This is a genomic window from Gilliamella sp. wkB195 (assembly GCF_001690445.1).
Taxonomy (GTDB): domain Bacteria; phylum Pseudomonadota; class Gammaproteobacteria; order Enterobacterales; family Orbaceae; genus Gilliamella; species Gilliamella apicola_E.
This window is the reverse complement of sequence record NZ_LZGP01000037.1, coordinates 115,344-173,014: the sequence shown is the minus strand read 5'-3', so window position 1 is coordinate 173,014 and position 57,671 is coordinate 115,344. Positions and strand designations below refer to the sequence as shown.

The window sequence follows — 57,671 nt, the reverse complement described above, 5'->3', positions numbered from 1 at the left end:
ACTATATAAAATGAGCAGCAATAATCATGATTGGTAAGCGATTAAAAATAGCTAGAATTAATGCAGATCTGACACAAACTGAACTTGGAGTGAAAGCAGGGTTAGACGAAGAATCAGCAAGTTCCCGCATTAGTTCTTATGAAAATGAAGTTCATTCACCTGATTTTACTCTTGTAAAACGTCTCGCAAAAGTTCTTGATGTACCTAGCGCTTATTTTTATGCTGAAGATGATGAATTAGCCGATTTTATTATTCAATATAACAAGCTAAAAAAACAAAAGCCTAATGCGTTTGTGAGTTTAACGGCTTCATAATTGTGATGACATCCATTTATTTAGAACAATATAGGCTTGTTATTCATACACTGAAAGAAGTAAGAATTAAGCAAAACATAACCCAAGAAAAACTAGCACAAGCATTAAATCGGCCACAATCTTTTATTGCCAAGGTTGAAAGTGGAGAACGCCAATTAGATGTGGTGTAGTTTGTGCATATTGCTTGATTACTATCAATTAACCCTGAAACTGTCGTTAAAAAGATTAAATAAAAGACTTATATGTTAATTAAAATAGAAAGTTTTTATGGAGATTCATTACTCTCTGGCAAAGTGTCATCTGTTGCACAATTAAAACACCGAGTGATGGCGGTATTAGCCGATTGTGACTTAGGCGATTTTATATCTATTTTCTGTGCTCGTTATGGTTATTATATTTATCCATATGATGAACGCATTCAAGTAGATTATGTGGTTGATCTCGATATTTATAAGGTATATAAACCAATTTATTAAAATATGAGAGGTTTATATTATGTTTCTATTGCTAGACCAAATTGAGCTGATGAGCTAATGGGTGAAGCTTTCGATGAACGATGAAATTAAATGATTTTAAAGTATAAAAAATGAAACACTGTCTTAATACTTTTTATGAACGTTTTTGGAAAAATAGTTGGTGGAGCTGGCGGGAGTTGAACCCGCGTCCGAAATCTCTACATCCTTGGTACTACATGCGTAGTTTGTCTTTAAATTTCGCCTACCTGCTGCGGACAAACACGCTACCGATAGACTAGCTTGATTAAGTTTAATGCTTCCGCCCCAAGCAAGGCTTCCACACGATCTCGTTTGGGTTTGACTCCTCTTTATCCCCGTCCTACGAGCGGAGGCTAGGGAGAGAAGGCTCTATGCAGGTTATTAAGCTGCTAGTGCGTAGTTTTCGTCGTTTGCGACTATTTTTTTGCGGTTTATTTACGAGGCCTACCGCACCTCGGCATGCACCTTGGGTTTCGCAAATCCCGTCGAATCCAGAATCAGCCCCAATTATGGTATAAGTAATATTAGGGCATTATAGGTGAATTCAAGTAGTAATACAAGTTAACCTATTTCTGGATTTATCTATCTTTCCATTGGTCTTGCAGGTTTTAAAATAGCGATATTAATAGTATGCTTTTTTTGTTTTCTCTGAATTGAATAGTTAATATCAAATAGTGAAAACTGTATATTATTTTGATTTAGGATTGTTTTTACATATTTAGCCAATCGATGAAGTAGAGGGAATAATAACAGATTTATCAATCCCTCCGTTTAGATGGTTAATAGACATTATGTGTTCTTTGAGCTAGTTCTTTGATGATATCAGGATAAATTTTTTCTAAGGTATAAAACCGTAATAATATAATGGTGATTGCGCTTAATACTAAGGGTGCATAAATAAATAATACTTGTAAAGTAGTTAATACACTTTCAGGTTGATTAGCAATATCTGTCGCAATATATCCTGCCATTCCTAATATCCAACCAATTCCTCCGGAAGCAATACCACTGCCTAATATCGCGCTAAAGCTTCCTCCACTATAGACTAGGCCATCATTTCTAATGCCAAATTTCCATTCGCCATAATCGATGGTATTGGCTAGCATAGAATATGCATTTCCCATAATAGGTGCAAAACCTGCTCCTCGTAAGATAGTTCCAATTATTGCAATATAGGTATCATGAGGTGCAATTGCCATGATAATACTACCTAATATAATGGTTGCCATACCAACAATTATAAATGTTAAACGGCTCATTATTTTTAAAATATAAGCTGAGCACATTAATACTACAACTAACGGTAGTGCAAAAGCCATATTGATTAAACCGATAAGTTGGCTATCGGCCAAAAGATATTTTGCGTAGTAAACACCCACACCATTGATTAGTCCTAAAATACTAAAACTTACTAACATGGTGAAGAACATTGTGACCCAATACTTATTTGCTAAAAGAGTTTTTAATGAAACACCAAGTGATGGCGCATTGTACTTAAATTGGTTAATTGGTTTAATTCGCTCTTTAGTATTAAAAAAAGTATAGAAAAAGGTAAAAATTAAAATTGCGGCATAAATTATCATGGTAAACTGCCAACCGCGTTCACCTCCACCAAAAAATTCGACTAAAGGTAGTGTAATATACGGAATGATTAACATGCTTGCAAAATAGCAAAGCATACGATAAGTATTTAATCGACTGCGTTGGTAAGAGTTTTGGGTCATTAATGCTGCTAGCGTGCCATAAGGGATATTGCTTGAAGTGTAAATAATCCAATGTATATTGAGCGTAATGGCAGCAAAAATTAATAATGCAAATTCACTCCAATTTTCTGGTGCACTAAATACCATTATCAAAGATAAACCAAATGGAATTGTCGACCATAAAATCCATGCTCTAGCTTTGCCATGTTTGCTTTTTGTTCTATCAACAATAAAACCCATAACGACATTAATCACAGCATCAAAAACACGTGAAAATAGTAGTACAGCTCCTAGTAAAGTAGCTGAAACTCCCACAATATCGGTATAATAGTAAAGCGCAAAGGTTCCAACGGTAACACCCGAAAAGCCTGTTGCAAAATCACCTAGTCCATAAGCGAGTTTTTCTTTAAATGAGATGTCATGGTCAGCCATATGACCATTGTTATCAATTACTCTTGTATTCATTATGAAATCTCCGATGAATTTTCCATATTTAAATTACTGAAGATGATCGCCTATCTAAATTAAGGCTTTGATCATAAATAGTTGATGAAAGCCTTGATCATGATGATCATCTAACCTGATAGTTAAATGACCTAATAGGCACGATTACCATTTTTCTGGAAAACATCCTTCATTTGAAAAAGTATTATTTTTACAGCTTAAAGTTCCATCACTGACGGCGATTGCCAAGCTATTTCCTAATTGATCATAACCACGAACATTTAGCGCAGTACCATCTATGTATAAAGTAAATAGCGTATCATCAGCGATAATCTGTAACTCATATTCACGATCTGCTTCAAGATGAATAGGGCGCTCTAAACCTTTATTCATCACGCGATACCAAGGATAACAAGGGGTTTTATCGAAAGTTAATCGGTTATCAACAAGCGAAAAAATAAAATCATATGATTCGCCAGTATGTTTATCTTTCATCAAACGGATGGAAAAATCTCGAGTACCTTTACTGAATTTAACTGTCGTTGAAAAACGGAATGTTTTGCCTGTATTTTCAATTAATAATTGTTCTTGACGTGCGTAAGGAGAATTAATTGAAAAATCATCAATTTTTTGGGGATGAATAAAAGCATTCCATAAACTATCCACTACTTTTACACCAAGTGTATGATCAGCTTTTTGATAAACTTCATGAGGTACAAAAGTTCCTGCCCATTGGAAATTTTTTAAATCATCATTATCTTCTTTAGTTGGTACCCAACCAAAAAGAATACGACGTTTACCGTCAAAGGCGGTTCTTGCTGCATAGTAAGCTCGCCCATCAAAAGCATCGTCGTCAGGGGTGATCCATGGACCTTCTAAAGATTGGCTCATGACGTAGCGAGTTTTACTTTGATCGCTATATTCGGTATAAATCAAATACCACCAATTTCCAATTTTGAATAAGTCAGGCATTTCAATCATGGTATATTTACCCGCTACCCAAAAATCACCTTGGAATTGCCAATTTTTTAAATCTTTTGATGTAAAAGCAACAACTCGACCAGATTGTTCTGTTTTCGGTCCTTTTAATCTTGCGCCTAGAATCAATAAATATTCTTGCTTTTCATCATTCCAAATTACCCAGGGATCTCGCCAATCACTAATGTCATAACCAGGTTGTGGTGTTAGTGTTATAAGTTGCGAGGATTTATGCCATGTTTTAAAATCGTCGCTCCAAGCATGTAATAATACTTGTGATGTTTTTCCCTCTTTCTCCCAATTGCGGTTGTAACCTGTATAAAAAGCATGTCCTTTACCTTCTGCTTCGAAGACACATCCAGCATAGATAAACTGATCGACATCTTGTTCACCACCTTTTTTAATAGAATCTCCCAAATTTTGGTAATTAACAAAATCAGTCGTAGTGGCAAGTGACCATCCAAACGGTTCACCAAAAGGGCAAGGGTTGCGATTGTCGCGTTGATCATAAAGATAAAAAACCCCGTCTTTTCCAAATGGCATAATATCGCCAACCCAGTAGCCTTTTGGTTGATAATGTAATTTTTGCATTTTTTACTCCTTTTATTTATATGTGAATAAATGACATTTCTTTGTCATTCACTTTTGAAATAATTTATTTCATTTCATGTCAACCGCGTTCATATGTCAACCGCGTCCATAATTAGAATGCAAAATTTGTGAGGGATATCACTTATTCCGAAGTGATTTTGTGATGAATGTCACTAAAAAATTTGATCTTAAAATTACAAATCAACTGAATGATTTACGTCATTATAAAAAGCATTATAATTATCTCGTTATAATATTAATGATAGTTAAAGGATGATTATGAAATTAAGCAGAGATGATGTTGCTAAACTAGCGGGTGTTTCCGCTACTACTGTTTCACGGGTATTAAATAATCGTGGATATATTAGTGCAACAACTCGTCAACGTGTGCAAGAAGCAATGGAAACGTTGGGATACTATCCTAATGAATTAGCACGTTCATTATCAAATAATAAAAGTAATTTAATAGGCTTGATTTTTCCAAGTTTAACTAATCCATTCCAAATGGAATTAATCAGTTATTTAGAAAGAATATTATCTCGCCAAGGTTATAAAATATTAATTTGCAACAGTCATCATAATCAAGAAGAGGAAAAAAATTTTTTATCGATGCTAAGGCGTCATCAGGTTGAAGGAGTCATAGTTAACTCTATGAATGAAAATTTAGCTGATTACCTAATACCCGATCTGAATATCGTCTCGATAGATCGAAAAATAAATGAAAAAATACCTGTTATTTCATGTGACAACTATGCAGGAGGACTTCTAGCTAGCCAACATTTAATAAAAAATGGTTGTAAGAAAATTCTTTATATTGGTTCGATTACAAATGATAAACACGTTGATATGGATGCTAATAAACGGTATCAAGCTTACAAAGATAGCATTCAAGTTGCAGGTCTTAAGTCAATTACACTTGATATGGATTTCTCAATTAGCTATGAAGAAAAATATCAGTTAATTAAAAAACGGTTACAGTCCCAAACTATTGATGGAGTATTAGCTGATGATTCATCAGCGATTGCAACAATTAATGCTGCGCGAGATTGTGGATTATCTTTACCTTCGCAATTACAAGTAGTTGGATTTGATGGTGCTGAATTAACTCTACAACATATGCCGTTTTTAACTACAATCCGTCAACCAATTCTACAAATTGCCCAAAATGCAGTATCGATACTGTTAGCAATGATTAATGGTGAACCCTATCAAAGCATAACTAATTTACCAATTAGCTTGTATCAAGGTTATGATAATCCATTTTAAGTGATTTTATATATAAAAAAATTCAAGAAACAAATGCTTATAAATCAATTGCATACAATGATTTATATAAAAACTTTAAATTTTTTTGAAATTATTTGGAACTTTTTATGATTTAGTCTGTCTATATATTCAGATTACGTTAATTCATTTTTTGCCTTCCACTCAATTTTTGAGTGGATTTTTTTTATCTACTGCTTTTACTAATTCAATTGCACGCTTTTCTAATATTCAAATAATCTGCATAAATAATTGATGTATGGAAACATATTGAAAAAAGATTAGCAGCAAGTTAATCTAGCCGATCTTAAATTTCTATTAAAATAGTGATATTTTTATCATTACCAAGCCTTTTTCCTATATTTTTATTTTTTGTATGTCCAATTTGACAACCAAATGATAGGGAAATGATTAACATATAAATAGTCGATGGAGAGAAAAAACTTTTATGTTATTTTCATTGAAGACAAGAGGGCATCTGATTGCTTTGATGACAGTGTTTCTATGGGGAACCACTTTCATTGCCACTAAAGTATTGTTAATCGATTTTAAACCTATTGAAATCTTATTTTACCGGTTTGGTTTGGGTTATTTAACGCTTTGGATTTTAGCGCCACGGATCTTTGCTTGGCAAGGCTTAAAACAAGAGTTGATGTTTTTGTGTGCCGGGTTTTGTGGTGTAACCTGCTATTTTTTATGTGAGAATATTGCCTTAACTTATACCACCGCCTCAAACGTAGGGGTGATTACCACATTAGCACCCGTGTTTACCGCACTTTTATCGATCTTCTTTTTAAAAACTGAACGGCCAGCTAAGCGATTTTATATCGGGTGTTTATTTGCAATCTTCGGCGTTGGATTAATAAGTTTAAATGGTAAATTTGTACTGTCACTTAATCCGTTGGGTGATCTGCTTGCGGTAGGTGCCTGCTTGTTTTGGGCATGTTATTCAATTTTGACTAAAAAATGCAGTCATTATGGATACAATACGATTTTATTAACACGACGCTTCTTTTTTTATGGTTTAGTGATGATGTTACCAGCGTTGTATCTGTTTGATTTCAAATGGGGACTGGATCGCTTCACGCACACGGCTAATCTTTTTAATATTCTATTCTTAGGCGTTGGGGCTTCGGCTATCTGTTTTGCTTCCTGGAATTATGCGGTGAAATTAGTTGGTGCAGTAAAAATTAGTATCTATCTGTATTTAGTTCCAATTTTAACCATTATTGCTGCAGTCGTTATTTTAAATGAGCCTTTTACTTGGATCGCTGCTATCGGTACGTTATCAACCCTCATTGGGGTATTGTTATCAGAAGGAAAAATCAGAATCAGCAAGCATTGATCTTATAAATCAAGTGAATCACTAAAAGGGGCTATTGCCCCTTTTTTGCTTATTTTAAGGTGTTATACGTTTATCGATCGCTTCCATAATGATTTGACCGAGATGCGTATAGTTTTCATCAAAATGGTGACCACCAGGTAATTTATAAGCCTCTCCTTTCATCTCTGGTTGTAGACAACCGGTATCTTCTTTTTCTTCTTCACCATAGATGCAAAATAATTTATTTGCTGGAATCTGATTTACTTCCGGCGCGGTTTTCATTTCATCGCCAGATTGACCAAGCCAGCCACTTACTTCTATTTCGAAATTAGCGTCTTTTGAAAAGGCAATCATAATTAAAGCTTGTACACTTTCTTGATCGTCTTTGGATAATCGATTGTATAGTGCAGGTAAGATATCACCACCAAATGAATAACCAGCTAAAATAAATTTATTAACGCCCCATTTATTCCGATATTCTTGCATTAAATGAGTAAGATCTTTAGCACTACGTTCAACGGAACGATGTTGCCAAAATAGTTTTAGTGCATCAACACCAACGACAGAATAACCATGAGAAGCCATATACTCTGCCGAAACCTTGTCTAAATCTCGCCAACCGCCATCACCTGAATAATAAAAAGTAACACTATTGGGATGCGATTGTTTACCTTTAGCGGGTAATTCTATTACTGGTAATGGTTCATGCTCACCAAATAAAATAGATGGTAAATGTAAACTTAACAGTTCAATTGGTGATGCTTGATATTCGCCAATTTTGGTGGTTACTTTAATCTGCTTTTGTTGTCGAGGAAAAATGGCAACTTGTTCATCTGGTGGATTATTCCAAATTACTTGCCATTCTCCATGGTTAGCCTGAGCGGGTAAAGGTGCATCACAATCTTTATGATCTAATGTAAATTCAATCGATAAAGCTTTGGCATCATCATTTTGTTGGGTTAACCACCGATAAGCAAAGGCGGCACCTTCTTGCATACCAGCAACAACAAACTTATCTTCATTTAAGACTATTTGTGCTTGCTCAAAACGAGTTTGCTGTTTTTCACAACTTCCTTGCGGTTCTAATTCAAACTGTACTAATTTAGCGCCTGTTGATTCAGATAAACTTAATAATTGATCAGCCGTAAAATGATTATCTTTAGTGGCAACAATTATAGCAGCAGCCTCAGCTGATTGTTTTGGGGTAGCCGATAAAATAGAAAAGTTTTGATTAATGGCTATGGTATTTACAGAAGCGGTTCGTTGGTTTTTATAAAAATACCAACCTACGACTATGCAAACTGCAATGAATACTAAAATCATAAAGAATAAAATATAACGTATGATATTTTTCATCTTATTTGTTCTTATTTTGAGTTAAATTCGTTTTACCGCCAGAAATTAACATAGTGGTGTCAATCAAGGCGACCAAAGGATCAAGTCCATTGGGAACCGCCATATAACGTGGTTCCCAATGAGTAGCAAATTTTTCTTTAAAGCGACGTAAACCTTGGAAGTTATAAAAACGTCCACCACGTCGAAAAACTAACGCCCCTAAGCGTTGGATCATTGGCGCACCACGTCGCCTTTGCATACCCGCAAGCGGGACCATCCCTAAACTAAAGTACTGATAGCCTTTTTCCTGATAATGTAGAATCAATCCTACCATCAAAAATTCCATAGTGGATTTAGGAATATCTTGTAAAACTCGCATTAAATCAATGGTTGCACTGTAGTTTTGATTGGTTTCGAGTAAATTCACAAAAGCAATAATTTTGCCTTGGTATTCAATAACTGCAATGGTGAAATTATCTAAATAAGATTTCGAAAAAGCGCCTAACGAAAATTTCTTTTCTTTTGAGTGTTTGTTTTTTAACCATGCATCCGAGACTATTTTTAGCTCATCAAGCGGTGCAGTACCTGGTGGATAAAATTTTAAACTAAGTCCATCTCGTTGCCCGCGATTCCAAGTATATCGAAGATCTTTATAACCTTTTGATGTTAAATCAAATTCATTTAAATTAACTAACGCTTCTTCACCAAGTTTGACCACTCTAAGCCCTATATCCATATAGAATGGCAAATTGTTTGCTCTAACTTGGTAAAAAACTGGGCGTAAATGGTGTTGATCACAAAGATCCCTAAATTCCCATATTAAATCTGCGCGCGCACTATCATTACCAATTGGATCATAAAGCGCAACCATACTTCTTCCTCGCCTTGCATACATGATAAAAGCGGTTTTTGATTGATTGAAAAGTAATGATTTATCACCACTCATCACTAATCCGCCTTCAGGTTGCTTCGAGTTGAGGATGATTTGATGGGCTTCGCTCAATTCTTCTTTAGTGGGAATGGTTAAGATGGGTAATGCCGGTTTGAAAGACCAAAATAACATCACACCACTTAATAATATAAAACTCCCTAATGCTGCACGCAAGGCTCGAGGAACACGGCTATCTAATTCAAATTGCCACCATAAATTGTGACTATAAGGAATATCTTGATAAATAAATAAAATTAGCCAAACAAATAGGATAAGTAAGCCAAATGTGATCACAAAGGATTTTAACGAAAAGGGCAAAATACTTAGTCGGCTTTTACGATAAAAGGCGTGTCTAAAATAGAACAATGATATTGCTATCGATAATAAAGTAAAGGCTTCAATCCAATGTAAACCTCTTAATAATGAGCAGATACTACCTAATATCAACAAGATAACGGACAATCCCCAAGCAGAATAAAGTCGGCGACGTAATCCCATCGCTAGTAATAAACATAAAACACCAATTAAGCTGGCAGTTAAATGGGCAAAATTGACGATTTTGTTAGGAATGAAGGTGCTATGATGATTAAATCCTGGGATGACACTTGAAAACATCATCACCACTCCAGCAAAGAATACCGAGGCGGCCATAATTGATGCAGCAATGCCAGTATCCGTTTCTTTTACTTGCGGAGCAGAAAGAAAGTTTTTGCCTTCATGGATTAACAGCAAAATCCCTGCGGGAATGAGTGGTAATATAATATAAATTAATCGATAAATAACTAAAGCAATAGTTAATGATGCTGCACCAATTTGAGATGAAAAAGCGGCTAATATAATTGCTTCAAATATACCCACACCACCCGGAACATGACTAAGCACCCCTGCGACTAAAGCAAGAATATAAATCATGATAAAAACAATAAAATTTGGCTTATTCGGTAATAAGAAATAGAGGATCGCACCAGCTAAAATAGCATCTAGTAAGGTAATTAAAAATTGACTGCTAGCTAAACGCCCGTTAGGTAAACGGATTTTCCAATGAAAAAGTTGGTATAAACGCGTATCTTTATTAGGTTTTTCAGGTAATCGATGAACATGTAAAAATAACAATACACAGGCATAAATGATAAATACTACACTAGAGATTAACTCGATACTAATTGCTGAAGTATGGAGTGCTATCATAGTTTGTTTAATATGAATTAGTGCTGCGATTGTTGCTAATAAAGGTAAGGTAAAGCCTAACGAAAGGGTAACAAAAATCGACATCCTTGCTACATCAATCGTGGTCAATCCGTATTTAAAATAGAGTCGACAACGAATGGAGCCACCTGATAATGCTGATAATCCGACAGCATTACCAATCGCCGAAGCACAAATGCCGCCGACCGCAATTGTTGATAATTTTAGTTCAACACCTGCATAACGTGCAGCTGACCATTCATAGCAGATAAGCATAATATAACTAGCTATTGCTGATAAACACGAAAGTAAAATTGCATGGTAAGGAAGTTGGTGTAGAGCTGACCTTAAATCATTAATATTGATGGTTTTTAATAAATGCCAACACACTATCAGTGCAATACAAAAAATAGATAGTCCAAATAGTAGAGCGATGAATTGACGATATCGAGTGAAGCATTCTATAAGTTGCCATGGCAAAACTTTACGTGTTGATATTTTCACTTAATCAACTCCAGTTAGTTGCACTGATTATGAATTTTGATTAGCGCATTCTACCTCTCGGAATTAGTGAAAACAATCGAAAGAAATTAAAAAAAATATAAAAAAAACATTAAATACTAGGCATTTTTTAGTAAATGAGGCCAAACAGTCATTAATTATGATACCAATTTAGGATTAATGATTTTTTTTAATTGATTTTATTCATTTTTTATAATTAATTTCTTTGTCATAATTATTAATTAAAAGGATAAATAGCGGTTGAGTTTTAACTGCGGTAATATAAACAATATTCAGGTTTTAATAAAATCTTACACTAAATTTTAATAAGCATAATAAAATGACTATATCACCCCAAACCACTCTTAATAACGTTAAAATGTATGTAAAGCAAAAGCTCTCCCATGATTTTTCTGGTCATGATATGGCGCATATTGAGCGAGTGGTTAAATTAGCCCAAAAAATTCTTAACCACCAGCCACAAGCAAATGCTTTTATTGTGTTGATGAGTGCTTATTTACATGATGTTATTGATGAAAAAGTTACGGAAGATGTTGATAGTGCCATAATTGAATTAAAAGAGTATTTGCGCAGTTTGAAATTAACATCAGCCGAAATTAGTGCTATTTTCGATATTATTGAAAATATGTCCTATCGAAAAAATCTTTCACAAAAAGCCACATTATCGCTCGAAGGGCAAATTGTTCAAGACGCGGATCGCCTTGATGCAATTGGCGCTATTGGCATTGGGCGCACTTTTTATTATGGTGGTAATAAACACAATATCATGCATGATCCCAATGTCCCACCTCGAATCAAACTTGATGAAAACAATTATAAACAGACCAATACCGTAATTAATCACTTCTATGAAAAATTATTTTTACTTAAAGATATGATGAATACTGATACCGCTAAACAAATGGCCGAAAAGCGCCATGAAATATTGGTTAAATTTGTCAATCAATTTGAACAAGAATGGCTTGGCGTCGATTGATTTTATCCATCTATTATTTTTATTTAGATAGGTATTGGCGCACCAATTATTGAAAGAACAATAGGCAATGTAATTAAACTCAACAAAGTACTCACCAAGGTTGCACTAGATACCAGTTCAGGATGAGTATCAAATTGTACTGACATTAAGGTCGTATTGGCTGCACTTGGCATTGCGGCTAAAACGATAAGAATTTGTTTATACATGGGTGACAGTGGCATAAAATAAACCATCGCAAAAGCCACTATTGGTGATATAACCATTCTTGCAGTTAAAGCAAATGAGAGCTTTGGGTAATCAAGTTGGGTAATTTTTATTTTAGCCAGCTGCATTCCGAGAATAATCATAATGATGACAATAGATGAGTCACCGATCATTCCAATTGAAGTCATAATAGATTTTGACAGTGGAATGTGGCAAAGCTGGAAAATAATTCCGGCAAAAGCACCATAGGCAACTGGCATTCTAATCACTTTTTTTATTACATCTTTTTGACTCACAATATCACTATGTGCACTGCCTTTAGCCGCATAATAAATACCAACGGTGCTCATAACAAATTGTTGTAACACCATCATAATGACACCCAAATCGAATCCAAGCGATCCAAAAAACACCAGTAATACTGGGGTGCCATAATTACCATTGTTCATAAAGCATGAACTTAAAATCAACGCACAACGCTCTTTTACCGAATAGCGCATAGCAATTGACCACATGCTGACAATAAATACCAAAGAAAAGCAGAGTCCAAAAATATAGGCGATATAGATTAAATAGTCGCTGGTTAAGGTATGCGTGTAAAACGTTTTAAAAGCCAAAAAAGGTGAAAGCACATACAGCGACATTTTGGAAAGATTGGCGACATCAAACTTCAGAACTTTTTGGGCAATAAATCCTACAATAAAAATAGAAAAAATAGGAAATAAAATAATAAAAAATTGCATTGTGTTAACTTTTCGATAATTAGTTTATTGAATCTATAGCCAATACTATCGATTCGCGTAGTTTTTGACAGGTGTTATCATCAAGGGCTTTATTGTGTTTATCTGTTAGAATAAACAGATCTTCAATATGCTCACCAATTGTCGCTATTTTAGCACTACTCAACGATAAGTCTAACTTTGCAAAGACTTCACCAACACAAGCAAGTAATCCCGGTTTATCAAGTGCGATTAATTCCATATAAGTATCGTTAATTGAAGAGACAAAGTTAACTTGAGTCGGAACAGAAAATGATCGTAATCTTTGTTTAGTCGGCTTAATCGTCACACCTTTATAAACTGATTGATGAAGAACTTTATTTAAAGTTTGAATGATATCTTGGTGACGATTTTCAGGCACCACTTGCCCATTAGGTTCAAGTACAATAAAAGTATCAAGCGCAAATCCATTTTTATTAGTAATAATTAAAGCATCATGAATACTTAAATTTAGCATACTTAAAGCATTACATGCCGCTGCAAATAGGAAAGGTCTATCTGATGAGTAGATAATTATTTCCGTACCACCATGATAAGGATTTGGATTAATTGAAACGAGTGTTTGATTCAATTCATGGTTCAAAAGAAGCTGTACATGCCAAGCAATCTGTTCAGCGGTATATCGCAAAAAGTAGTCAACACGATAGCTTTGCCAAAAATGTTTAATGGATTGTTCATCGTAATTTTGTGCAAGCAATTGAGCTAATGCTTGCTGTTTATGTTGACGTGCAATACTGCGTTGTTCTGGTATTTGATGAATGCCAGAATCAAGCGAGCGCTTCGCTGTTAGATAAAGCTCACGCATTAAGCTCTGTTTCCAGCTATTCCACAAGGTTTCATTGGTTGCACAAACATCGGCAACCGTTAAACAAAGCAAATACTGTAATCGTCGTTTGCTTTTAACGAGCTGAACAAATTCACGAATAACTTCCGGATCTTGCAGATCACGGTTTTGGGCTGTTACTGACATCAATAAATGATAACGAACTAACCAGACAATCAAATCAGTATCTTTCGCATCTAATTCATGTAATTGACAGAAAGATTCCACTAATTTTGCGCCAATTTCCGAATGATCGCCATGCCGTCCTTTGCCAATATCATGAAATAATCCGGTAATAATAAGCAATTCAGGTTTTGATAATTTAGCCAATGCCATTGAACTATTTGGATGTTTTTGTTTGCCATCTTCTGAACGTAAAAGATCCAGTTCTAACAATAAACGGATAGTATGTTCATCTACGGTATAAGCATGAAATAAATCAAACTGCATCATTCCTGAAATCTGTTGCCAACCGGGAATATAAACTGCCAGAATACCATATTGATGCATGGGTAAAATGGCTTTTTTGATCGCATCAGGATGTTTAATGATCTTCATAAACAACGTTCTTGCCTCTGGCTTTTCACATAATAAATACGTGAGTTTTCGCCTTGCAGAACGGAGTTGTCTAATGGTATTAGAGTAAAGTCCGGTAATTTGAGGATTAAGTAAAAGCGTATAGAACAGCTTAAGAATCGTTACCGGATCATCAGTAAAAACACTATTATGTTTAACATCGATAAGGTTATCTCTACTTTGGAAATGCTCATCGATATCATAAGTTTTATATTGTGAGTAACTTTTCAATATTGATTCATCAAATAACTGTAAAAGCATTTGATTGAGTTCAGTAATATTATGTGCTACCCGATAATAATCATGCATCATGTTTTCAACCGGAGCATTTCCTTCTCCACTATAACCTAACATTTTAGCGATGCTTAACTGGCGATCGAATAGTAGGCGGTTGTCATAGCGGTTAATAACACAATGCAGGGCAAAACGCATCCGCCATAAAAATTTGCGACAGGCTTTGAATTCTTCGACTTCCTCGGGTGTGAGATAATCAAAATGTCCAATTTTTTGCAAAAACTCTCCCCCAAAATGGCGAATAGCTAACCATTGGATAATTTGCATATCACGCAAGCCACCAGGACTATTTTTCAAATCCGGTTCTAAATTATAGGTGGTACTATGATACTGTTGGTGCCTTTCTTGTTGTTCCTTGATTTTTGCGCGATAAAACGCTGGCGAAGGCCAAATTTTATCGCTAAAAATTTGTGTTTGGAGTTCCTTAAGTAATGACTCACTTCCTGCAATCAATCTTGATTCAATTAAGTTTGTCATAATTGTGATATCATTTTTAGCTTCTTGCAGGCAGGTCTTTAATGTTCTGACGCTGTGACCAATATCCAGATGAAGATCCCAAAGTAAACGAACTAGATCACCTATCTGTTTTTCAAGCTCTTTGGTGAGTGAGTTATCACTTAGTATCAAAATATCGATATCAGACAAAGGATGCAGTTCACAACGGCCATAACCACCAACAGCAATAAGTGCAATCCGATTTTTTTTAAATAGCGATGAAATTTGTTCTGGAATTTGATAGTAATGCCATAAACGTTCAAGTAGCTGATCGATAAATTGACTACGCAGGTGTACTAAATCATCAATATCAGCATTATTTTCGAATTGAGTAATCGACCATTGTTGAAACGCATTGAGTTGCTGTTTTATATAAGGAACTGCGATTTGGTTATCACTAAAATTAAGCGGAGAGACAGAATAAAACAAATGCGCATTAGCCATAGTCATCATATCAAATTGAGATAATTCAATTGTCATATCGTCTCCCGATTTTAAAAGAGTGTCAAGTTAGAATACCTTTACTTTTAATTAAAGAGCATTTGTACCTTTTAAAATTGATTTTTGATTTTTTTTGTTAAAATAATTGAGGAGTGTATACCGTTTGATAATATTTATTGAGGATACATTCACCTAATACAAATCCTTTGTTACTTAGAATAAGTATTAATAAATCATGACTTGGTTCATTTCATACTTTATGAATAAGGTAAGTTAATACTTTGTGTAAAAATAATTGAGGAGTGTATACCATTTGATAATATTTATTAAAGACACATTCACCTAAAAACAAATCCTTTGTTATTCAGAATAAGTATTAATAAATCATGACTTGGTTCATTTCATACTTTATGAATAAGGTAAGTTAATACTTTGTGTAAAAATAATTGAGGAGTGTATACCGTTTTATAATATTTATTGAGGATACATTCACCTAATACAAATCCTTTGTTACTTAGAATAAGTATTAATAAATCATGACTTGGTTCATTTCATACTTTATGAATGAGGTAAGTTAATACTTTGTGTGAAAATAATTGAGGAGTGTATACCATTTGCTGATATTTTATTTAATCTTAAAAATAGGGTAGATAAATTTGGAAGAACTAAATTACTTAAATTTATCAAAATGATAAATGTTTAGTTTGGCACTGATTGTGAATAATTAAACATAGCTTGCACAGTTTTATTTTTTCAATCCATGCAAGCTACTATCAATTATAATTTGAAATCACTTAAATCATCTTCGCTGATTTCTGAGTCAATCTGACCAACAAGATATGAGCTCATTTCTGCTTCTTGTGGTGCGACTTGTACGTTATCGGAAACAAGCCAATTGTTGATCCAAGGAATTGGGTTGGATTTTACTTCAAATGGTAATTTAAGCCCAACAGCTTGCATACGAATATTGGTGATGTATTCAACATATTGGCAAAGGATATCTTTATTTAATCCAATCATTGAACCACCTTCAAATAGGTATTCTGCCCACTCTTTTTCTTGATTGGCTGCTTGTAAGAACAGGTCATAACAATCTTGTTCGCACTCTTTGGCGATCTCGGCCATTTCAGGATCGTCTTCACCACTCCTTAGGGTGTTGATCATAAATTGAGTACCAGTTAAATGAAGCGCTTCATCACGAGCTATCAACTTGATTATTTTTGCATTACCTTCCATTAATTCTCGTTCTGCAAAGGCAAATGAGCAAGCAAAACTCACATAAAAACGAATAGCTTCAAGGGCATTAACGCTCATTAGGCAGAGATAAAGTCGTCTTTTAAGTTCACGCAAGTCGATAGTGACGGTTCGATTATTGATAGTGTGTTTACCTTCACCAAATAGGTTGTAATAACTTGCGTAGCTAATTAGGTCATCGTAGTAACCCGCAATATCACCAGCTCTTTTTTGGATTTCTTTATTGGTAACAATATCATCAAACACTACAGAAGGATCATTGACGATGTTGCGGATGATATGCGTATAAGAACGTGAATGGATAGTTTCTGAGAACGACCAAGTCTCTACCCATGTTTCTAGTTCAGGGATAGATATTAGGGGAAGTAAGGCAACATTGGGGCTTCGTCCTTGTATTGAATCAAGCAATGTTTGATATTTTAAATTGCTTATAAAGATATGTTTTTCATGTTCAGGTAAAGCCGCATAGTCGATACGATCTTGTGAAACGTCGACTTCTTCTGGGCGCCAAAAGAAAGAAAGTTGTTTTTCTATTAATTTTTCGAACATTTCATATTTTTGCTGATCATAACGAGCAACATTCACCGGTTGACCAAGAAACATTGGTTCTTTAAGTTGATCATTATGGACGTGTGAGAAGGTGCTGTAATTCATACTCATAGTCGAACTCCTAATTTTGTTTACTTTTTCACTAAATATTTGGAAAAAGTAGGAATAGTAAGGATAACTTATCGTTACCCTATACTTTTGTTATAGTGCTAAACAGGGCAATTAAATTTTACATGCTCCGCCTTCACAACCATCATCACTTGATGTGAGTTCAATATCACCTTGAATATCTTCAGCACCATCACGTGTATTATGATAATAAAGGGTTTTTACACCGTATTTATAAGCTGTTAGTAAATCAGCTAAAAGTTGTTTCATTGGTACTTTGTCATTCGGAAATTTGGTTGGATCGTAATTAGTATTTGCCGAAATTGATTGGTCAATGAACTTCTGCATAATGCCTACTAAATGCAGATAACCTGTATTATTTGGAATTTGCCAAAGTAATTCATATAAATCTTTTAATTTATTATATTCAGGTACAACTTGTTTTAAGATGCCATCTTTGGACGCTTTAATGCTGATATAACCACGTGGAGGTTCAATACCGTTAGTGGCATTGGAGATTTGGGATGATGTTTCAGAAGGCATTAATGCTGATAAAGTTGAATTACGTAAACCATGAGTTTTTATTGATTCACGTAAAGATTCCCAATCATAATGTAGTGGTTCTTTAGTGATTGTATCGAGATCTTGTTTATAGGTATCAATAGGTAAGATCCCTTGTGAATAAGTCGTCTCATTAAATAGTGGGCATGCGCCTTTTTCTTTGGCTAAGTTATTCGATGCTTTTAATAGATAATATTGCATCGCTTCAAAAGTACGATGCGTTAAATTATTAGCACTGCCGTCAGAATATTTAACGCCATGTTTTGCTAAATAATAAGCATAATTAATCACACCAATACCAAGCGTACGGCGATTAAGTGATGCGTTTTTAGCCGCAGGAACAGGATAATCTTGATAATCAAGTAATGCATCAAGGGCTCGAACAGTTAAGTCGGCAAGTTCTTCAAAATCGTCAAGCGATTCGATTTTACCTAAATTGAAGGCAGATAGGGTGCAAAGTGCGATTTCGCCTTTATCGTCATTGACATTATTAAGTGGTTTGGTTGGTAACGCAATTTCCATACATAAATTAGATTGATGTACCGGCGCAAGTTGTGCATTAAACGGGCTATGCGTATTACAGTGATCAACGTTTTGTATATAAATTCGACCAGTCGATGCGCGTTCTTGCATTAATAATGAGAAGAGTTCTACCGCTTTTACTACGCGTTTTCTGATATTAACATCTTGTTCATATTGATGATAAAGCGTTTCAAATTTCTCTTGATCGGCGAAAAACGCATCGTAAAGCCCCGGTACATCTGATGGGCTAAATAGTGTAATGTTTTCATTTTTAATGAGGCGTTGATACATTAATTTATTGATTTGTACACCATAATCCAGATGTCGAACACGGTTTTCTTCAACACCACGGTTGTTACGTAATACTAATAAACTTTCAACTTCTAAATGCCAAATTGGATAAAATACGGTAGCCGCACCACCACGAACACCACCTTGTGAACAAGATTTAACCGCGGTTTGGAAATACTTATAAAATGGGATACAACCAGTATGGAATGCTTCGCCACCACGAATAGAGCTACCTAATGCCCGAATTCGACCCGCGTTAATACCGATACCAGCTCGTTGAGAAACATATTTTACGATAGCACTTGCGGTAGCATTGATGGAATCTAAACTGTCATCACATTCAATTAGTACACAAGAACTAAATTGACGAGTTGGAGTACGGACACCAGCCATGATTGGTGTGGGTAGTGAGATTTTAAATGTCGAAACGGCATCATAAAAGCGTTTGATATAATCTAGTCGAGTATTTTTAGGGTAATTTGCAAACAGACATGCTGCCACTAAAATATATAGGAATTGGGCGCTTTCATAAATTTCCCCAGTCACTCGATTTTGAACTAAATATTTACCTTCAAGTTGTTTAACCGCTGCATAAGAGAAGTTCATGTCACGCCAGTGATCGATAATTTTATCCATTTGTTCAAACTCTTCTTGGCTATAATCTTCAAGAAGATGCTTGTCATAACGTTCGCTGGCAACAAGTTTTTTTACATGTTCATAAAGCGGTGGGGGGGTAAATTGGTTATAGGCTTTTTTACGTAAATGGAATATCGCTAATCGAGCAGCTAAGTATTGGTAATCTGGTGCATCTTGAGAGATGAGATCTGCTGCTGCACGAATGATTGTTTCATGAATGTCGGAAGTGCGAATACCATCATAAAACTGAATATGTGAACGTAATTCAACTTGAGAAACCGAAACATTATCTAATCCTTCAGCAGCCCATGTAATAACTTTATGGATTTTGTCTAGATTTATTGGTTCTTTTTTTCCATCACGTTTTGTGACTAGTATTGATTTATTCATTTTCCATCCATTTTTGTGGTTTTTAATGGTGATTATAATAATTGATATTTATCAAAATATACAATATATAGTGCCTATTAATCATTTTATTACTATATATAGTGTATTTAATAAGCGGTGATCTTTAATTTATTGACGAAAATCAATGACTACGGGTGATATTTAGAAATATGAACTTTTTTTGTCAAAAAAGGCAATGATAGGTAGTTACTTACTAAATGAGATATTGGGGAATGATAAGATCTACCTATCTATAATTACAACTCGAAATTCATATCATAAATATGAATCTATTTCGTTTATTGAGCTATATATTTAGCAATATATTATTCATTTTTATCTTGAGATTTGCTTTTATAATGCTATCTCTCAAATATAATTTTAATTAAATATGCTCAAGAACTAGGATAAGCCTTTGCTAAGGATCTCTCATTTACCTATCAGTGAATCAATTTTTTAGGTATATACAACTTTACCAAAAACTTTGTTTAAACATGCATGATTTAGTTTGATCAATTTAATATCAGTCAACATGTTTGCTTGAGCAAGAACTTTTGGTAACTATTAATATATTCAATCTAATTCTTTTTGTAGCGCTGATTTGTGCTAGCTTTATTTTGTGCTTCCAACCAAGCCAGTTTCTCCGAGTAATTTTTCTCAGCACCCCGTTGTGTTGGGTGGTAATATTTGCTGTCGGCCATTTCTGGTGGGAAGTAGTTTTCACCTGCTGCATAGGCATTAGGTTCATCATGTGCATAACGATATTGTGCGCCATAACCTAAATTTTTCATTAAACTGGTTGGCGCATTGCGTAGGTGTTCTGGAACATCATAGTCAGGTTTGGATGTTGCATCTTTCATCGCTTGGTTAAATGCAAGATAAACCGCATTACTTTTAGGTGCACATGCTAGGTAAACAATTGCTTGTGCGATAGCTCGTTCGCCTTCTGCTGGTCCAACTCGAGTAAAACAGTCCCATGCTGCTAAAGCGACTTGCATTGCTCTTGGGTCGGCATTACCGATATCTTCTGATGCAATAGCCAATAATCGACGAGCGACATATAGCGGATCTCCACCGGCGGAAATGATTCTTGCATACCAATAAAGTGCTGCATCAGGTGCAGATCCTCTAATTGATTTATGAACCGCCGAGATTAGGTCATAATAACGGTCACCTTGATTATCAAATCTTGCACTACGTTCGCCGATGACTTCTTTTAGTAATTCAGGCGTTAATGGTTTTCCATCAGACATATCAACCAGCAATTCAAGCGTGTTGAGTGCGCGTCTTGCATCACCACCAACAAATTCGGCAATCTGTTTTCTGGTTTCCTCAAGTAGCGTAATTTTTTGGTTGCCATAACCACGTTCCGGATCATCCATCGCTTGTTGTAAAATTTGCTCAATATCTTCATTAGTTAATGATTTAAGCAGATAGACTCTGGCACGGGATAGTAGTGCTGAATTTAACTCAAAAGAGGGGTTTTCTGTGGTAGCACCAATAAAGGTTACTGTACCATTTTCGACATAAGGTAAAAAAGCATCTTGTTGGCTTTTATTAAAACGATGAACTTCATCAACAAATAAAATGGTTCTTACTCCGGATTGTTGATTAATTTTGGCGCGTTCAATCGCTTCGCGAATATCTTTAATCCCTGAAGTTACTGCTGAAATTCGTTCTACTTTGGCATTAGCATGATGCGCAATAATTTCTGCTAAAGTGGTTTTGCCGGTTCCAGGTGGTCCCCAAAGGATCATAGAATGTAAATGACCTGCTTCAATTGCTTTAGGCAGGGGTTTATCTTTACCAAGTAGTTGGCTTTGACCTATATATTCAGATAAATTACGTGGACGCATCCTTGCCGCTAAAGGTTTAAATTCATCTGACCCAAATTCAAAAGAGAGACTAGGCATGCTACACCATCCAAATTTACAAAATACAGTTATTATATACTGCTTAACTGATAAGTGAAAAAGAAAAGAAAATATCTTTCACAGCTAACAGAAAAACGGTAATATTTTGAACTAAATTAAAATGATTGTTTAATTTATTGTATTAAACAAAATGCATAAGGATTGGTAATGAAGAAGTTTTTAATTTTAATTGGGTTAATGACAAGCTGTGCAGCATGGGCTGGTGATAAAGAGGTGTTGCAAGAGCGATTAGCTAAAATTGATGGGTTTTATGCTCGATTTTCACAAGATGTGAAAACAGCCGATAAACAACCAGTTCAACAAGGTAAAGGTGATTTGTGGGTAACAAGGCCTTATTACTTTAATTGGACAATGACTGAGCCAGACGAGACGTCAATCATTTCAGATGGGCGTAACATGTGGGTCTATACTCCAGCTGTTGAACAAGTTAGTGTAATGAGCTTAAAAAAATCGGTGGATAATCGTTTAATGCTTTTGATTACGGATAGTCATAATCCTATTTGGAATGCATATACTGTTACACGTAAACAAGACTCTTTTACATTGAAACCAACTGATGGTTCTAACCAAGATTTTGTTATTTCTGTTTTGCCTACTGGGATGATTTCAAATTTTACGATTATCGAGGAAGATGGTCAGCGTAGTTTTTATGATTTATCTCGTCAAACCCTAGGTAAGGTAGCACTTGATAAGTTTAAGTTTACTCCACCAGCTGGAGTAACGGTTGATGATCAGCGTTAATGGTTTAAACAATAGTTAATTATTTAACTTTTGCGAATTAATACACTTTGCGCAATGGCGCAAAGTGTATTGCCTTTAATAGAATCTACTCATTTTCATTAATACTAATAACGGGGTTATCTGAAAATAGATAGTGATCTCGTTTTGTTTCAAAATCTTCGCTAGCAGCATCAAATAACATTTTTTTGGTGTTTTCTAGATGTTGCCACATGGCTAACTTAGCCGCTTTGGGATCACGATTAATTAGCGCATCTAATATTTTGTCATGTTCATCCCACCAGCTTTCAATGTCTTGTTGTTGTACATGTTCATGAAGTTTTTTCCATAATGGGTTTAATGTTCTTTGCTGCCAAGCTTCTTGAACGATGGTAATTAAAGCGGTATTCCGTGTGATCATGGCAATCTGTGTATGGAATTTTAGATCCCAATCAGAATCACGATAATGATCTTCTTTTTTAGCATTATGTTGAATTTCTAATAATTTGACGATGTCGTCTTTAGTAATTTGTGTTGCTGCAAATTCGGCAATGTTACTTTCAATAAGTTGGCGGGCTTGCAATAATTCAAAAGGCCCTGTCGTAGAAAAATTTAATCCTTTTGGTGAAGTTAGAATATTGGTCTGTAAACTATTAGCTATAACATGAATTCCAGAGCCTTTTCTTGCATCAACATAACCTTCAACTTCAAGCATAATAATAGCTTCACGGACAACTGAACGACTTACTTTTAGTTCTTCACATATCAATCTTTCAGATGGTAATTTGCTTCCTACTGGATAAATGCCGTCAATAATTCGGTTTTTAAGTTCAGTTGCGATAACTTGATAAAGTCTTTGATACTCGTGCTGTTCTTGGGTCATGATGAATTTTGCATAAATCCTTTAAGTTTTTTTAGACTTTTAAAATAACATCTAATTGCTACAAATTAAATAATGTTGTTCCAATTTTTTTAATTAAATTTTTTAGTTACAAACTTTTTAGTTTAAAAAATATCCCTTTAATTATTAGGGATATAGTTCATTTTTGTGATGTATGTCAACTTTTTTAGTTGTCAGGCATGTTATTATGCGCCAAAATATCTATATATTTAGGAGCAATTAAAGATGTACAAAACGATAAAAAACCTACGATGGTATATGATAGCATTAGTCACCGTAGGGACAATTCTTGGTTATCTTACGCGAAATTCGATTGCGGTAGCCGCCCCGGTTCTTAATGAAGTAATGGGATTAACAACGCAGCAATATTCATATGTGGTAGCTTCGTACTCAGCTTGTTATACCATAATGCAACCAGTTGCCGGATATATTTTGGACTTGTTAGGCACGAGAGCGGGATATGCGGTTTTTGCTATTTTGTGGTCAGTATTTTGTGTTAGTACCGCATTTTCAGGTAGTTGGATCGGACTGGCTTTTGCTCGAGGTGCTGTTGGTGCAACAGAAGCAGCAATGATCCCTGCGGGACTTAAAGCGACTAGTGAATGGTTTCCGGCAAAAGAAAGGTCGATCGCGGTTGGTTGGTTTAATTTAGGTTCATCAGTGGGCGCCATGATCGCACCACCATTAGTTGCATGGGCAATTTGGTTCCATAGCTGGCAATGGGCATTTATATTGTGTGGTTTATTAAGTTTTATTTGGGGAATTTTTTGGTTAATTCTTTATCGTCACCCTACAAAACAGAAACGTCTTTCTGAAGAAGAAAAAAAATATATTTTATCTGGTCAAGAAGCGAGTCATCAAACTTCAAATAATGAAAAATTACCAGCAAGTAAAATTTTAACTAGCCGCCGTTTTTGGGGAATTGCTCTACCAAGATTTTTAGCAGAGCCTGCATGGGGTACCTTTAATGCGTGGATTCCGTTATTTATGTTTACGGCTTATGGTTTTGATTTAAAACAAATCGCTATTTTTGCTTGGATGCCAATGCTTTTTGCTGATGTTGGATGTGTTCTTGGTGGTTATATGTCACCATTTTTCCAAAAACATTTTAAAGTAAGCTTAATTAATTCAAGAAAAATGGTAGTGACGGTTGGTGGTGTGCTTATGATTGCACCTGGTCTGATAGGTCTATTTTCAAGTCCTTATGTTGCTATCTTTTTATTCTGTATTGGTGGTTTTGCTCACCAAGCATTATCAGGAGCATTAATTACTTTATCGTCTGATGTATTTGGCCGTAATGAAGTGGCAACAGCGAATGGATTTACCGGCATGGCTGCATGGCTAGCTAGTACTATTTTTGCACTTATTGTTGGTGCACTTGCTGATACTGTTGGCTTTTGTCCTTTATTTGTAATTTTATCTTGTTTAGATCTTTTAGCTGCCTTAGCGGTTTGGACTATTTTGAAAGAACCATCATCAGATCAAAATTAATCAATAAATTAATAAGATTACAGGATGTATTTTCCTGTAATCTTTTAATAGTTAACTACTATTTATGGAGAATAAAATGAGTTTTTTAACTGAAAACTTTTTACTAGATACCGAATTTTCTCGTCAGCTTTATCATGATTTTGCTGCTGATCAGCCAATTTTTGATTATCACTGCCATTTACCACCGGAACAAATTGCTAAAGATTATCAATTCAAGAATTTATATGATATTTGGTTAAAAGGTGATCATTATAAATGGCGTGCAATGCGTACCAATGGTGTTGCAGAAAAATTCTGTACTGGTACTGATATTAGTGATTTAGACAAATTCAAGGCTTGGGCAGAAACTGTTCCTCATACTATTGGTAATCCTTTATATCATTGGACTCATTTAGAGCTTCGTCGTCCTTTCGGTATTGATAACGTTCTATTATCTCCTTCTACAGCAGAGCAAATTTGGAATACTTGTAATGAGATGTTAGCGACTCCAGAGTTTACAGCTCGTAGCATCATGAAAAAAATGAATGTTAAGATGGCAGGTACAACAGATGATCCTATTGATGATTTAGCTCATCATAAAACTATTGCAGAAGATAGTTCATTTGATGTTAAAGTTTTACCAAGCTGGCGTCCAGATAAAGCATTCAATATTGATTCAGAATTCTTTGCGGCATATATGGAAAAACTTTCTGCAGTAGCCGATGTTGAAATTTCAACATTCCAAGCGCTTTGTCAGGCTTTATCAAAACGTATGGATCATTTTGCTGCTCATGGTTGTAAGATTTCTGACCATGCATTAGATACAGTTGTTTATGAAGAAGCTACTGAAAAAGAGTTAGATACCATTTTAACTAAACGTTTATCTGGCGAAGTTTTAACAGCTAAAGAAGTTGCTCAATTTAAAACTGCTGTACTTATTTTCTTAGGTGTTGAATACAACAAACGTGAATGGGTTCAACAATATCATATAGGTGCATTGCGTAATAATAATTCAAGAATGTTTAATTTAATGGGGCCTGATGTTGGGTTCGATTCTATTAATGATTCACCTATTGCTCAACCACTTTCTCGTCTATTAGATGCTCAAGCAAAACAAGATGCATTGCCAAAAACGATTTTGTATTGTTTAAACCCTTCTGATAATGAAATTCTTGGTACGATGATTGGTAACTTCCAAGGAGCAGGTATTCAAGGAAAAATGCAATTTGGTTCAGGCTGGTGGTTTAATGATCAAAAAGACGGCATGATTCGTCAAATGACACAGCTTGCTCAACTTGGATTATTAAGCCGTTTTGTTGGTATGTTAACCGATAGTCGTAGTTTCTTATCTTACACTCGTCATGAATATTTTAGACGTATTTTATGTCGAATGATTGGGCGTTGGGTTGAAGATGGCGAAGCACCACGTGATATCCAATTATTAGGTCAAATGGTTAAAAATATTAGTTTTGATAATGCTAAAAACTATTTTGGTATTGAACTAAGCTAAAAAGCATTAAGTCGTTGTGATTAGATTAATTAAAGAAGAGTTAGAGTAATGAAAACATTAAACAGAAATGATTTTCCGGGTGCAAAATATACGACACGTGTTGTTCAGTTTGGCGAAGGTAATTTTTTACGTGCATTTTTAGATTGGCAGTTAGATATTCTTAATGAAAAAACTGATCTTGATGCTGGTATTGTTGTGGTTCGTCCGTTAAATACGGACTTCCCACCATCATTAAGTATTCAAGATGGGTTGTATACAACGCTTGTTCGTGGTTTAAATGAACAAAATGAAACAGTGAAAGAGTTTAGATTGATTCGTTCCGTTAATAACGAAATCAATGTATATACTCAATATGATGAATATCTTGAGTTAGCTAAAGATCCGAATATTCAGTTTATTTTTTCAAATACTACCGAAGCTGGTATTAGTTATGTTGAAAGTGACAAATTAACAGATAAACCTGCAACGAGTTATCCAGCAAAATTGACTGCATTTTTATATGAAAGATTTGTTCACTTTGCCGGCAGTAAAGAAAGTGGTTTGATTATTATTCCTTGTGAATTAATTGATTATAACGGCGATGCACTTAAAAAATTAGTACTTAAATATGCGAATCAGTGGAACTTGTCAGACCAATTTATCAATTGGCTTGAAAATGATAATTTATTCTGCTCAACTTTAGTAGATAGAATTGTTCCAGGATACCCAAAAGCACAAATCGCTGAGCTTGAGACTGAATTAGGTTATAAAGATAACTTTATTGATTCAGCGGAATATTTTTATCTATTTGTTATTCAAGGACCGCAATGGCTAGCTGAAAAATTATGCCTTGATAAATGCAATATGAACATCAAAATTGTTGATGATATTAAACCGTATAAAGAGCGTAAAGTAGCTATTTTAAATGGTGCTCATACTGCATTAGTTCCTGTTGCTTATTTATCAGGTATTGATACTGTTGGCGAATCAATGAATGACGCTCAGATTTTATCTTATATAAAAGAAACCATTTTTGATGAAATTATCCCTGTTTTAGATTTACCTCATCAAGAATTGGTTGATTTTGCTCAATCAGTTATTAGTCGTTTTAAAAATCCATTTATTGAACATCAGTTGATGTCAATTGCTTTAAACAGTATGACTAAGTTTAAAACACGTATTCTTCCTCAATTAATTAATTATCAGAAAGAAAAAGGAACATTGCCTAAACATTTGGTGTTCTCTTTTGCTGCATTGATCGCATTTTATCGTGGTGTGCGTAATGGACAAAGTTATCCGTTACTAGATGATGCAATCTGGTTAGAACGCTTCAGTAATAGTTGGACAGCCATTGCAGAAGGGAAAAGTTCATTAGAGGATTTAATCAAAGTTGTTTTAGGTGACACGGCTCATTGGGAGCATGATCTATTAGCTATTCCTCAATTAGCACAAACGTTAACACAATATTTAACCGTCATAACCGAAGAGGGAATGCGTCAAGCAATTGAAAAATGTGTTAATGGTAGCAAATAACATGAGTGATTCAATGGTTAAATATATAAAAATAAACAATAAAGATAATGTCGGTGTGGCATTATCTGATTTAGAAGCACATGAAGAAAATATCGTTGTTGATGGACAGGTAATTGATCTAAAAGAGCCTATTAAACAAGGGCATAAATTTGCACTTATCGATATCGACCAAGATGAAAATATTATTAAATATGGCTTACCAATTGGTCATGCTACTCGCTTAATTAAAGCTGGAGAGCATATTCATTCTCATAATTTAAAAACCAATTTAAGTGATATTAATGATTACAAATATCAACCTACTTTATCGAAAAATGATCTATTGCATGAGATTACCGATAAGGAAGTACAAATTTATCGACGTAAAAATGGTGAAGTTGGTATCCGTAATGAACTCTGGATTATTCCAACTGTAACTTGTATAAACGGGATAGCAGAACAAATTGTTAAACAGTTTTGTGATGAGTTAAATAATCAATTAGAAATTGATGGTATAACTGTACTTGAACATCCTTATGGCTGTTCTCAGCTTGGACAAGATCATCAAAATACTAAAACTATTTTACAAAATTTAGTCAAACATCCTAATGCTGGTGCTGTATTGGTCATCGGACTTGGTTGTGAAAATAATCAGGTTTCAGAATTTAAGGCTAGTTTAGGTGAATATGATGAATCTCGAGTTAGATTTTTAATCGCTCAGCAAGAAACCGATGAAGTTGAATCAGCATTGGCTCATTTAAGAGAACTTTATGCCATTATGAAGCAGGATAAACGTGAAGTAGGGCATTTAAGTGAATTGAAATTTGGATTGGAGTGTGGTGGTTCTGATGGTTTTTCAGGTATTACAGCTAATCCAATGCTTGGTCTGTTTTCTGATTATGTTATTGCTCATGGTGGAACGAGTGTTCTTACTGAAGTACCAGAAATGTTTGGTGCTGAGAACATTTTGATGTCACATTGTATTGATGAGTCGACTTTCGACAAGACTGTACACATGATCAATGATTTTAAACAATATTTTATTTCAAATAATCAACCAATCTATGAAAACCCTTCTCCTGGGAATAAGGCTGGTGGCATTACAACTTTAGAGGAGAAATCTTTAGGTTGTACGCAAAAAGCGGGTGGTAGTGAAGTTATTGATGTTCTTAAATACGGTGAAATGTTAACTAGACATGGATTAAATTTACTAAGCGCACCTGGTAATGATGCAGTAGCTACTGGTGCTTTATCAGCAGCTGGATGTCATATGGTGCTTTTCACTACAGGAAGAGGCACTCCATACGGCGGCATTGTGCCAACAGTCAAAATTGCAACTAATACACAATTAGCTGAGAAAAAAGCCAATTGGATCGATTTTAATGCCGGTAAACTGATACAAGGAGTCTCCATGCAATCTTTGTTGATAGAGTTTATTGACTATATCGTTCTTATTGCTAACGGGAAACAAACACGAAACGAAATTAACAACTTTAGAAATTTAGCCATATTGAAAAGTGGTGTAACTCTATAGATAAAAATCCAAGAATAAATATCCACGTCATTAAGTCCTTCGGGACTTGATGCGAGGGACCGTTTTTTTTAAATATTATAGGTATCTTTTATGAGTAAGGAAAAAAATAATAAAATTACATGGTTAGTAAGATTTTCATACGGCAGTGGTAATTTAATTGGTAGTGGTGCATTAGCAATTAGTGGCGCTTGGCTACTCTATTTTTATACCACTTTTTGTGGATTAAGTGTGGTGCAAGCTGCATTAATTTTTTCGATCGCTACTTATTTGGATGTCATACTGAATCCATTGATGGGCTTTATTACAGATAATTTCTATCAAACTAAAATTGGGCAACGTTTTGGACGACGTCGATTTTTTATTTTGATTGGTATTCCATTAATGGTCATTTATCCTATGCTATGGATTGATGGTATGGGGTTTTGGTATTACTTAGTAACATATATTTTATTTGAGATTATTTATACCAGCATCATGATTCCATTTAATACGTTACCTGTGGAAATGACATCTAACTTTTCAGAACGTACTTATTTAACTGGTTCAAAAGCAATGTTTGGTAAAGTAGCTAATTTCTTAGGTGCAGCAATACCAGGTGTATTCTTTTATTTCTATAGTAAGGAATCCGCAACACCATTTTTGTTAACTGGGATCACTTATGCCACTATCATGATGTTAGCTTTGATTTTGCTTTATTGTAATAGTTGGGAAAAACCTAAAGAAGAAGTAAAAGATGAATCTGTTCATAGCTTTTTTGAAGCAATTAAAAAGCTTTTTATCGATATCTTATCAACATTCCGTGTTAAAACTTTTAGAACGCATTTAGGAATGTATTTATTCGGATTTGGTGCTGAGTGGTTATTTACTGCGGTATTTACCTATTTCATCGTATTTAGTTTAGGTGAACCTCGTTCTTTTGTTGCTTCAATGAATTCATTAAGTAGTATTTGTCAGCTGGTTTCAACCGCATTTTTTATGATGTATTGTGCTAAGAAAGGCTTCAAAAAACCATTTATTATCGCATTACTCATTGTTATTTCATCGATGATTGGTTATGTCGGTATTTATTACTTTAATCTGCCTCATATCACTTGGATTGTAGTGGGGATTACAATTTGGTTTGGTTTGGGTACTGGTGGTGTTTACTATATTCCTTGGAGTGTATATGTATTCTTAGCTGATGTAGATGAGGTTGTAACTAATCGACGTCGTGAAGGGGTATATGCAGGAGCAATGACCATGGCAGGTAAACTAGTTCGTGCTTCAATTGTCTTTGTGCTTGGTATGATATTAAGTGCTTATGGCTTTGAATCGAAATCACATGTACAGCCACAAAGTGCGATTGATGCTATTAATGGTATTATTTTATACGGCGTAGTAGGAATGGCATTAATTGGGGCATTCTTTGCTTGGAGAATGAAGCTCGATCACTCTACTCATTCCATCATTATCAATGAAGTTGCTCGTATTCGACAAGGTGGCAAAATGGAAGATGTTACGCCTGAAACACGAAAAGTGGTTGAAGAATTATCTGGCATCGCTTACGAAAAATGTTTCGGTAATAATAACATTGGATTTAAGCAAAAAGAGACCACAACTAATTAAAGCAAAATATTTATCAGGATCAGTATGCTGATCCTATAACCTAAAGCTGCAAACATTAGAGTAAATTAAAATGTTTGTAAAAATATAAAGGATAAACTCATGACGACTATATCTGTAAAAGATTTTGGCGCTATTGGTGACGGAAAATCAATAAATACTCAAGCTTTTGAAAAAGCAATTCAACATATTGATCAATTAGGTGGTGGAACGCTAATTGTTCCTGTTGGTACCTATTTTACTGGGGCAATTAAGCTTTGTAGCAACATAACGCTTGTTATTGAGCAAGGGGCGACTTTATTATTTTCTGATGATGCTAAAGATTATCCAGTTGTTAATTCTCGTTGGGAAGGGGTTAAGCAGGATGTGTATATGCCTTGTATATACGGCCAACATATTGAAAATGTGGTTATAACTGGAAATGGTAAAATTGATGGTAATGGTCAAAAATGGTGGCATACATTCCGTCATGATCGAAGCAATCTTAAATATCCAAGACCTTATTTAATTGGTTTTGATTTTTGTGAACGAGTTACAATTGAAAAAGTTTTTCTAACTCAATCACCTAGCTGGACTGTTCATCCGATGGAATCAAATAATGTCGTTGTCGATAATATTTCAATTCTTAATCCAGCTGATTCACCGAATACCGATGGTATTAACCCTGAATCTTGTCGTAATGTGAGAATTTCAAATTGTTATATTGATGTTGGCGATGATTGTATTGCAATAAAAGCAGGCACTGAAGAAACAGCTGAAAAAAGTCCATGTGAGAATATTTTAATTACTAATTGTAATATGATTCATGGTCATGGTGCGGTGGTTCTTGGTAGTGAGATGAGTGGTTGCATTCGTAATGTAACTATTACAAATTGTGTATTCCAAAAAACCGATCGAGGTGTAAGATTTAAAACTCGTCGAGGTCGAGGAGGAACTATTTCTGATATCACATTTAGTAATATTGTAATGGATGAAGTTTTATCGGCATTTGTTATGAACTACTATTATTATTGTGGTCCAAAAGGAAATGATCCAATTGTTTGGAATAAAGATGCTCTACCCGTTAATGAGTTTACACCAGCATGCCACAATATTAGCTTTTCAAACATTATTGCTAAAAATGTTCGTGCTTATGCCGGCTTTTTATATGGTATTCCAGAATCTCCTATTTCTAATATCTCTTTTGATAATATCCGTGTTTCAATGCAACAAAATGCTCAAGCAGGCGAGGTTGATATGTTTAAAGATGTCAAACCGGAGGCTGGTAAAGGGTTCTTTATTGAGAATGCACAAAGTGTTTTATTTAATAATGTCATTATTGATAATATTGTGACTGATCCACTATGTGTAAAAAATAGTGAAGAGGTACATATTAATCAGTCTTTTGTTAAGCAAGACGGTAAGTTAATAAGCTTGAAAAGTTAAATATGATATTTAAAATAACCGTTGCCGTATTGGTAACGGTTATTTTTTAAATTTTTATTAGCTTTACCATTATATCTTGCTATTAATATTCTTGAATGTAAAAATTTTTTGTTTTAATTAAGTATGATTTCTTCATTCAATTTTTTATCTTCAATCTTTTAATACTGTTTATTCTTATTATTTGCATTCCTGACAATTTTCTTTTCTCTTTCTCGAAAACAAAATAATTTTGATGTAGATCACATTTATCTAATAAAGCCGTTAAAGCTAAATTTTTAGCTATTCATACTCAAAACAGTGCTTAACTCTTTATAGGATAAATTATGACAAGTGCATTTTATAAAAAACCAACTTATTGGTTTGCTTCGTTTTATAGCATTATGTATTACGCGGCGGGTAGTTTTGTTTTTTCTTTTTATGCAATATGGCTTAGTAAAGAGATTGGTTTAACAGCAAAACAGACTGGTATTATCTATTCTTTTAACTATTTTATTTCGTTAATTATCATGATTATTTATGGTGTTTATCAAGATAAATTAGTCTTAAAAAAACATCTAATTTGGTTTCAAAGTGTCATCATAACATGTGCTGCACCTGCATTAATCTATGTTTACGAGCCACTTTTAAGACATAATTTTTATGTTGGTGTTATCTTTGGCAGTTTCTTCTTAGGTTTTGGTTGGGTTGCCGGTATGGGCTTGATCGATTCTTACTGTGAAAAAATCAGCCGTGCTTTCGATTTTGAATTTGGACAATGCCGGACTTGGGGTTGTATTGCTTACGCAGTGGGTACCTTTATCGCTGGTATTTTAATTAGTATCAATCCTCATCTTAACTTTTGGGCTGCTTCAGTGGTCGGTATCTGTTTTATGATACTCAATTTGAATTTCAAACCAGATTTAAGTAAATCATCGGCAGCAGTATTTCAGAAGAAAGATAAACTAAGTTTTAATGAAATTGTTTCAGTCTTTGGACTGAAAAAGTTTTGGATATTTGTTGTTTATGTACTTGGTACTTATAGCTTGTACAACATTTATGACCAACAATTATTCCCTGTCTTTTTTACTCAGCAGTTTACCGATGTAAATGATGGTTATCGCTTATATGGTATTTTGAATTCATTTCAAGTCTTTTTAGAAGCAGCTGTTATGTTTTGTGTGCCATTTGTGGTTAACAAAGTTGGTGCAAAAAATGCATTAATCTTTGCTGCATTTATCTCTGCAACTCGAATATTTTTAACAGGTCATGTTGAAAGTATTGCAATTATTTCCGTAATCAAACTTATGCACTGTTTAGAGATCTCAACTATTTTAGTCTCAGTGTTTAAATATATTGATAACAATTTCAATGCACGCTTGTCAGCTACAGTGTTTTTGATCGGTTATCAAGTAGCCGGTTCAGTAGGCGTAATATTATTTTCTACCTTTGTCGGTAATTTTTATGACACTGAAGGTGCTGCTACTACGTTTAATTATTTAGGCTTAGTTGTTTTAGGCTTCATGATATTTGCTATGGCCTTCTTAAGTCGTGATAGAAAGTCAGACAAAATTGAAAATGAAAGTAATTAAGCAAACGAAATTTATATTTTAATTAATAATATTTGTTAAAACTTATTAAGGACGCAAAATGAATATATTTGATTCAGTAACACAGTTTCACTTCGAACAAACAAGAACTATTTCACCTGAAAATTTGACTGGTGAAAAGGGTAAATCGTGTATGAAAGCTAGTGCTTTAGGTCCATGTAGGAAAGGACAAGGTTTTATATCCATTCCTGCTGGTGAAAAAGTGACTATTGCTGAAATTACTGGCCCAGGGGAAATTCGTCATATGTGGTTTACTTTAACTGATAAAACACATCGTGGAAGCTTTGTATTACGTGATGTTGTGATTCGAATTTATTGGGATGATGAAACTGTTCCTTCAGTGGAAAGTCCTATTGGTGACTTTTTCTGTAATGGTTTTGGTGCGAGATGTGATATTAATTCTATGCCAATAGTGGTTAATCCAACAGGTGGTTTTAATAGTTATTTTAGAATGCCATTTAATAAAAAAGCTAGAGTTGAAATTCACAATGAACATGAAGCTGATTTGCAACATTTCTTCTTTGCTATTAATTATGCGTTGATGCCAAAACCATTTGAAAATCCACTTTACTTTCATGCTCAATGGCGTCGTCAACGTGTGACTAATCATGCACAAGATTATGTCATATTAGATAATGTTCAAGGTTATGGTTATTATGTAGGTACTTACTTAGCTCTTACAGCTTTAGAGCGTTATTGGTGGGGAGAAGGGGAGTTTAAATTCTATCTTGATGATGATAGCGATTATCCAACACAACATTCAACTGGTTCAGAAGATTACTTTGGTGGAGCTTGGGCATTTCATAACCGTGATAGCCAAGGTCGTCCAAAAGCGAAATGTTTCCAAACAATGTTTATGGGATATCCATATCAAACAAACCGTGATGCAACACGTGACTTTTTCCAAACTGGAGATTCTAATCCAGTACATGGTTTTGGTGATGATGGTTTGCCTTCACATGGTTTATATCGTTGGCATCTTCCAGATCCAATTGCATTTCACAAAAATATCAAATTAGCGTTTCAACAAATCGGTAATGATGATATAAGACTATATGAACGTTGTGATGATATTGCGAGTGTTGCTTATTGGTATCAAAGTCCATCGGTGAACCACAATCCAGTGTTCCCGAATAAACAACAACGTACTCCACGTTAGTATTAAGGTGATCTATGGCGAGTAATAAACTAAAAATTAATGATATTGCTCGTTTGGCTGGCGTGTCGGCAACGACCGTCAGTCATATATTCAACAAACGAGATAAAAAATATCGTATTTCTCCACAAACTCGGCAAAGAGTCTTATCGATCGCAGAGAAATATAGCGATCAACCCCATATTCGTCAATATTTGGTGAAAGCTAACAGCACCAATACGATTGGTGTTATTGTCCCCGATATGTCAAATTCATTTTTTTCTATGTTTTTGCATCATCTTGAATCATCTTTTCGGCAAAAAAATATCCAATTATTAATTACTTGTAGTCACTATAATAAAGAGGTTGAAATCAAAGTAGCTCAAAACTTAGTAGAGCGAAAAGTTGATGCGATGATTGTTGTAACCTCATTAGACAGTGATAAATTGTATGTAGATATTAATCAAAATACACCGGTACTACTTTTTGACCGTTATCTCAAAGATACCGTATTACCCTTTATTACAAGTGAATCATTACAGTCTGTAAGTGATTTAATTAAGCCTTATGCAAAGAATTTAGACGAATTTTATTTTATTGGTTGTGATATTCAGTTAACTTCGATATGTGCAAGACTTGAGGGTTTCAGGCGTGGCTTAGAAAGTGTGGGATTAACTGTAAAATCAGAATGGATTGTGAGTGATGATTATTCTCCTAATAAAGGTTTTGAATTACTTAAAGGTGTTCATGAAAGGTTAGGCCGAATGCCAAAAGCTATTTTTACACCATCAGGTAATTTATTGGAAGAGGTCTTAGGTTATTTGGTTACAGCTAGAATTGATCCTGAGCAGGTGTATTTGTGTTCTTATGATTACAATAACTATCTTGGCTATTCGTATTATCCGATAGATGCTATTGTACAAGATATCGAAAATATGGCGCTAACTTGTGTAGATGTGGTTGATGATTTGCTAAATTTTAAAGAATTAAAACATCTAGAATTTTTTATTGAGCCACAAATTATACGCCATCGTTAATTTAAACGTTATGATTAGCGATTCGCATTTTTCATTATGCGTGCTTTGTCAACTTGCCATTGGCGTTCTTTAATATCAGTACGTTTGTCGTATTCTTTTTTACCTTTTGCAACGCCAATTTTTACTTTTGCCCATGCATTTTTCCAATACAATGAAAGTGCAACAACAGTGTAACCTTGACGATTTATTTGTCCAAAAAGCGAGTTTAATTCTCGTTCATTTAGCAGTAATTTTCGAGTGCGTATAGGGTCACACACTACATGGGTAGAAGCAACACTCAATGGAGTTATAGTTGCACCAAATAGCCATGCTTCGCCATTTTTAAGTAGCACATAACTGTCACTGATATTCGCTTTGCCAGCTCGCAGTGATTTAACTTCCCAACCTTGTAGGGATAAACCTGCTTCAATTTCCTCTTCAATAAAGTACTCATGACGCGCACGTTTATTTAATGCAATGGTAGCCGAACCAGGCTTATGTGATTTTTTCTTAGTCATAATGTGCGTTATTATAGAGTTACATGATACTATATGCCACTAATTTTAACTTTTAATTTTTTAATATTATGGCACATGTTTTTCATGAAGTGATCGAGCCTTATTCAATCCAACAAATGTTTGCGTTGGTAAATGATATAGCTAGATACCCTGAGTTTGTTCCTGATTGTATCGCAACTGGGATTATTAGCAAACAAGATAATCTTTTAACTGCATTTATTGAGGTTGAAAAATTAGGATTTAAAAAATCTTTTACCACCATAAATCAGATTAATGAGCCTAATTCAATTGATATGGCATTGATAGATGGTCCATTTAAGCATTTAAAGGGGCGATGGGAATTTACTGAAATTGATGAGCAAAAAAGTAAAATCAGCTTAAATTTAAACTTTGAGTTTAATAATAAATTAATGAGTGCTGTTTTTACGCCAATATTTAAGGAGGTGATGACCAACATGGTTAATGCATTTTCTCAAAGAGCAAGGCAGATATATTAATATGATAAATATTCAAGTTGTCTATGCGCTACCTAATCAACCTACGATTATCGATTGTGCAGTTGATGAGCAAACTAATGTCTTGCAAGCCATTACAAAATCCAATATCTTATCAATATGTAAAATTCGATTAGATGAACATCTTGTTGGAATTTATGGAAAACGTTGTGAACTGAATGAACAAGTAAAAGACGGCGATCGTATAGAAATATATCGAGCTTTAATCAATGACCCAAAAGAAATTAGAAGAAAAAAAGCGGCATTGAAAAAGTAACAAATAAAGTGAAGGGAACTTAACTGAATGCATAATATGCTGATTGAGAAAATTGAAACTTTATGCAAAAAACGTGGCATTAAGCTGACAACTCAGCGTAAAACCGTTTTAGATATCATGCTTAAAGCGAATAAAGCTATGAGCGCATATGATCTTTTAGATCTCTTAAAAGTTAGTGAGCCACAAGCAAAACCGCCAACGATTTATCGAGCTCTTGAGTTTCTACTTGAGCAAGGTTTTATTCATAAAGTTGAGTCAACCAATTGCTATATCATTTGCCCTCATTTTCAGGATCCTCAGCATATATCAATCTTATTTATTTGTGATAATTGTCAGCAAATTATCGAAAAACATTCTGAGAATATCGAGTCGCAACTTAAACAACTTGCTAGCCAAAGTCAATTCTTAATAAAGCATAGTGTGCTTGAAATTCATGGAATTTGTCACTCATGTCAACTTTAATCTTTTTTTTATGGTTAATTAATATTGCTTGTGACACGGTAGGGCAGATTGCATTCAAATATGCTGCTATTACTTCTAATGATGAGAAGGGTTTAAATTATTGGCAGAAATTATTTGGTAACATGTGGTTATGGTTAGGTTTTGGAGCTTACTTCATCGGTTTTGTATTTTGGTTGGCTTTTTTGAGTGAAGTTTCTTTGTCTAAAAGCATACTATTAGGCTCTTTTAATATTATTACAGTAATGATTGCTGGGCGTGTTTTATTTAAAGAACATTTAACGCCATTTCGTTTAATTGGTATTTTTTTTATAACTCTTGGCGTAGTACTAGTAGGATTAACTTAATGAAAAAGTTCTATATTATTGGTTTTATTTTACTACTTTTTTTTGATACTTTTGGGCAAACCAGCTTTAAACTTACTGCTATTTCAGCGTTGCCATTTGAACCAGATATTGCTTGGTTGTTAAGAGTTTTTAGTCATGGTTGGGCATATTTAGTTATGATTGGGTATGCAGGTGCATTTATAACATGGATGGTATTATTGCAAAAAGCACCAGTTGGTCCAGCTTTTGCTGCTTCTCACCTACAAGTGGTAACAGTAATGATAGTGTCGGTCATTGCTTTTAACGAACAAATTACCATTTCACGATTATTAGGTGCTTTATCTATTATTGTTGGGATTATCTTTCTTGCGTTGGCTGAACAAAGAATACACAATAAATCTTCGAGTTAAATTATTTTAATGATTTTATAAAATCATTAAATAGCTATTTACGAAGTGATTATTAATTCTAAAATAGAAAACGTGTTTTTATTTCACCTGTCCTCTATCTCGCTCCATCACAATTAGATAGGCTTCACGTTGCCAGAATAAAAATAAGCGACGGATATCTTTTTGCATTGTAATTACGCGCCAGCCTTCTTGGGCAATATTATTTAAAAAAGCGGAAAATTTGTCAGCATTTGAATTAGCTGTACCGAAAACTAATGAAGACAAAGCCCCTTCTTGATAAATGACAACTTTATATTCTTTCATTGCTTTTATAGAGTCTAATTAAAATTAAATAAGGAAATAACTTAGATCTGTTTGTCTAGGTTCTTAAGCATTTCGATAATCGGTCTGTTAGCATCTGGAAATTCATCTGCATTTAGATCTTCCTGATCTATCCAACGGCTTGGTTGTCCTTCTTTTGCAAAAGGAACACCATCCCACTCTTCTACTAGGTAAGCATGAATAGTGATATCACGATCATCATAACTATGTTCAAAAGTTTTTAAAAATTGTGATTGATGAATATGAATATCAACTTCTTCTGCTATTTCACGCTCTAAAGTTTGATAAGGTGTTTCGCCGGCTTCGATTTTTCCCCCAGGAAATTCCCAAAAACCAGCAAGATGAGAGTCTTCACCGCGTTGGGTGATAAAGATTTGGCAATCTTGCGAACGAATGATACCTACAGCAATTTCAGTATGTTTTCTCATGATCCAATTTGTATGTGATTAAAGTTTGGGAAAGCAACTGCTTTCCCATTTGTTTTTTTACCTTAATTGGTTATTTAAACATCAATAATTATTTATCATACTAAATTTTTGATTTAATTAACAGCACCATGACAATGTTTATATTTTTTGCCTGATCCACAAGGACAAGGATCGTTACGGCCAACTTTTGCCTGAGCACGAACAACAGGTTGTTGTGAGTTTGCTGATTGTTCATCATTGCCCATGCCACCGATTGATTCATGATTAGCTTGCTGCTTAGCCATTAATTTTTCGACTTCAGCTTGGCGTTGGCGTTCAGCTTCTTCAACTTCCTCTTGTGAACGAATTTGTACTCGGCTTAATATACCAATTACATCATATTTTAATGCATCTAGCATATTTGCAAACATGTTGAAAGATTCACGTTTATATTCTTGCTTAGGATCTTTCTGTGCATAGCCTCGTAAGTGAATACCTTGGCGTAAGTAATCCATTGCTGCTAAATGTTCTTTCCACAATGTATCAAGTGTTTGCAACATAACACTTTTTTCAAACTGTCTGAAGGCTTCAGAACCCGCAATATTTTCTTTCTCAAGATATTTATTTTGTGCAAGTTGTATAATACGTTCACGTAAGGTTTCTTCATGAAGATTTTGTTCTTCATCAAGCCATTTTGCAATTGGTAAATCTAAATCAAAGTCACTTTTTAATGCTGCTTCAAGTCCAGGAATATCCCACATTTCTTCAATAGATTGTGGTGGAATATATTGATCAATAACAGTGGTAAATACATCTCCATGTATAGAATCAATAGTTTCTTTGATATCTGCGTTATCTAATAAATCATTACGTTGGCTATATATAGCTTTACGTTGATCATTTGCAACATCATCATATTCAAGTAATTGTTTACGAATATCGAAATTGCGGCTTTCAACTTTTTTCTGAGCATTAGCAATAGCTTTAGTGATCCATGGATGTTCGATTGCTTCACCTTCTTTCATACCCAATTTACGCATCATGTTACCAACACGCTCTGATGCAAAAATACGCATAAGTGGATCTTCTAATGATAAGTAAAAACGTGAAACACCTGGATCACCTTGACGGCCAGCACGTCCACGTAATTGGTTATCAATACGACGAGATTCATGACGTTCAGTACCTAAAATATAAAGCCCACCAAGTTGAATGACTTCTTCATGTTTAACTTGCCATGCTTGTTTAGCTTTCTGGATATCGTCATCAGTTGGATTTTCTAACTTCGCAACTTCACTTTGCCAATTACCACCAAGCATAATATCGGTACCACGACCTGCCATATTTGTTGCAATAGTTACAGCGCCTTTACTACCTGCATCAGCAATAATTTCAGCTTCTTGAGCATGGAATTTAGCATTAAGTACATTATGTTTAATCCCTGCTTTTTTAAATGCATGAGAGACAAGTTCAGATTTCTCAATTGAAGCAGTACCTACTAAGACTGGCTGCCCTCGTTTGACACAATCTTGCACATCAGCAACGATAGCATTAATTTTCTCTTTTTCTGTCATATAGACAAGATCAGGTAAATCTTTCCTAACCATTGGGCGGTTGGTTGGAATAACAATGGTATCTAAGCCATAGATTTGATTAAATTCGAAGGCTTCAGTATCAGCTGTACCGGTCATACCAGCTAATTTTTCGTATAAACGGAAATAATTCTGGAAGGTAATAGAAGCTAACGTTTGATTTTCATTTTGAATTTTTACGTGTTCTTTAGCTTCTACTGCTTGATGTAAACCATCCGACCAACGGCGACCATCCATTGTACGGCCTGTATGTTCATCGACGATAATGATTTCATTATCTCTAACAATATAATCTACGTCACGGTGGAATAAATGATGAGCTCGAAGAGCTGCATTTACATGGTGCATCAACACAATATTACTTGGTGCATAAAGTGATTCATCACCTTTCATAATCCCTTGTTTTATTAATAGTTCTTCAACTTTAATTAAACCTCGTTCAGTAAGATTTACTTGGCGTGATTTTTCATCAATTGAGAAATCTCCATCTCCTTGAAATTGCTCTGAATCTTCTTTTTCTTGTTTAATAAGATGAGGGATGATTTTATCAATACTGATATATTTATCTGAACTATCTTCAGCCTGACCTGAGATAATTAATGGAGTTCTTGCTTCATCTATTAAAATTGAGTCAACCTCATCGACTAAAGCATAGTGTAACGGTCGTTGAACACGTGATTCTTTGTTAAACACCATATTATCGCGTAGATAATCAAATCCATATTCATTATTCGTACCATAAGTGATATCAGCATTATAAGCATCACGTTTTATTTCTGGAGGCATGTTAGGTAAATTGATACCAACTGTTAAGCCCAAAAATTCAAATAGAGGGCGGTTATTTTCTGCATCACGCTGAGCTAAATAATCATTAACAGTTACAACATGTACACCTTTACCGGTTAATGCATTTAAATAGGCAGGTAATGTAGCTGTTAATGTTTTACCTTCACCGGTACGCATCTCGGCAATACAGCGTTCATTAAGCACCATCCCCCCAATAAGTTGGACATCAAAATGGCGCATACCAAATACACGCTTACTTGCTTCACGAACTACTGCAAAAGCTTCTTCTAATATGTCATCTAACTTAGTGCCATTTGCAATCTTCTGCTTAAATTCATTGGTTTTTGCTTTAAGTTCATCATCGGTTAGCACTTCCATAGATGGTTCAAGAGCATTAATATTTTCAACACGTTTACGCATAGATCTTAAAACGCGTTCATTACGGCTACCGAATACTTTTGTTAATAATTTTAATAACATAACTGTTCTCTTATTCTTTTTTTATAATGGGATCAATAAGGAATAAACCTTATTTAATAAATTAATTTAATGATATAAAAACACGTTAAGCGGTAGCTTGAGGACCAGCTCTTATTCCATTATATGGTGATAATCGAATAACGGTATTTGGAGTAACTTCATCATAATTGAGTGAGATAATTTGCTTATCGTAATGCTCTTCTTTTAACAAAGATGAAGTTTGAGATTTTGTTCTTATTGGTGCTTGGTGATCTTGTACTATTGCTGTTATAGCAATAATACCAACCTGTGTGGAAGATGATTGAACTGGTAATGCATTTTCTTCATATAAACCGAACCCAGCAGCGATTACACCTAATAATAAGTGCGATAGGGCTGTTTTGATGATGAGGCGTTTACTAATTTGTTGCCAGTAGTTAATCAAGGTCATAACTATAATATCTTAGCATTTTTTGCCAAAATGAAAAACTATTATTATTTATTAGTAAATGTATTAAATTTTATTATGTTATTTATTAAAAAATACCCACGATCTTTTTTTGAAAGTGGGTAATTTATTTCATTATTCTTTAACCATTAATTGCCCCATCATACCCAGCGTTTCATGCTCTACAATATGACAGTGATACATACGTAGTCCCGGCATATTTTGCTGAATTTTAATAACAAGCGTTTCGTGCGGGCGTAAGTTAGTGGTATCTTTCAAAGCAACAAACTCGGGTGTAGTTTTAGTGCCATTTAATTCACGAGATTGCACAATAAATTGCGCTCCATGTATATGGAAATTGTGATCCATATGTGAGTTATTAACAATTGTCCACTCTTCAACATCGTGAAGTTTACTTTCCAAGTCGATTCGTGACATATCATGCCGTTTGCCATTAATTAAAAATAGCATACCACCTCGAGGCTCACTTTTATCCATTACTTCAGTATATTCAAGTGATTTTTTGGCGACGGCTTCGCCTAAAGTGGGTACTTGTTTTAGATGCGTTGGTAGAACTGTACTGGCCGTTTGAGTTAACTGGAGCTGTGAAAGAATGATGTTTGGTTCCGGCGGTACATTTCCCATTTTGCCACGATCGTAGCCGATGTTTTGCAGATAAAGACTGGCGGTTTTTTTCGGAACGATAACCACTTCAGCCCGTTCTGCCGGAGTAAGTAATAGCGGTTTATTGAGTTGATGCGGCTCGGCAATGAAACCGCCGTCGGTAGCAACTAAAAAGACATCACAATCCGGTATTGATAGATTTAAATATCGGCCTGAACACGCATTCCAGATTCTGACTCGTGTTGCACCTTCTACTTTTATATTGGGTTGGTAAGCGCCATTGATCAACACAAATTGTCCTTCCCGACCATTCATCCAGTCGGTCATGGAATTTTCGGCGATTTCGCCGTTTTCAGTTAATTTTAAGTCAGAAAAGAACCAATGTTGCTCCGGTAGCGAAGCAAGCGGATCATTTTTACTGCGCACAATAAAGGTACCGGCTAAACCACGAAAGACTTGTTCTGCAACGGTATTATGTCCATGTGGGTGATACCAATAGGTTCCGGCTGTGCCTTCCGGTATGGTAAATTCATAAACTCTGCTGCCGCCTGCCGGAATAGCATCTTGCGGGTTGCCGTCTTGATCTGAAGGAATCAGCAAACCATGCCAATGAACGGTTGTTGGCTGTGAGAGATCATTTTTAACGGTTATTTTAACATGATCGCCTTCAAATACTTCGATTTTCGGACCAGGAATCATGCCATTATATGCCCAAAATTCGGTGGTAATTTCCGGTGTTAAGGCTATTTTAACCGGTTTTAAATGTAGCGTTGCTTCAAATACGCCAGCTTGGGTGCTGGTATTTTTTAAATTAGTTAACTCGGGTAAGTTTTTACCGTGTGGTAGCGCTGTAGTCGATAACAGTTTTTGTGGCATGTTGTTATTCATGTTCATATTCATATTCATATGATCGTGCATGTTGTCCCCCTTATCACAATTATCAGATTTAACATCACAAACCATGTCAGACATTGGTGAATTATCCAATTTGGCTATGGCTTTAGTTGCAATTAAACCACCGACAGCAGCGGTAATATTCATTATAAAATTTCGGCGTTTCATAGTATTCCTATAATTATTTATTACGTTAAACAATAACCTGCATACAACCGTCAAGACTATAAAAAGTGAGATTGTGTTATTGATTTCCAGTACTTATTACTAATATTTAACTGCGTAAATTAGATAAATTTTGGTGGTTTTAGCTCAGGAATAAATTCTTTATATTCAGGAATAAATTTAGTAAGTAGATATTGTTCACTATGAATCGGATAATCAAAATTAACAATATAATTAGTTATAATTGTACTGCAAGTGGCACAATGATTAACCGATTTACCAATAAAAGATTTTGTTGATTTAGAAGTCGGCAAATCTGTATTTGCATAATTAAGATTTGCGTTCACCTGAGATGATATTAAATTTGGTGAATGATGATCTGAACAAGGTTTAGATATAATTAGAGAAAAATGCCCAATAGAAGAAAAAAGCAAAAATATTGCCAATATAATTAAAATATAAAATTGCTTCTTGTTAATGATTTGCGACATTATTCATCACACAATTAATCTCCTCGAATCCATTTTACTAAAAATAGCAGCAAATTTATACAGTTTTAACTCTTGATATAAAAATTTGATTTTAATACCAAGGAATTAAAGCTGTTCAAACGTTTAATGATAAATATCACTTACTCATTTATTTGTTATAATCATAAAATAAATAAGCCAAATATAAATGGTTCTGGTATCATATTTGCATAAAAATAATATTCTGATTAAAAACGATATGAAAATTCTTTACGGAGTTCAAGGAACAGGAAATGGCCACATCAGTCGTAGTAGAACTTTAGCGAAAGCTTTAAAAAAGGCTGGTGCTGATGTTGATTACATTTTCAGTGGTCGTGATCCTAAAGATTATTTTGATATGCAGGCCTTTGGCAATTATCGAACATTTAGCGGTCTATCTTTTGCAACACTTAATGGAAAAATTAATTATCGAAAAACTATCCAAAAAATTCGCGCCTTTAGGTTAATTAAAGATGTTCGTGATCTCGATTTATCAAAATATGATTGCATTATTAGTGATTTTGAGCCAGTAAGTGCATGGGCTGCACATTATCAAAATCGAGAATGTTTAGGGATTAGTAACCAATCTGTCTGCCATTACCTTAAGCCAAAAGAATACGGCATGATAGCCAATGTTATTATGAAATATTATGCACCTGTTACAAAACCAATTGGCTTACATTGGTTTCACTTTGGCCATAAACTAATTCCACCAATGATTGATTCATTTGAAACTGTACCAACTGAAGATGGTAAAATTGTTGTGTATTTACCTTTTGAAGATTTAAATGAAATTGCAGAATTAGTTACTCAATTTCCACAATATCAATTTTGTTGTTTCCATCCCGATGTAAAACAAGTTACAGAGCGTAAGAATTTATTATTACAACCGTTAAGCCGAGATAATTTTACGCAAGCTTTGCTTAGTTGTTCTGGGATTATTTCAAATACTGGATTTGCGTTAATATCTGAAGCGTTATCTTTAGGGAAGAAGATTCTAACTAAGCCAGTAGCAGGTCAATTTGAACAAGTTTATAATGCTCAATGTTTGCAATCTTTGGATATGGCAACTGTGATGGAAAATCTAAATAGCATGAAGCTTAAATATTGGGTTAGCTTGCCTTCTCCGAAACCAGTTGTTTATCCAGATGTGGCGACCGAGTTAGCTAATTGGATTGTTTCAGGTCAAAAAGAATCATTACTATCTTTAAGTCAAAGACTTTGGCAGCAGACTATATTCCCTGACAATGTGAATGAGCGTATAAAATCCTTAGGGTATGTGTAAAGGAACTAATATGATATTAAGTATTATTGTTGCCATGGCGGATAATCAAGTTATTGGGTTAAATAATCAAATGCCGTGGCATATGCCAGCAGATTTAGCATGGTTTAAAAAAAATACATTAAATAAGCCAGTTATTATGGGGCGAAAAACGTTTGAGTCTATTGGTAGACCATTGCCTAATCGCCATAACATTGTCATTAGTCGTCAAGCTGATAACAAAGCTTCAATAAACTCTGATGTTAGCTGGGTTCAATCGGTTGATGAAGCAATATCGTTGCTCAATGAACGGTCGGTTGAAGAGGCATTTTTTATAGGTGGGGGTAATATATATAGTCAGGTATTACCTTTAGTTAATCGTCTTTACTTAACTCATATTGATGCTCAATTACAAGGTGATACGTATTTTCCAGATTATTCTCAAATATCATGGCGACAAATTCACTCAGAACAACATAAAGCTGATGAAAAAAATCAATATGATTATCAATTTGAGATTCTAGAAAAAACGAACCAATCAAAATAAATGAGTTGCCACCTAGAATTAGTGGCAACTTAATCAATAGCTACCCTTGAAACCGTTTTGCCTCAATTACATCTGGAAGCTGTTTAATTTTGTTTAATACTCTTTCAAGTGAATCTTGATCAAAAATTTGCATATCCATATCAATAGTCGCAATTTGTTGTTTCATTTCAATTCGGCTTGAGACACCTAAAACATTTACTTTCTCGTTAGCCAATATAGTGGTGATATCTCGCAATAAACCACTCCTGTCGTTAGCTATGATTCTAACAACCATTGTATAACTTGAATTGTGATTGCCACTCCATATAGCGCTAGTAATGCGCTCTGGAGCATGATTTTTTAACTCTTGCAATTGTTCACAGTCAGCTCGATGAATAGAAATACCTCGTCCTTGTGTCACAAAGCCAACAATCGGATCGCCAGGAATAGGTCGACAGCAATTAGCAATGGTGTAAAGTAAATTGTCGACACCTTCAATAATAATTTCACCACCTTTTATAGCGGTCGATTTTCCTGTATTTTTAGCTTGAGATGTTGATTTTTGGGTAATTTGTTTTAGAACAGCTTCATCTTCTTCTTCTGCTGTCGGTTTATTAAATTGGGCATTAATGAAGTTAACTAGTTGATTAATCCTAACATCACCACTACCTATCCCAGCAAGTACCTCATCAAAAGAGTGGGCATTGTATTTACTAATAAGAATTTTTTCGACACTTTTTAAGCTAATATTTAATGGCTCTAGCTCGTTTTCTAAAATTTGTTGTCCGGCAGCAATATTTTTATCTCTATCTTGCTTTTTGAACCAAGCTTGTATTTTTGCTCGAGCGCGACTGCTATTAACAAACCCCGTATTAGGATTTAACCAGTCACGACTTGGATTTGGTTGTTTCTGAGTAATAATTTCAACTTGATCGCCAGTTTTCAAAATATAAGTGAACGGAACTATACGACCACCCACTTTGGCGCCAATACAACGATGTCCAACATCACTATGAATATGATATGCAAAATCTAAAGGGGTTGAACCAGTTGGTAAATCGACTACATCACCTTTAGGCGTAAATACATAAACCCTGTCATCAAAAATTTGGCTACGGACGGTTTCTTGAATTTCGCCACTTTCGGACATTTCTTGTTGCCATGTTAATAGTTTACGCAACCAAGAAATTCGTTGATCGTAAGCTGTCATCTTATCCGTACTGCCTTCTTTATATTTCCAGTGTGCGGCTACACCTAATTCAGCATCATTGTGCATTTGTTCAGTACGGATTTGAATTTCAATAGTTTTATCTTGTGGACCATAAACAACCGTATGGATCGATTGATAACCATTGGGTTTGGGGTTAGCCACATAGTCATCAAATTCTTTAGCTATATGTTTATAATGGCTATGCACAATCCCTAATGCATTGTAGCAATCTTCAATTCGGTCACAAATTATACGCACAGCTCGAATATCATATAATTCTTCAAATTGTAGATGTTTGCGTTCCATTTTTCGCCATATACTATAGATATGTTTTGGACGACCGTAAACTTCAGCACGAATATGATCTTTATTCATCATATCCTGTAAATTCTTAACAAATTGATTAATGTATGATTCACGATCCAATCGTTTTTCATGTAACTTATGAGCAATGAAGCGATATTGATCTGGATGTAAATAACGGAAACAAAAATCTTCAAGTTCCCATTTTAATTGCCCAATTCCTAATCGATTGGCTAGAGGAGCATAGATATTAAAGCACTCTTTAGCTGCAAGGACTTGATCTTCTTTTGGGGCATTCATTAGATTACGTAAATAAGTAATACGCTCTGCTAATTTTATTACTACACTACGGAAATCATTTACCATAGCCAATAACATACGACGAATACTGTCAATTTGCTCAGTAGTTGCATGTCCATTACGGATGGCTCGTAGTTGCCTGATATCCTTCATTTTGATAACACTGGAAAGGATGTGAATAATGTCGCGATCGAAATTTTCAGGCAGATCTTCACGGCGGATAATTTTAGTATCAAGGAATGGCAGTAAAAGGGCTGTACATAAACTGTTAATGTCCATGTTCAAGGTTGATAAAATCTCAACCATCTCAATTGCATTTTGGAAGCAGTAGGTTTGTTCAGGCGCACCAGCACTGTGTTCAAAACAAAAATCCCAGATATCCTTAAACTTTTGATAGGATTCAAAATTGGTTAATAAAAGTTCATGTTTAGCCCATTGTTCAACATCAAACTGTGTTAGAGTATAATGCTCGTCATTTTGTTGATGGGCGCCTCTAATTGATACCATAATTATTACCCTGATCTGGTTAACATCAACATTGATTCAATATGCTTAGTTTGTGGAAACATATCCAAAATAGCAATCTTTGCAATATTGTATCCTTCCTCAATAAAGAGTTTGCAGTCCCTAGCTAATGTAGCAGGATTACATGAAATATAAACTATTTTTGATGGTGATAATTTAACAATTTCTGCTGTAGCATTATAAGCGCCTGCTCTTGCAGGATCTAATAATACTTTGTCAAATACTGTTTGATTCCATATCGAAAATTGTTGTTTATCTTCTAAATTACAGGTAAAAAATTGGGTTTTAGCCTGAATTTTATCTTGATTTAAGTTGGCATTAAGTTTAGCTTTTTCGACTAATTCCTCTACGCCTTCAACACCGGTAATAGATTGGCAATATTTTGCTATAGGTAATGAAAAGTTGCCCATGCCGCAAAATAGGTCAAGTATTTTGTCATTTGATGATATATCTAACCATTCAAGTGCTTTATTTACCATCTTTTGATTAATCTGGTTATTTACCTGAATAAAATCGAGTGGGCTAAAGGTTAGTTTTAATTGATCGATAAGGTAGTAATGTTCTTTATTGCCAAAAACATGAACCAGATTATCACCATGTAAATAGAGTGATATGTTATGAATTTCAGCAAACTGTTTTAATAAATGACTATCTTGCTCAGTCAATAGCTCAGTATGCCTTAACACTATAATTATTCCACTATCAACTGCAATTAATTCAATATGGCCAAGTGCTTTTTTCTGTTTGATTTGTCTTAAGCAAGATTGTAATGGAATGAGTAAATCATCTAGCTGTTCAACTAATACTGGGCAGTGGTCAATATTTATAATTTTGTTCGATTCGGATTGTCTGAAACCAATAAGTAATTCACCTTTAAAGAAATTAATTGATAACCGAGCGCGTCTACGATAATGATAGGGTTGATCAGCAATGATATTAGGTACGTTATCTTCCAACAAAGCCCCAGTTTCTTTTTGTATTAGCTTAATTAGTGCTTCATATTTTGCTTGTTGTTGTAGATCTGGCGAAATATGTTGTAATTCACAGCCACCGCATTGGGTAAAATACTTACATTGTGGTTTAACCCGATATTGACTGTAATTATGGTACTTTATTACTTTGGCTTTAGCGTAATTTTTTTTATCTTCGGTTAATTGAATATCGACGGTCTCGTCCGGCAAGGCTGATTTAATAAAGATTGTTTTACCTTTATGATTTGCTACCCCTTGTCCAAAGGCATCTAATTTTGTAACTGTAACTGTCAGTTTTTGAGAGGCTAGTTTTTTTTTCGGAGGAGTATAAAAATTGACCATATTAATAAATCGATATTATGTTAACCGTTTCAATAACTCTGTTTTAACATGCAAGGGGACTAAATTGGATATATCACCACCATGGTAAGCAACGTCTTTAACGATGGTAGATGAAATAAATCCCATTGCAATTGAAGGCATTAAAAAGATGGTGTCTAAATCTGGTTTTAATGCTCGATTCATTTCTGCAAGTTGTCTTTCATATTCAAAATCAAGAGTTGTTCTCACACCTCTAACAATAACTGTTGCTCCGTGTTTCTGGGCAAAGTCAGCCATAAGATTATCAAAGCCAATCACTTCAACATTCAGTAAATGTTCCACTGGTGTTGAGGCTAAGTTAACTCTTTCTTCTAAAGTAAATAGCGTTTTTTTATTAGGGCTTTCCGCTATTGCGACAATCAAACGAGGAAAAAGTTGGGATGCACGGGTAATCAGATCAATGTGACCATTAGTAATTGGATCGAATGTTCCCGGAAAAATAGCCGTGAGATTTTTACTTTTCATTTATCTTATCCATTAGCGAATAGGAGAATATCATACCTAATTTTGACTTGGATTGTTAGTTTAACCGTACAAAATCTTCGTTTTTTATGTTCAAAAACCCCGTTCCTCAACTTTTTTTATTATCATAAATCTATTTGAGGTATGGTTAAACTTGTTGAATTTTTATTATTGATGAAGTTATTTATTTTTCATCAATAATAAAAAGAGAAATTTATCAGCTTATAAAAAACTGATAGGTAATTTGGTGATGGTAAGTTTGTCCCGGTTCTAAGAAGCAGCTTGGTTGTGGCCATGTTAGATGATGAGGGCTATCGGGTAAAAACTGAGCTTCTAATGCTACTCCTGCAAAATTAGCATATTTACCATTGTGACGATTTGGTGTGTTGGCTAAAAAGTTACCAGTATAGACTTGTAGGGCAGGATAAGACGTTGTTACGTCCATTGTCACTTTTTTGTCTGATGATACAAGTTGAGCTGCAACTGGTTTTGATTTATCTAATAAGTAAGCGTGGTCATAACCGCCTGTGATTTTTCGTGCTGGGCTAGTTAGCAAATTATCGGATAGAACTCGTAACTGTCTTAAATCCATATCGTCTTGAGTAACATCAAGCAAATCATTGCATGGAATACCATTGGCATCGACAGGTAAGTAATAGTTAGCATTTACTTTTAAACTGTGTGCAAGTATATCATTAGTTTCACCATCTAAATTAAAATAGGCATGGTTAGTTAAGTTAACTGGCGTACATTTGGTTGTGCTCGCATTATATTCGACGATGACTTGATTATCGTCAGTTAATGTATAACTAGCGGTAACTTTAAGTTCGCCAGGAAAGCCTTGGTCACCATCTGGAGAAATTAATCCAAATGTAACTTGTTGTTCCGATTGTGATTCAATTTTCCATATTTTTTTATCAAAGCCTGATTTGCCACCATGTAACTGATTAACGCCTTGATTGGCAATAAGCTGATAATGTTTTCCTGCTATATCTATTTCAGCATTTGCAATGCGATTGGCATATCGTCCAACAGTAGCACCTAAATATGCATCTTGTTGTTCGTATTGTTCGAATGATTGGCAACCAAGTATTAGTTCTCGGTTTTTTCCTTCAACTTGCATGGTACAAGAAAGCCAAGTTGCGCCCCAATTGGACAATTTAATTTTCATGCCTTGGCTATTTTTAAGGGTGATAATTTGTTTTACAGACATAATTTATGAGCCCCTTCACTTGGCTGACAGATATAAAAATCTTCCTTAATATTAAATTTCTTATGATAGTTTTGGTTAACCACATCTTTTACCTCATCAACTTTGTTCTTAGGAACTAAGGCAACAACACAACCACCAAAACCACCACCAGTCATCCGTACCCCACCTTCATTTCCAATAACGTCTTGTATAATTTTAACCAGGTAGTCTATTGCAGTTACTGTGATTTCAAAATCATCGCGCATCGAATTGTGGCTTTCAGCCATTAATTTTGAGAGTAATGGATAATCTTCATTAGCAAGCGCATAAGCGGCTTTAAGTGTACGTTCATTTTCGGTAATGACATGATGAGCACGTTTAAATACTAGCGGATCGAGTGAGGATTTGATCTGTAGTAAATCAACCAATGATGCATCACGAAGGGCATTTACACCTAGCGCTTTGGCTGCGGCTTCGCATTGCTTACGACGAGTATTATATTCGCTATCAACTAATCCACGTTTAATGTTGGAATTAATGATTACAACTGCTAGATCTTTGGGGATAGAAATAGGTAATGCTTCTAATGATCGGCAATCAATTAATAAAGCATGTTGTGCTTGGCCAAGCGCGGATATTAATTGATCCATTATGCCACAGTTGCACCCAACATATTTGTTTTCTGCCTCTTGACCGATTAAGGCTATTTTTTTGCCATCAAAAGGTAGATCGTAAAGCACCTGAAACATTTTACCAATTGCAACTTCAAGTGAAGCGGATGAACTTAATCCTGCACCTTGTGGCACGTTACCACTGATAGCTAAATCAACACCTCTAATATCTTCTGAATATTTTACGATATATTGAATTACACCTCGGACATAATTCGCCCATTGGTAATTTGGATGTTTTTCAATTGAAGGATTAAGTAAAAATTGATCCTGTTCATTATTATAATCAACCGCTATTACCCTAACTAAGTTGTCAGAACGTTTGTGACAGCTAATTACAGTTTCATAATTGATGGCACAAGGTAATACAAAACCATCATTGTAATCTGTGTGCTCGCCTATCAAGTTTACTCTGCCCGGTGCTTGTACAATGGTATCGGGTTTATAACCAAATTGATCCTCAAATGCTTGCGCGGTTTTATTGATTAATGCTTTCATTTATTTATCCTTCTTATCTTTATAATGCACATCACTAACGTTGCGCAGTCTTTCGGCTGCTTGCTCTGGCGTTAAATCTCTTTGCACTTCAGCTAACATTTCATAACCTACCATGAATTTTTTTACGGTAGCTGAACGTAATAGCGGAGGATAAAAATGGGCGTGTACTTGCCAATAATCAGTATTTCCTTCCACAAACGGTGCACCATGCCATCCCATAGAGTAGGGGAAAGAGCAATTGAATAAATTATCATAATGACAGGTCAGTTTTTTTAATGCTAAGGCCAAATCTTTTTGCTCAGATTGGTTAAGCATTGTTAATCTAGCAATATGTTTCTTTGGCAATAGTAGGGTTTCAAATGGCCATATAGCCCAAAAAGGAACGACTGCTAACCAATGTTCTGTTTCTACCACAATGCGTTCTTTATTGGTCAACTCTTTTTCTACATAGTCTACTAATAAATTTCGTCCATTTTTTTGAAAATAGTTGCGCATATTGAGATCTTCTCGCGCTATTTCATTAGGGATAAAACTATTAGCCCAAACTTGTCCGTGCGGATGAGGGTTTGAACAGCCCATTGCTGCCCCTTTGTTTTCAAAAACTTGTACCCAAGGGTACTTTTTTCCTAGCTCTTGTTGCTGGGTGATCCAAGTTTTTATCACCGTTTCAATTGCAGGTAAATCAAGTTCAGGTAGAGTTTTACTGTGATCTGGTGAAAAACAGATAACTCGGCTTGTTCCTCTGGCACTTTGGATTTGAAATAGAGGATCGTTACTATCGGGTGAATTAGGCGTATCTTCCATTAATGCAGCAAAATCATTCGTGAAAACGTACGTTCCAGTGTAGTTAGGATTTATATCGCCAGTGACACGTTTATTGCCCGGACATAAATAACAATTAGGATCATAATGGGGTTTCTGTTCTTCATTTAAGGTTTCTTGTTGACCTTGCCAAGGGCGTTTTGCTCTGTGGGGCGAAACTAACACCCATTGTGCGGTCAATGGGTTATATCGGCGATGAGGATGATCAACTGGGTTAAAAATATCCATATTTGCCTCTTTAATTATAGTTTTACTGCGATTTTGGTGTAAACATTACTTTAATCAGGATAACCTTGCGGATTCTTTGATTGCCAATTCCATGAATCTTTTACCATATCATCAAGGGTTAACTTTGTTTTCCAACCTAATTGTTGTTCAGCTTTTTTAGCGTCAGCCCAAAATGCAGGTAGATCACCGGCTCGCCTTGGTGCGAAATGCCAATTAAGTGATTTTCCTGATGCCTTTTCAAAGGCTTTAATCACTTGCAGTACACTGAAGCCTACACCAGAACCTAAATTATAGATATGAACTCCAGCTTTATTTCTATCAGTTTTAAGTGCTGCAATATGACCATCTGCTAAATCCACAACGTGAATAAAGTCACGCACACATGTGCCATCAACTGTTGGGTAATCATTACCAAATACAGATAGCGATTCTCGTTTACCTATCGCAACTTGGGTAATGAAAGGCATCAGATTATTGGGCACGCCAAGCGGATCTTCTCCCATTAAACCGCTAGGATGAGCACCTACAGGATTGAAATATCGCAGTAAAGTTAAGGACCAATCAGGTTCAGCAATAGCTAAATCCATCATACATTGTTCAACCATAAGCTTACTTTTTCCATACGGACTAGTTGGTAAACCTTGTGGTAATGTTTCGACGTAAGGCACTGGCGCTAGCTCACCATATACGGTAGCTGAAGAACTAAAGACTAATTGTTTAACGCCAGCATCACGCATTGCTTTCATTAAAACAATACTGCCATAAACATTATTTTCATAGTATTCAAGTGGTTTATATACTGATTCACCAACGGCTTTCAATCCTGCAAAATGAATAACAGCTTTAATATCGTGTTCTTTAAAAATTCTTGCAAGCAAATTTCCATCACAAACATCACCATGATAGAAATCGACTGATTTTCCTGTGATGGTTTTTATTCTTTCTAATACTGAGGCTTTACTATTAAATAAATTATCAATAATAATAGGAGTATAGCCAGCAAGAATTAATTGAACACAAGTGTGACTGCCTATATACCCACAACCACCTGTTACTAATATTTTCATTTTGATACCTTAATTTTTTGAATTGTTATTATTTAACTATTCTTCATTTCCAACGTTGCTTTTCTTTTTGAAAAGATCCAAAGGTCCACGTCCTGATAAGGTGAAAGCAGAAATAAGTGTAAAACTTAATGCTATTAAGCCAAGCACTAAATATGCCCCTTCAAATCCAATTTTAACATACATTAAACCAGCAAAGGTGGACATAAACATTATAGATAATTGTTTTGCAAAACAAAAAGCAATTAAGTAAACAGTTGCTGATAATCGAATTGGGAAATGTTTTGTAATATATTTAAATGCACCAACTAACAATAAAGGTGCTTCGAACATATGTAAGGTTTTTAAAATAATAACTTCAACTGCGCTACTAGCAAATGCTGAACCTGTAATACGAATTGACATAATTGCACCAGCAACGAGTAAAGTATTTTTACTTCCGATTTTCATGACAATAATTGGAGCAAAAAACATTACAGTCGCATTTAAAAATTCACCCAGTGTTGTGACGTAGCCAAATGCTTCACGACCAACTTGTTCACTTGAGAAAAATGAGGTGAAGAAGTTAGCAAATTGCTGATCAAATACATCATAAGTACAAGCCACACCAATAATGTAGAGCATAAAATACCAAGTTTTAGGCATTTTAAGTAAATTAACCGCAAGTTTTAAATTAAATGGTTCAGGTTTATTTAGTCCCATTTGGTCGACAACATCTGTGGTTGCTGTTTTAGCTGGATCAGCTATTTTGACTAAAATAAGTAACACTAAGGCAAAGCCAGAACATAACCAAAAAACAGCATTAATATCCTTAGAAATCATGATTCCAACAAATGAAGCACAAATCGCCCAGCCGAAGCAACCAAACATACGGCAACGACCAAATTCAAATCCACTGCGTCTACTGATTTTTTCAACCAATGCTTCTATTGCCGGAGCACCACCACTAAAGACCATACCAAGATATAAGCCGCCTGCAGTAGCCCCTAGAGTAACATTTAGTTTAAGTAAAGGACCTAATATAAATATAAAGAATGGTCCAAATAAAACTAAAAGGAAGGTGATAATCCAAAGAAGGTGTTTTCTTAAACCTAACTTATCGGATATCAACCCAAATAACGGCTGAAAGAATAGTGCAAATAATGAGATAAATGAGAAAACATATCCAGTATCCGCTTGATCTAAACCTATCATTTTTAACCAAACTGGGAAAAATGGAAAGTAAGCTCCCATAATGAAAAAATAAAGAAAAAAGTAGAGGCTAAATACCCAATAATTTTTGTTATGCATTGCAGATTTAATTTTCTGATTCATAGTGAATTTCCTTTGCTAAGCTTTAAATGATTACCTAATCATTCAGAAATCGTTTATGTAAGAAATAAACTAAAAGCTATAAATTGCTCAGGATAATAACATTAAAAAAATGCAAAAAAAGTGATCTAGTTAACATTTTGTGAAATCGATTACATTTTTATTAAATTATTTTGGGTAAGTTAAATAACATCCAAATAAGTTATATCAAAATTCAATATGTGCCTAATTGAAATAGTAATTCATAGTATTTTAAATAAGTTTTAGGTAATGAATTTTATACAATTAATAGATACTTATGAAAATTATTATCTATTTTGTGGTATCGATTACATTTTGAGACGAAATTAAAATAACAATTTTAAATGTGTCTGATATTTATAGATTGCCTAATGATTTTAAACTTAAAGTCATATCGGCAATCTAATCTGAATTTTATTGAAACTCTTTTAGCCTATTTTCAAAATGTTGCCATAGGTAGAATCCATCACTGTTTTGTTCTGCATTAAGCAACTTAAGTTGATAATGTTGTGGTGGATTATTAATATCAATAGCTTCACCAGTATATAGCTGATCAAAACTTTGGTAGACATATTCAGTTTTGAAGAAGTATTCACCGGATGGTAGATGGCGGTAACGTTGAAATATAACCATTCCGCCAATTGGTGTATTTTCAAATTGATTAGGCAGTTGATATTCAGCAAAATCCAAAGCACCGAGCAGTGCAGCAATAGTACTATCATGACCAACCAATAAATTGACTTTATGAGATTGACTGTGTATTAAATCATCTATCTTATTGATTAATAATTTACTAATACTTCGTGCAATCGTTTTAGAGTGAAAAACTAAGTTAATATAGTGGTTACGAATTTGTATTATTTGTTGCCATTGTTCTTGGCTGGTTATTCTTCCCCAAGCAATTTGTTCTTTAGGAAATGCAGAGTAATACT

The 57,671-nt window shown here is 34.7% G+C and carries 48 protein-coding genes, 1 other RNA gene and 1 pseudogene (1 of these 50 only partly in view); 23 read left to right on the top strand and 27 right to left on the bottom strand.

The window, feature by feature from the left end; genetic code table 11:
• Positions 1 to 26 precede the first annotated feature (26 nt).
• The 3 genes and pseudogenes from A9G08_RS10660 to A9G08_RS10655 all read left to right on the top strand — a co-directional run bounded on the left by A9G08_RS10660 (position 27) and on the right by A9G08_RS10655 (position 790).
• Positions 27 to 314 carry a helix-turn-helix domain-containing protein gene (locus A9G08_RS10660; protein WP_065563680.1) on the top strand — a complete coding sequence of 96 codons (288 nt, stop codon included), beginning with the start codon at positions 27 to 29 and terminating at the stop codon, positions 312 to 314.
• Between the two features lie 5 nt (positions 315 to 319).
• A pseudogene (locus A9G08_RS11570) lies at positions 320 to 481 on the top strand (helix-turn-helix domain-containing protein); the annotation flags it as partial.
• Positions 482 to 556: 75 nt separating this feature from the next.
• Positions 557 to 790: a hypothetical protein gene (locus tag A9G08_RS10655; RefSeq protein ID WP_065563679.1), complete on the top strand. Its 234-nt coding sequence runs from the start codon at positions 557 to 559 to the stop codon at positions 788 to 790.
• 158 nt (positions 791 to 948) lie between these two features.
• Here the strand turns inward: A9G08_RS10655 and ssrA are convergent.
• From ssrA to A9G08_RS10640, 3 genes are all read right to left on the bottom strand, one after another.
• Positions 949 to 1,313: a transfer-messenger RNA gene (gene ssrA, locus A9G08_RS10650) on the bottom strand.
• A 274-nt stretch (positions 1,314 to 1,587) separates the two neighbouring features.
• Positions 1,588 to 2,976, bottom strand: coding sequence for an MFS transporter (locus tag A9G08_RS10645; protein ID WP_081299575.1), 1,389 nt, complete (start codon positions 2,974 to 2,976; stop codon positions 1,588 to 1,590).
• A 144-nt stretch (positions 2,977 to 3,120) separates the two neighbouring features.
• Positions 3,121 to 4,524: a glycosyl hydrolase family 32 gene (locus A9G08_RS10640; RefSeq protein ID WP_065563678.1), complete on the bottom strand. Its 1,404-nt coding sequence runs from the start codon at positions 4,522 to 4,524 to the stop codon at positions 3,121 to 3,123.
• Between the two features lie 279 nt (positions 4,525 to 4,803).
• Between A9G08_RS10640 and A9G08_RS10635 the strand changes: the two genes are divergently transcribed.
• Positions 4,804 to 5,790: a LacI family DNA-binding transcriptional regulator gene (locus A9G08_RS10635; protein WP_065563677.1), complete on the top strand. Its 987-nt coding sequence runs from the start codon at positions 4,804 to 4,806 to the stop codon at positions 5,788 to 5,790.
• Positions 5,791 to 6,235: 445 nt separating this feature from the next.
• Positions 6,236 to 7,132, top strand: coding sequence for a DMT family transporter (locus A9G08_RS10630; protein ID WP_065563676.1), 897 nt, complete (start codon positions 6,236 to 6,238; stop codon positions 7,130 to 7,132).
• Between the two features lie 54 nt (positions 7,133 to 7,186).
• Here the strand turns inward: A9G08_RS10630 and A9G08_RS10625 are convergent, their stop codons facing one another.
• Both A9G08_RS10625 and mprF read right to left on the bottom strand, forming a co-directional pair.
• On the bottom strand, positions 7,187 to 8,467 hold the full coding sequence (locus A9G08_RS10625; protein WP_065563675.1) for a virulence factor family protein: 1,281 nt from the start codon (positions 8,465 to 8,467) through the stop codon (positions 7,187 to 7,189).
• 1 nt (position 8,468) lies between these two features.
• Entirely contained in the window at positions 8,469 to 11,066 is a 2,598-nt protein-coding gene (gene mprF, locus A9G08_RS10620) for a bifunctional lysylphosphatidylglycerol flippase/synthetase MprF (RefSeq protein ID WP_065563674.1), read from the bottom strand.
• 337 nt (positions 11,067 to 11,403) lie between these two features.
• Here mprF and A9G08_RS10615 point away from each other — a divergent pair, with 337 nt between their 5' ends.
• Entirely contained in the window at positions 11,404 to 12,060 is a 657-nt protein-coding gene (locus A9G08_RS10615) for an HD domain-containing protein (protein WP_065563673.1), read from the top strand.
• 23 nt (positions 12,061 to 12,083) lie between these two features.
• Here A9G08_RS10615 and A9G08_RS10610 read toward each other — a convergent pair whose 3' ends face one another.
• The 5 genes from A9G08_RS10610 to A9G08_RS10590 all read right to left on the bottom strand — a co-directional run bounded on the left by A9G08_RS10610 (position 12,084) and on the right by A9G08_RS10590 (position 21,896).
• On the bottom strand, positions 12,084 to 13,007 hold the full coding sequence (locus tag A9G08_RS10610) for an AEC family transporter (protein ID WP_065563672.1): 924 nt from the start codon (positions 13,005 to 13,007) through the stop codon (positions 12,084 to 12,086).
• Positions 13,008 to 13,026: 19 nt separating this feature from the next.
• Positions 13,027 to 15,711 carry a bifunctional uridylyltransferase/uridylyl-removing protein GlnD gene (gene glnD / locus A9G08_RS10605; protein ID WP_218058477.1) on the bottom strand — a complete coding sequence of 895 codons (2,685 nt, stop codon included), beginning with the start codon at positions 15,709 to 15,711 and terminating at the stop codon, positions 13,027 to 13,029.
• Between the two features lie 738 nt (positions 15,712 to 16,449).
• Positions 16,450 to 17,580 carry a class Ia ribonucleoside-diphosphate reductase subunit beta gene (nrdB, locus tag A9G08_RS10600; protein WP_065563756.1) on the bottom strand — a complete coding sequence of 377 codons (1,131 nt, stop codon included), beginning with the start codon at positions 17,578 to 17,580 and terminating at the stop codon, positions 16,450 to 16,452.
• 117 nt (positions 17,581 to 17,697) lie between these two features.
• Positions 17,698 to 19,983 (bottom strand): class 1a ribonucleoside-diphosphate reductase subunit alpha, encoded by a 2,286-nt coding sequence (nrdA, locus tag A9G08_RS10595; protein ID WP_065563671.1) that lies wholly within the window; start codon positions 19,981 to 19,983, stop codon positions 17,698 to 17,700.
• A gap of 578 nt (positions 19,984 to 20,561) precedes the next feature.
• Entirely contained in the window at positions 20,562 to 21,896 is a 1,335-nt protein-coding gene (locus tag A9G08_RS10590; RefSeq protein WP_065563670.1) for a replication-associated recombination protein A, read from the bottom strand.
• A 168-nt stretch (positions 21,897 to 22,064) separates the two neighbouring features.
• Between A9G08_RS10590 and lolA the strand changes: the two genes are divergently transcribed.
• The gene (gene lolA, locus A9G08_RS10585) at positions 22,065 to 22,658 is read left to right on the top strand and encodes an outer membrane lipoprotein chaperone LolA (protein ID WP_065563669.1); all 594 of its coding nucleotides are present in this window, start codon (positions 22,065 to 22,067) and stop codon (positions 22,656 to 22,658) included.
• 85 nt (positions 22,659 to 22,743) lie between these two features.
• Here the strand turns inward: lolA and exuR are convergent, their stop codons facing one another.
• Positions 22,744 to 23,517: a transcriptional regulator ExuR gene (gene exuR, locus A9G08_RS10580; RefSeq protein ID WP_065563668.1), complete on the bottom strand. Its 774-nt coding sequence runs from the start codon at positions 23,515 to 23,517 to the stop codon at positions 22,744 to 22,746.
• A gap of 243 nt (positions 23,518 to 23,760) precedes the next feature.
• Between exuR and A9G08_RS10575 the strand changes: the two genes are divergently transcribed.
• The 9 genes from A9G08_RS10575 (at position 23,761) to A9G08_RS10535 (ending at position 36,325) form a co-directional block, all read left to right on the top strand.
• Positions 23,761 to 25,026, top strand: coding sequence for an MFS transporter (locus tag A9G08_RS10575; RefSeq protein WP_065563667.1), 1,266 nt, complete (start codon positions 23,761 to 23,763; stop codon positions 25,024 to 25,026).
• Positions 25,027 to 25,102: 76 nt separating this feature from the next.
• A complete protein-coding gene (gene uxaC / locus A9G08_RS10570) occupies positions 25,103 to 26,515 on the top strand; it encodes a glucuronate isomerase (protein WP_065563666.1) in 1,413 nt (470 codons plus the stop codon).
• Positions 26,516 to 26,563: 48 nt separating this feature from the next.
• Complete coding sequence (locus tag A9G08_RS10565; protein ID WP_065563665.1) at positions 26,564 to 28,027, top strand: tagaturonate reductase; 1,464 nt, start codon at positions 26,564 to 26,566, stop codon at positions 28,025 to 28,027.
• A 13-nt stretch (positions 28,028 to 28,040) separates the two neighbouring features.
• Complete coding sequence (locus A9G08_RS10560) at positions 28,041 to 29,540, top strand: UxaA family hydrolase (protein ID WP_065563755.1); 1,500 nt, start codon at positions 28,041 to 28,043, stop codon at positions 29,538 to 29,540.
• A gap of 90 nt (positions 29,541 to 29,630) precedes the next feature.
• Positions 29,631 to 31,145 carry an MFS transporter gene (locus A9G08_RS10555; protein WP_065563664.1) on the top strand — a complete coding sequence of 505 codons (1,515 nt, stop codon included), beginning with the start codon at positions 29,631 to 29,633 and terminating at the stop codon, positions 31,143 to 31,145.
• A 99-nt stretch (positions 31,146 to 31,244) separates the two neighbouring features.
• Positions 31,245 to 32,567, top strand: a complete 1,323-nt coding sequence (locus A9G08_RS10550) for a glycoside hydrolase family 28 protein (protein ID WP_065563663.1) — start codon at positions 31,245 to 31,247, stop codon at positions 32,565 to 32,567.
• A 323-nt stretch (positions 32,568 to 32,890) separates the two neighbouring features.
• Complete coding sequence (locus A9G08_RS10545) at positions 32,891 to 34,135, top strand: oligosaccharide MFS transporter (RefSeq protein ID WP_065563662.1); 1,245 nt, start codon at positions 32,891 to 32,893, stop codon at positions 34,133 to 34,135.
• A gap of 58 nt (positions 34,136 to 34,193) precedes the next feature.
• Positions 34,194 to 35,312 (top strand): glycoside hydrolase family 172 protein, encoded by a 1,119-nt coding sequence (locus A9G08_RS10540; RefSeq protein ID WP_065563661.1) that lies wholly within the window; start codon positions 34,194 to 34,196, stop codon positions 35,310 to 35,312.
• 14 nt (positions 35,313 to 35,326) lie between these two features.
• The gene (locus A9G08_RS10535; protein WP_065563660.1) at positions 35,327 to 36,325 is read left to right on the top strand and encodes a LacI family DNA-binding transcriptional regulator; all 999 of its coding nucleotides are present in this window, start codon (positions 35,327 to 35,329) and stop codon (positions 36,323 to 36,325) included.
• A 14-nt stretch (positions 36,326 to 36,339) separates the two neighbouring features.
• Here the strand turns inward: A9G08_RS10535 and smpB are convergent, their stop codons facing one another.
• On the bottom strand, positions 36,340 to 36,822 hold the full coding sequence (gene smpB / locus A9G08_RS10530; protein WP_065563659.1) for an SsrA-binding protein SmpB: 483 nt from the start codon (positions 36,820 to 36,822) through the stop codon (positions 36,340 to 36,342).
• A 68-nt stretch (positions 36,823 to 36,890) separates the two neighbouring features.
• Between smpB and A9G08_RS10525 the strand changes: the two genes are divergently transcribed.
• From A9G08_RS10525 to A9G08_RS10505, 5 genes are read left to right on the top strand one after another with little or no spacing between them, the layout of a single operon-like run.
• Positions 36,891 to 37,319, top strand: a complete 429-nt coding sequence (locus A9G08_RS10525; protein ID WP_065563658.1) for a type II toxin-antitoxin system RatA family toxin — start codon at positions 36,891 to 36,893, stop codon at positions 37,317 to 37,319.
• A 1-nt stretch (position 37,320) separates the two neighbouring features.
• Positions 37,321 to 37,593 (top strand): RnfH family protein, encoded by a 273-nt coding sequence (locus tag A9G08_RS10520; protein ID WP_065563657.1) that lies wholly within the window; start codon positions 37,321 to 37,323, stop codon positions 37,591 to 37,593.
• A gap of 27 nt (positions 37,594 to 37,620) precedes the next feature.
• Complete coding sequence (gene zur / locus A9G08_RS10515) at positions 37,621 to 38,055, top strand: zinc uptake transcriptional repressor Zur (RefSeq protein ID WP_065563656.1); 435 nt, start codon at positions 37,621 to 37,623, stop codon at positions 38,053 to 38,055.
• Positions 38,043 to 38,399, top strand: coding sequence for an EamA family transporter (locus A9G08_RS10510; RefSeq protein ID WP_065563655.1), 357 nt, complete (start codon positions 38,043 to 38,045; stop codon positions 38,397 to 38,399). Before zur ends, A9G08_RS10510 begins: the two co-directional genes overlap by 13 nt.
• Positions 38,399 to 38,788, top strand: a complete 390-nt coding sequence (locus tag A9G08_RS10505; protein ID WP_065563654.1) for a DMT family transporter — start codon at positions 38,399 to 38,401, stop codon at positions 38,786 to 38,788. The genes A9G08_RS10510 and A9G08_RS10505 overlap by 1 nt, the downstream gene beginning before the upstream one ends.
• A 78-nt stretch (positions 38,789 to 38,866) precedes the next feature.
• Here A9G08_RS10505 and A9G08_RS10500 read toward each other — a convergent pair whose 3' ends face one another.
• The 6 genes from A9G08_RS10500 to A9G08_RS10475 all read right to left on the bottom strand — a co-directional run bounded on the left by A9G08_RS10500 (position 38,867) and on the right by A9G08_RS10475 (position 44,975).
• The gene (locus A9G08_RS10500) at positions 38,867 to 39,091 is read right to left on the bottom strand and encodes a DUF4177 domain-containing protein (RefSeq protein ID WP_065563653.1); all 225 of its coding nucleotides are present in this window, start codon (positions 39,089 to 39,091) and stop codon (positions 38,867 to 38,869) included.
• A gap of 41 nt (positions 39,092 to 39,132) precedes the next feature.
• Positions 39,133 to 39,537 carry an 8-oxo-dGTP diphosphatase MutT gene (gene mutT, locus A9G08_RS10495; protein ID WP_065563652.1) on the bottom strand — a complete coding sequence of 135 codons (405 nt, stop codon included), beginning with the start codon at positions 39,535 to 39,537 and terminating at the stop codon, positions 39,133 to 39,135.
• A 113-nt stretch (positions 39,538 to 39,650) separates the two neighbouring features.
• Positions 39,651 to 42,374, bottom strand: a complete 2,724-nt coding sequence (gene secA / locus A9G08_RS10490) for a preprotein translocase subunit SecA (protein ID WP_065563651.1) — start codon at positions 42,372 to 42,374, stop codon at positions 39,651 to 39,653.
• An 85-nt stretch (positions 42,375 to 42,459) separates the two neighbouring features.
• On the bottom strand, positions 42,460 to 42,804 hold the full coding sequence (locus A9G08_RS10485; protein WP_065563650.1) for a hypothetical protein: 345 nt from the start codon (positions 42,802 to 42,804) through the stop codon (positions 42,460 to 42,462).
• 132 nt (positions 42,805 to 42,936) lie between these two features.
• Positions 42,937 to 44,487 (bottom strand): multicopper oxidase family protein, encoded by a 1,551-nt coding sequence (locus A9G08_RS10480; RefSeq protein WP_081299572.1) that lies wholly within the window; start codon positions 44,485 to 44,487, stop codon positions 42,937 to 42,939.
• Positions 44,488 to 44,606: 119 nt separating this feature from the next.
• A complete protein-coding gene (locus tag A9G08_RS10475) occupies positions 44,607 to 44,975 on the bottom strand; it encodes a hypothetical protein (RefSeq protein WP_065563649.1) in 369 nt (122 codons plus the stop codon).
• 238 nt (positions 44,976 to 45,213) lie between these two features.
• Between A9G08_RS10475 and A9G08_RS10470 the strand changes: the two genes are divergently transcribed.
• On the top strand, positions 45,214 to 46,278 hold the full coding sequence (locus tag A9G08_RS10470; protein WP_065563753.1) for an MJ1255/VC2487 family glycosyltransferase: 1,065 nt from the start codon (positions 45,214 to 45,216) through the stop codon (positions 46,276 to 46,278).
• A 10-nt stretch (positions 46,279 to 46,288) separates the two neighbouring features.
• Positions 46,289 to 46,801 carry a type 3 dihydrofolate reductase gene (folA, locus tag A9G08_RS10465; protein WP_065563648.1) on the top strand — a complete coding sequence of 171 codons (513 nt, stop codon included), beginning with the start codon at positions 46,289 to 46,291 and terminating at the stop codon, positions 46,799 to 46,801.
• 40 nt (positions 46,802 to 46,841) lie between these two features.
• On the opposite strand, the gene relA is transcribed toward folA, so the two are convergent.
• The 9 genes from relA to A9G08_RS10420 all read right to left on the bottom strand — a co-directional run.
• Positions 46,842 to 49,100, bottom strand: coding sequence for a GTP diphosphokinase (gene relA / locus A9G08_RS10460; protein ID WP_065563647.1), 2,259 nt, complete (start codon positions 49,098 to 49,100; stop codon positions 46,842 to 46,844).
• A gap of 5 nt (positions 49,101 to 49,105) precedes the next feature.
• Positions 49,106 to 50,431, bottom strand: a complete 1,326-nt coding sequence (rlmD, locus tag A9G08_RS10455) for a 23S rRNA (uracil(1939)-C(5))-methyltransferase RlmD (RefSeq protein WP_065563646.1) — start codon at positions 50,429 to 50,431, stop codon at positions 49,106 to 49,108.
• Positions 50,432 to 50,446: 15 nt separating this feature from the next.
• The gene (gene coaD, locus A9G08_RS10450; protein ID WP_065563645.1) at positions 50,447 to 50,935 is read right to left on the bottom strand and encodes a pantetheine-phosphate adenylyltransferase; all 489 of its coding nucleotides are present in this window, start codon (positions 50,933 to 50,935) and stop codon (positions 50,447 to 50,449) included.
• A gap of 214 nt (positions 50,936 to 51,149) precedes the next feature.
• Positions 51,150 to 52,145, bottom strand: coding sequence for a galactose-1-epimerase (gene galM / locus A9G08_RS10445; protein WP_065563644.1), 996 nt, complete (start codon positions 52,143 to 52,145; stop codon positions 51,150 to 51,152).
• Positions 52,136 to 53,293, bottom strand: a complete 1,158-nt coding sequence (gene galK / locus A9G08_RS10440; RefSeq protein WP_065563643.1) for a galactokinase — start codon at positions 53,291 to 53,293, stop codon at positions 52,136 to 52,138. The genes galM and galK overlap by 10 nt, the downstream gene beginning before the upstream one ends.
• Entirely contained in the window at positions 53,294 to 54,343 is a 1,050-nt protein-coding gene (galT, locus tag A9G08_RS10435) for a galactose-1-phosphate uridylyltransferase (RefSeq protein ID WP_065563642.1), read from the bottom strand. It abuts the gene before it with no gap.
• A 50-nt stretch (positions 54,344 to 54,393) separates the two neighbouring features.
• Positions 54,394 to 55,410, bottom strand: coding sequence for a UDP-glucose 4-epimerase GalE (gene galE / locus A9G08_RS10430; RefSeq protein ID WP_065563641.1), 1,017 nt, complete (start codon positions 55,408 to 55,410; stop codon positions 54,394 to 54,396).
• A gap of 36 nt (positions 55,411 to 55,446) precedes the next feature.
• The gene (locus A9G08_RS10425) at positions 55,447 to 56,721 is read right to left on the bottom strand and encodes an MFS transporter (protein WP_255305755.1); all 1,275 of its coding nucleotides are present in this window, start codon (positions 56,719 to 56,721) and stop codon (positions 55,447 to 55,449) included.
• Between the two features lie 432 nt (positions 56,722 to 57,153).
• A protein-coding gene (locus tag A9G08_RS10420; RefSeq protein ID WP_065563640.1) for a histidine-type phosphatase crosses the window boundary here: on the bottom strand, positions 57,154 to 57,671 show its end. The gene runs 643 nt beyond the window's last position; the window shows 518 of its 1,161 coding nt (coding positions 644-1,161); its start codon lies beyond the right edge, outside the window; the stop codon is at positions 57,154 to 57,156.

Excerpts from the sequence above, each read along its gene's own strand:
- A9G08_RS10535 (WP_065563660.1), top strand. The coding sequence starts at position 35,327 with ATGGCGAGTAATAAACTAAAAATTAATGATATTGCTCGTTTGGCTGGC.
- relA (WP_065563647.1), bottom strand. The coding sequence starts at position 49,100 with ATGGTATCAATTAGAGGCGCCCATCAACAAAATGACGAGCATTATACT.
- A9G08_RS10655 (WP_065563679.1), top strand. The coding sequence starts at position 557 with ATGTTAATTAAAATAGAAAGTTTTTATGGAGATTCATTACTCTCTGGC.
- A9G08_RS10560 (WP_065563755.1), top strand. The coding sequence starts at position 28,041 with ATGGTTAAATATATAAAAATAAACAATAAAGATAATGTCGGTGTGGCA.
- A9G08_RS10625 (WP_065563675.1), bottom strand. The coding sequence starts at position 8,467 with ATGAAAAATATCATACGTTATATTTTATTCTTTATGATTTTAGTATTC.
- A9G08_RS10590 (WP_065563670.1), bottom strand. The coding sequence starts at position 21,896 with ATGCCTAGTCTCTCTTTTGAATTTGGGTCAGATGAATTTAAACCTTTA.
- A9G08_RS10540 (WP_065563661.1), top strand. The coding sequence starts at position 34,194 with ATGAATATATTTGATTCAGTAACACAGTTTCACTTCGAACAAACAAGA.
- A9G08_RS10425 (WP_255305755.1), bottom strand. The coding sequence starts at position 56,721 with ATGAATCAGAAAATTAAATCTGCAATGCATAACAAAAATTATTGGGTA.
- A9G08_RS10505 (WP_065563654.1), top strand. The coding sequence starts at position 38,399 with ATGAAAAAGTTCTATATTATTGGTTTTATTTTACTACTTTTTTTTGAT.
- A9G08_RS10480 (WP_081299572.1), bottom strand. The coding sequence starts at position 44,487 with ATGAAACGCCGAAATTTTATAATGAATATTACCGCTGCTGTCGGTGGT.
- A9G08_RS10485 (WP_065563650.1), bottom strand. The coding sequence starts at position 42,804 with ATGACCTTGATTAACTACTGGCAACAAATTAGTAAACGCCTCATCATC.
- galE (WP_065563641.1), bottom strand. The coding sequence starts at position 55,410 with ATGAAAATATTAGTAACAGGTGGTTGTGGGTATATAGGCAGTCACACT.
- rlmD (WP_065563646.1), bottom strand. The coding sequence starts at position 50,431 with ATGGTCAATTTTTATACTCCTCCGAAAAAAAAACTAGCCTCTCAAAAA.
- zur (WP_065563656.1), top strand. The coding sequence starts at position 37,621 with ATGCATAATATGCTGATTGAGAAAATTGAAACTTTATGCAAAAAACGT.
- secA (WP_065563651.1), bottom strand. The coding sequence starts at position 42,374 with ATGTTATTAAAATTATTAACAAAAGTATTCGGTAGCCGTAATGAACGC.
- A9G08_RS10610 (WP_065563672.1), bottom strand. The coding sequence starts at position 13,007 with ATGCAATTTTTTATTATTTTATTTCCTATTTTTTCTATTTTTATTGTA.
- A9G08_RS10660 (WP_065563680.1), top strand. The coding sequence starts at position 27 with ATGATTGGTAAGCGATTAAAAATAGCTAGAATTAATGCAGATCTGACA.
- folA (WP_065563648.1), top strand. The coding sequence starts at position 46,289 with ATGATATTAAGTATTATTGTTGCCATGGCGGATAATCAAGTTATTGGG.
- A9G08_RS10575 (WP_065563667.1), top strand. The coding sequence starts at position 23,761 with ATGTACAAAACGATAAAAAACCTACGATGGTATATGATAGCATTAGTC.
- glnD (WP_218058477.1), bottom strand. The coding sequence starts at position 15,711 with ATGACAATTGAATTATCTCAATTTGATATGATGACTATGGCTAATGCG.
- A9G08_RS10525 (WP_065563658.1), top strand. The coding sequence starts at position 36,891 with ATGGCACATGTTTTTCATGAAGTGATCGAGCCTTATTCAATCCAACAA.
- A9G08_RS10630 (WP_065563676.1), top strand. The coding sequence starts at position 6,236 with ATGTTATTTTCATTGAAGACAAGAGGGCATCTGATTGCTTTGATGACA.
- smpB (WP_065563659.1), bottom strand. The coding sequence starts at position 36,822 with ATGACTAAGAAAAAATCACATAAGCCTGGTTCGGCTACCATTGCATTA.
- A9G08_RS10645 (WP_081299575.1), bottom strand. The coding sequence starts at position 2,976 with ATGAATACAAGAGTAATTGATAACAATGGTCATATGGCTGACCATGAC.
- mutT (WP_065563652.1), bottom strand. The coding sequence starts at position 39,537 with ATGAGAAAACATACTGAAATTGCTGTAGGTATCATTCGTTCGCAAGAT.
- A9G08_RS10565 (WP_065563665.1), top strand. The coding sequence starts at position 26,564 with ATGAAAACATTAAACAGAAATGATTTTCCGGGTGCAAAATATACGACA.
- A9G08_RS10635 (WP_065563677.1), top strand. The coding sequence starts at position 4,804 with ATGAAATTAAGCAGAGATGATGTTGCTAAACTAGCGGGTGTTTCCGCT.
- A9G08_RS10640 (WP_065563678.1), bottom strand. The coding sequence starts at position 4,524 with ATGCAAAAATTACATTATCAACCAAAAGGCTACTGGGTTGGCGATATT.
- A9G08_RS10510 (WP_065563655.1), top strand. The coding sequence starts at position 38,043 with ATGTCAACTTTAATCTTTTTTTTATGGTTAATTAATATTGCTTGTGAC.
- A9G08_RS10555 (WP_065563664.1), top strand. The coding sequence starts at position 29,631 with ATGAGTAAGGAAAAAAATAATAAAATTACATGGTTAGTAAGATTTTCA.
- lolA (WP_065563669.1), top strand. The coding sequence starts at position 22,065 with ATGAAGAAGTTTTTAATTTTAATTGGGTTAATGACAAGCTGTGCAGCA.
- nrdA (WP_065563671.1), bottom strand. The coding sequence starts at position 19,983 with ATGAATAAATCAATACTAGTCACAAAACGTGATGGAAAAAAAGAACCA.
- coaD (WP_065563645.1), bottom strand. The coding sequence starts at position 50,935 with ATGAAAAGTAAAAATCTCACGGCTATTTTTCCGGGAACATTCGATCCA.
- galM (WP_065563644.1), bottom strand. The coding sequence starts at position 52,145 with ATGTCTGTAAAACAAATTATCACCCTTAAAAATAGCCAAGGCATGAAA.
- exuR (WP_065563668.1), bottom strand. The coding sequence starts at position 23,517 with ATGACCCAAGAACAGCACGAGTATCAAAGACTTTATCAAGTTATCGCA.
- A9G08_RS10475 (WP_065563649.1), bottom strand. The coding sequence starts at position 44,975 with ATGTCGCAAATCATTAACAAGAAGCAATTTTATATTTTAATTATATTG.
- A9G08_RS10470 (WP_065563753.1), top strand. The coding sequence starts at position 45,214 with ATGAAAATTCTTTACGGAGTTCAAGGAACAGGAAATGGCCACATCAGT.
- A9G08_RS10520 (WP_065563657.1), top strand. The coding sequence starts at position 37,321 with ATGATAAATATTCAAGTTGTCTATGCGCTACCTAATCAACCTACGATT.
- A9G08_RS10545 (WP_065563662.1), top strand. The coding sequence starts at position 32,891 with ATGACAAGTGCATTTTATAAAAAACCAACTTATTGGTTTGCTTCGTTT.
- galT (WP_065563642.1), bottom strand. The coding sequence starts at position 54,343 with ATGGATATTTTTAACCCAGTTGATCATCCTCATCGCCGATATAACCCA.
- A9G08_RS10500 (WP_065563653.1), bottom strand. The coding sequence starts at position 39,091 with ATGAAAGAATATAAAGTTGTCATTTATCAAGAAGGGGCTTTGTCTTCA.
- A9G08_RS10550 (WP_065563663.1), top strand. The coding sequence starts at position 31,245 with ATGACGACTATATCTGTAAAAGATTTTGGCGCTATTGGTGACGGAAAA.
- A9G08_RS10615 (WP_065563673.1), top strand. The coding sequence starts at position 11,404 with ATGACTATATCACCCCAAACCACTCTTAATAACGTTAAAATGTATGTA.
- uxaC (WP_065563666.1), top strand. The coding sequence starts at position 25,103 with ATGAGTTTTTTAACTGAAAACTTTTTACTAGATACCGAATTTTCTCGT.
- nrdB (WP_065563756.1), bottom strand. The coding sequence starts at position 17,580 with ATGAATTACAGCACCTTCTCACACGTCCATAATGATCAACTTAAAGAA.
- galK (WP_065563643.1), bottom strand. The coding sequence starts at position 53,293 with ATGAAAGCATTAATCAATAAAACCGCGCAAGCATTTGAGGATCAATTT.